This window comes from Nocardia sp. NPDC049707, from assembly GCF_040674855.1.
In the GTDB taxonomy this organism is placed as follows: Bacteria; Actinomycetota; Actinomycetes; order Mycobacteriales; family Mycobacteriaceae; genus Nocardia.
On the sequence record NZ_JBFANN010000005.1, the window covers coordinates 170,615 to 226,481 of the forward strand.

Annotated in this window: 48 protein-coding genes (1 of these 48 only partly in view); 25 read left to right on the forward strand and 23 right to left on the reverse strand. The window is 64.8% G+C overall.

Annotated elements, in window-relative coordinates:
• Window positions 1-21 carry the 5' end (the start) of a sugar-binding domain-containing protein gene (locus AB0J29_RS07910; RefSeq protein ID WP_364781045.1) on the reverse strand. The gene continues 954 nt to the left of window position 1, outside the view, so the window shows 21 of its 975 coding nt (coding positions 1-21); it begins with the start codon at window positions 19-21; the stop codon falls past the left edge of the window.
• A 194-nt stretch (window positions 22-215) separates the two neighbouring features.
• Here AB0J29_RS07910 and AB0J29_RS07915 point away from each other — a divergent pair, with 194 nt between their 5' ends.
• From AB0J29_RS07915 to AB0J29_RS07930, 4 genes are all read left to right on the forward strand, one after another.
• A complete protein-coding gene (locus AB0J29_RS07915; protein WP_364781048.1) occupies window positions 216-1,277 on the forward strand; it encodes an alcohol dehydrogenase catalytic domain-containing protein in 1,062 nt (353 codons plus the stop codon).
• Window positions 1,278-1,373: 96 nt separating this feature from the next.
• Complete coding sequence (locus AB0J29_RS07920) at window positions 1,374-2,468, forward strand: sugar ABC transporter substrate-binding protein (RefSeq protein WP_364781051.1); 1,095 nt, start codon at window positions 1,374-1,376, stop codon at window positions 2,466-2,468.
• Window positions 2,469-2,496: 28 nt separating this feature from the next.
• Window positions 2,497-3,318: an ATP-binding cassette domain-containing protein gene (locus tag AB0J29_RS07925; RefSeq protein WP_364781054.1), complete on the forward strand. Its 822-nt coding sequence runs from the start codon at window positions 2,497-2,499 to the stop codon at window positions 3,316-3,318.
• Window positions 3,315-4,586, forward strand: coding sequence for a sugar ABC transporter permease (locus AB0J29_RS07930; RefSeq protein WP_364781057.1), 1,272 nt, complete (start codon window positions 3,315-3,317; stop codon window positions 4,584-4,586). Before AB0J29_RS07925 ends, AB0J29_RS07930 begins: the two co-directional genes overlap by 4 nt.
• An 85-nt stretch (window positions 4,587-4,671) precedes the next feature.
• On the opposite strand, the gene AB0J29_RS07935 is transcribed toward AB0J29_RS07930, so the two are convergent.
• From AB0J29_RS07935 to AB0J29_RS07950, 4 genes are all read right to left on the reverse strand, one after another.
• Window positions 4,672-6,177 (reverse strand): FGGY-family carbohydrate kinase, encoded by a 1,506-nt coding sequence (locus AB0J29_RS07935; protein ID WP_364781060.1) that lies wholly within the window; start codon window positions 6,175-6,177, stop codon window positions 4,672-4,674.
• Window positions 6,178-6,369: 192 nt separating this feature from the next.
• Window positions 6,370-7,752, reverse strand: a complete 1,383-nt coding sequence (locus tag AB0J29_RS07940; RefSeq protein ID WP_364781216.1) for an MFS transporter — start codon at window positions 7,750-7,752, stop codon at window positions 6,370-6,372.
• Between the two features lie 145 nt (window positions 7,753-7,897).
• Window positions 7,898-8,746, reverse strand: a complete 849-nt coding sequence (locus AB0J29_RS07945) for a hypothetical protein (protein ID WP_364781063.1) — start codon at window positions 8,744-8,746, stop codon at window positions 7,898-7,900.
• Between the two features lie 429 nt (window positions 8,747-9,175).
• Window positions 9,176-10,312 carry a 3-oxoacyl-ACP synthase gene (locus tag AB0J29_RS07950; RefSeq protein WP_364781066.1) on the reverse strand — a complete coding sequence of 379 codons (1,137 nt, stop codon included), beginning with the start codon at window positions 10,310-10,312 and terminating at the stop codon, window positions 9,176-9,178.
• A 524-nt stretch (window positions 10,313-10,836) separates the two neighbouring features.
• On the opposite strand from AB0J29_RS07950, the gene AB0J29_RS07955 reads away from it, so the two are divergent.
• The 3 genes from AB0J29_RS07955 (at window position 10,837) to AB0J29_RS07965 (ending at window position 15,375) form a co-directional block, all read left to right on the forward strand.
• Window positions 10,837-12,351, forward strand: coding sequence for a long-chain fatty acid--CoA ligase (locus AB0J29_RS07955; RefSeq protein ID WP_364781069.1), 1,515 nt, complete (start codon window positions 10,837-10,839; stop codon window positions 12,349-12,351).
• A 61-nt stretch (window positions 12,352-12,412) separates the two neighbouring features.
• Window positions 12,413-13,945, forward strand: coding sequence for an aromatic amino acid ammonia-lyase (locus tag AB0J29_RS07960; protein ID WP_364781072.1), 1,533 nt, complete (start codon window positions 12,413-12,415; stop codon window positions 13,943-13,945).
• Complete coding sequence (locus AB0J29_RS07965; RefSeq protein WP_364781075.1) at window positions 13,942-15,375, forward strand: FAD-binding protein; 1,434 nt, start codon at window positions 13,942-13,944, stop codon at window positions 15,373-15,375. The genes AB0J29_RS07960 and AB0J29_RS07965 overlap by 4 nt, the downstream gene beginning before the upstream one ends.
• 71 nt (window positions 15,376-15,446) lie before the next feature.
• Here the strand turns inward: AB0J29_RS07965 and AB0J29_RS07970 are convergent, their stop codons facing one another.
• The 6 genes from AB0J29_RS07970 to AB0J29_RS07995 form a co-directional block, all read right to left on the reverse strand.
• Entirely contained in the window at window positions 15,447-16,091 is a 645-nt protein-coding gene (locus tag AB0J29_RS07970) for a dihydrofolate reductase family protein (protein ID WP_364781078.1), read from the reverse strand.
• A 420-nt stretch (window positions 16,092-16,511) separates the two neighbouring features.
• Complete coding sequence (locus AB0J29_RS07975; RefSeq protein ID WP_364781081.1) at window positions 16,512-18,755, reverse strand: heavy metal translocating P-type ATPase; 2,244 nt, start codon at window positions 18,753-18,755, stop codon at window positions 16,512-16,514.
• Between the two features lie 34 nt (window positions 18,756-18,789).
• On the reverse strand, window positions 18,790-19,680 hold the full coding sequence (locus tag AB0J29_RS07980; RefSeq protein WP_364781084.1) for a hypothetical protein: 891 nt from the start codon (window positions 19,678-19,680) through the stop codon (window positions 18,790-18,792).
• A gap of 411 nt (window positions 19,681-20,091) precedes the next feature.
• Window positions 20,092-20,802, reverse strand: a complete 711-nt coding sequence (locus AB0J29_RS07985; protein WP_364781087.1) for a sterol desaturase family protein — start codon at window positions 20,800-20,802, stop codon at window positions 20,092-20,094.
• A gap of 112 nt (window positions 20,803-20,914) precedes the next feature.
• Window positions 20,915-21,652, reverse strand: coding sequence for a GntR family transcriptional regulator (locus AB0J29_RS07990; protein WP_364781090.1), 738 nt, complete (start codon window positions 21,650-21,652; stop codon window positions 20,915-20,917).
• Between the two features lie 267 nt (window positions 21,653-21,919).
• The gene (locus AB0J29_RS07995) at window positions 21,920-22,918 is read right to left on the reverse strand and encodes a 2OG-Fe(II) oxygenase family protein (RefSeq protein WP_364781093.1); all 999 of its coding nucleotides are present in this window, start codon (window positions 22,916-22,918) and stop codon (window positions 21,920-21,922) included.
• Window positions 22,919-23,265: 347 nt separating this feature from the next.
• On the opposite strand from AB0J29_RS07995, the gene AB0J29_RS08000 reads away from it, so the two are divergent.
• On the forward strand, window positions 23,266-24,024 hold the full coding sequence (locus AB0J29_RS08000; protein WP_364781096.1) for a TetR/AcrR family transcriptional regulator C-terminal domain-containing protein: 759 nt from the start codon (window positions 23,266-23,268) through the stop codon (window positions 24,022-24,024).
• 261 nt (window positions 24,025-24,285) lie between these two features.
• On the opposite strand, the gene AB0J29_RS08005 is transcribed toward AB0J29_RS08000, so the two are convergent.
• From AB0J29_RS08005 to AB0J29_RS08015, 3 genes are all read right to left on the reverse strand, one after another.
• Window positions 24,286-24,492: a DUF397 domain-containing protein gene (locus AB0J29_RS08005; protein ID WP_364781099.1), complete on the reverse strand. Its 207-nt coding sequence runs from the start codon at window positions 24,490-24,492 to the stop codon at window positions 24,286-24,288.
• An 84-nt stretch (window positions 24,493-24,576) separates the two neighbouring features.
• The gene (locus AB0J29_RS08010) at window positions 24,577-24,783 is read right to left on the reverse strand and encodes a DUF397 domain-containing protein (RefSeq protein ID WP_364781102.1); all 207 of its coding nucleotides are present in this window, start codon (window positions 24,781-24,783) and stop codon (window positions 24,577-24,579) included.
• Window positions 24,773-25,723: a helix-turn-helix transcriptional regulator gene (locus AB0J29_RS08015; RefSeq protein ID WP_364781105.1), complete on the reverse strand. Its 951-nt coding sequence runs from the start codon at window positions 25,721-25,723 to the stop codon at window positions 24,773-24,775. Before AB0J29_RS08015 ends, AB0J29_RS08010 begins: the two co-directional genes overlap by 11 nt.
• A 187-nt stretch (window positions 25,724-25,910) precedes the next feature.
• Here AB0J29_RS08015 and AB0J29_RS08020 point away from each other — a divergent pair, with 187 nt between their 5' ends.
• Both AB0J29_RS08020 and AB0J29_RS08025 read left to right on the forward strand, forming a co-directional pair.
• A complete protein-coding gene (locus tag AB0J29_RS08020; protein WP_364781108.1) occupies window positions 25,911-26,156 on the forward strand; it encodes a helix-turn-helix domain-containing protein in 246 nt (81 codons plus the stop codon).
• A gap of 508 nt (window positions 26,157-26,664) precedes the next feature.
• Complete coding sequence (locus AB0J29_RS08025) at window positions 26,665-26,955, forward strand: hypothetical protein (RefSeq protein WP_364781111.1); 291 nt, start codon at window positions 26,665-26,667, stop codon at window positions 26,953-26,955.
• A 28-nt stretch (window positions 26,956-26,983) separates the two neighbouring features.
• Here the strand turns inward: AB0J29_RS08025 and AB0J29_RS08030 are convergent, their stop codons facing one another.
• The 6 genes from AB0J29_RS08030 to AB0J29_RS08055 form a co-directional block, all read right to left on the reverse strand.
• A complete protein-coding gene (locus tag AB0J29_RS08030; RefSeq protein WP_364781114.1) occupies window positions 26,984-27,736 on the reverse strand; it encodes a hypothetical protein in 753 nt (250 codons plus the stop codon).
• A complete protein-coding gene (locus tag AB0J29_RS08035) occupies window positions 27,733-29,418 on the reverse strand; it encodes an ABC transporter family substrate-binding protein (RefSeq protein WP_364781117.1) in 1,686 nt (561 codons plus the stop codon). Before AB0J29_RS08035 ends, AB0J29_RS08030 begins: the two co-directional genes overlap by 4 nt.
• The gene (locus tag AB0J29_RS08040) at window positions 29,415-31,088 is read right to left on the reverse strand and encodes an ABC transporter family substrate-binding protein (RefSeq protein ID WP_364781120.1); all 1,674 of its coding nucleotides are present in this window, start codon (window positions 31,086-31,088) and stop codon (window positions 29,415-29,417) included. The genes AB0J29_RS08035 and AB0J29_RS08040 overlap by 4 nt, the downstream gene beginning before the upstream one ends.
• Before the next feature lie 12 nt (window positions 31,089-31,100).
• Complete coding sequence (locus AB0J29_RS08045; RefSeq protein ID WP_364781123.1) at window positions 31,101-32,975, reverse strand: ABC transporter ATP-binding protein; 1,875 nt, start codon at window positions 32,973-32,975, stop codon at window positions 31,101-31,103.
• On the reverse strand, window positions 32,972-33,928 hold the full coding sequence (locus AB0J29_RS08050; RefSeq protein WP_364781126.1) for an ABC transporter permease: 957 nt from the start codon (window positions 33,926-33,928) through the stop codon (window positions 32,972-32,974). The genes AB0J29_RS08045 and AB0J29_RS08050 overlap by 4 nt, the downstream gene beginning before the upstream one ends.
• 150 nt (window positions 33,929-34,078) lie before the next feature.
• Entirely contained in the window at window positions 34,079-35,056 is a 978-nt protein-coding gene (locus tag AB0J29_RS08055; protein ID WP_364781129.1) for an ABC transporter permease, read from the reverse strand.
• 160 nt (window positions 35,057-35,216) lie between these two features.
• Between AB0J29_RS08055 and AB0J29_RS08060 the strand changes: the two genes are divergently transcribed.
• Both AB0J29_RS08060 and AB0J29_RS08065 read left to right on the forward strand, forming a co-directional pair.
• Window positions 35,217-36,011 carry a hypothetical protein gene (locus tag AB0J29_RS08060; RefSeq protein ID WP_364781132.1) on the forward strand — a complete coding sequence of 265 codons (795 nt, stop codon included), beginning with the start codon at window positions 35,217-35,219 and terminating at the stop codon, window positions 36,009-36,011.
• Window positions 36,012-36,060: 49 nt separating this feature from the next.
• On the forward strand, window positions 36,061-36,882 hold the full coding sequence (locus AB0J29_RS08065; protein ID WP_364781219.1) for an HAD family hydrolase: 822 nt from the start codon (window positions 36,061-36,063) through the stop codon (window positions 36,880-36,882).
• Between the two features lie 9 nt (window positions 36,883-36,891).
• Here AB0J29_RS08065 and AB0J29_RS08070 read toward each other — a convergent pair whose 3' ends face one another.
• On the reverse strand, window positions 36,892-39,144 hold the full coding sequence (locus tag AB0J29_RS08070) for an N-acetylmuramoyl-L-alanine amidase (protein ID WP_364781135.1): 2,253 nt from the start codon (window positions 39,142-39,144) through the stop codon (window positions 36,892-36,894).
• A 345-nt stretch (window positions 39,145-39,489) separates the two neighbouring features.
• On the opposite strand from AB0J29_RS08070, the gene AB0J29_RS08075 reads away from it, so the two are divergent.
• Window positions 39,490-41,133: a SpoIID/LytB domain-containing protein gene (locus AB0J29_RS08075; protein ID WP_364781138.1), complete on the forward strand. Its 1,644-nt coding sequence runs from the start codon at window positions 39,490-39,492 to the stop codon at window positions 41,131-41,133.
• 108 nt (window positions 41,134-41,241) lie between these two features.
• On the opposite strand, the gene AB0J29_RS08080 is transcribed toward AB0J29_RS08075, so the two are convergent.
• On the reverse strand, window positions 41,242-41,742 hold the full coding sequence (locus AB0J29_RS08080; protein ID WP_364781141.1) for a MarR family transcriptional regulator: 501 nt from the start codon (window positions 41,740-41,742) through the stop codon (window positions 41,242-41,244).
• A 105-nt stretch (window positions 41,743-41,847) separates the two neighbouring features.
• Between AB0J29_RS08080 and AB0J29_RS08085 the strand changes: the two genes are divergently transcribed.
• The 5 genes from AB0J29_RS08085 (at window position 41,848) to AB0J29_RS08105 (ending at window position 45,609) form a co-directional block, all read left to right on the forward strand.
• Window positions 41,848-42,774: an EamA family transporter gene (locus tag AB0J29_RS08085; RefSeq protein ID WP_364781144.1), complete on the forward strand. Its 927-nt coding sequence runs from the start codon at window positions 41,848-41,850 to the stop codon at window positions 42,772-42,774.
• 74 nt (window positions 42,775-42,848) lie between these two features.
• Window positions 42,849-43,610, forward strand: coding sequence for a MerR family transcriptional regulator (locus tag AB0J29_RS08090; RefSeq protein WP_364781147.1), 762 nt, complete (start codon window positions 42,849-42,851; stop codon window positions 43,608-43,610).
• Window positions 43,611-43,934: 324 nt separating this feature from the next.
• The gene (locus AB0J29_RS08095; protein ID WP_364781150.1) at window positions 43,935-44,282 is read left to right on the forward strand and encodes a hypothetical protein; all 348 of its coding nucleotides are present in this window, start codon (window positions 43,935-43,937) and stop codon (window positions 44,280-44,282) included.
• 61 nt (window positions 44,283-44,343) lie between these two features.
• Entirely contained in the window at window positions 44,344-44,883 is a 540-nt protein-coding gene (locus AB0J29_RS08100; protein ID WP_364781153.1) for a hypothetical protein, read from the forward strand.
• 66 nt (window positions 44,884-44,949) lie between these two features.
• Window positions 44,950-45,609 carry a hypothetical protein gene (locus AB0J29_RS08105; protein ID WP_364781156.1) on the forward strand — a complete coding sequence of 220 codons (660 nt, stop codon included), beginning with the start codon at window positions 44,950-44,952 and terminating at the stop codon, window positions 45,607-45,609.
• A 75-nt stretch (window positions 45,610-45,684) separates the two neighbouring features.
• Here AB0J29_RS08105 and AB0J29_RS08110 read toward each other — a convergent pair whose 3' ends face one another.
• A complete protein-coding gene (locus tag AB0J29_RS08110) occupies window positions 45,685-46,311 on the reverse strand; it encodes a TetR/AcrR family transcriptional regulator (RefSeq protein ID WP_364781159.1) in 627 nt (208 codons plus the stop codon).
• A gap of 104 nt (window positions 46,312-46,415) precedes the next feature.
• Between AB0J29_RS08110 and AB0J29_RS08115 the strand changes: the two genes are divergently transcribed.
• The 7 genes from AB0J29_RS08115 (at window position 46,416) to AB0J29_RS08145 (ending at window position 55,731) form a co-directional block, all read left to right on the forward strand.
• Window positions 46,416-47,138, forward strand: a complete 723-nt coding sequence (locus tag AB0J29_RS08115; protein WP_364781162.1) for an SDR family oxidoreductase — start codon at window positions 46,416-46,418, stop codon at window positions 47,136-47,138.
• Window positions 47,139-47,346: 208 nt separating this feature from the next.
• Window positions 47,347-48,570 (forward strand): UDP-galactopyranose mutase, encoded by a 1,224-nt coding sequence (glf, locus tag AB0J29_RS08120; RefSeq protein ID WP_364781166.1) that lies wholly within the window; start codon window positions 47,347-47,349, stop codon window positions 48,568-48,570.
• Window positions 48,567-50,648 (forward strand): glycosyltransferase, encoded by a 2,082-nt coding sequence (locus AB0J29_RS08125; protein WP_364781170.1) that lies wholly within the window; start codon window positions 48,567-48,569, stop codon window positions 50,646-50,648. The genes glf and AB0J29_RS08125 overlap by 4 nt, the downstream gene beginning before the upstream one ends.
• Window positions 50,648-51,274, forward strand: a complete 627-nt coding sequence (locus tag AB0J29_RS08130) for a phosphatase PAP2 family protein (RefSeq protein ID WP_364781173.1) — start codon at window positions 50,648-50,650, stop codon at window positions 51,272-51,274. Before AB0J29_RS08125 ends, AB0J29_RS08130 begins: the two co-directional genes overlap by 1 nt.
• 1 nt (window position 51,275) lies before the next feature.
• Complete coding sequence (locus AB0J29_RS08135) at window positions 51,276-52,208, forward strand: decaprenyl-phosphate phosphoribosyltransferase (protein WP_364781176.1); 933 nt, start codon at window positions 51,276-51,278, stop codon at window positions 52,206-52,208.
• A gap of 19 nt (window positions 52,209-52,227) precedes the next feature.
• Complete coding sequence (zomB, locus tag AB0J29_RS08140; RefSeq protein ID WP_364781179.1) at window positions 52,228-54,192, forward strand: flagellar motor control protein ZomB; 1,965 nt, start codon at window positions 52,228-52,230, stop codon at window positions 54,190-54,192.
• A gap of 531 nt (window positions 54,193-54,723) precedes the next feature.
• Window positions 54,724-55,731, forward strand: coding sequence for an alpha/beta hydrolase family protein (locus AB0J29_RS08145; RefSeq protein WP_364781182.1), 1,008 nt, complete (start codon window positions 54,724-54,726; stop codon window positions 55,729-55,731).
• The last annotated feature ends 136 nt before the right edge of the window (window positions 55,732-55,867 follow it).

Here is a 55,867-nt window from a genome sequence, read left to right on the forward strand (position 1 = left end):
CCCGGCTGCTCGGTCTCTCATCTACATCCTCCTCCCGTGCGAATCAATGTGCAGATGTTCAGAGTATTCGATCGGGTCTGAACATTTGTGCTGTACATTTGTTCACGGATGTCTATAGTGACACAGAACACGCCTCCCTCGGGAGCGGCAGGCAGAAGGAGTCCTTCGTGACTGATCCACAACGCACGCGGTCAGCCGTTTGCGCTGGTGACACGATGCAGGCAGTTGTGTGTCACGGTCCCGCTGATTACCGGCTGGAGCAGCTATCGGTGCCGTCGCGGAAACCCGGAGAGGCACTCATCCGCGTCGAGGCCGTCGGCATTTGTGCCAGCGACCTGAAGTGCTACCACGGCGCGTCGAAGTTCTGGGGTGACGAAAACCGGCCGGCGTGGGCGGAGACCGAGGTTGTACCGGGGCATGAGATCACCGGGCGGATCGTCGAGCTCGACGATGCCGCTCGCGAGCGTTGGGGCGTCGAGGTCGGCGATCGCGTCGTCGTCGAGCAGATCGTCCCGTGCTGGAACTGCCGCTACTGTGCCGAGGGCAACTACCACATGTGCCAGGTGCACGACATCTACGGCTTCAAGCGCGCAACCCACGGTGGCATGCAGGAGTACATGGTCATCACGCCGGGTTCTCTGGTCCACCGGATCAGCGCTGATATTCCCCCGGCGCACGCGGCCTTCGCGGAGCCGCTGTCTTGCGCACTCCACGCCGTCGAACGGGCCGACATCACGTTCTCCGATGTGGTTGTCGTCGCCGGGTGCGGTCCCATCGGCCTCGGCATGATCGCGGGTGCGGCGGCGAAGTCTCCGGCCCAGGTCATCGCGCTGGACATGGAGCCGCGCAAACTGGAGCTCGCGGTGCGCGCCGGGGCCACGATGACGATAGACATCAGCAAGCACGATGCCGTTGCTCGCGTCCGAGAACTTACCGGTGGTTATGGCGCCGACGTCTACCTCGAGGCGACCGGGCACCCGTCGGCTGTGATCCAGGGCCTCAACCTGCTGCGCAAGCTCGGTCGCTTCATCGAATACAGCGTCTTCAAGGATGCGGTGACCGTCGATTGGACGATCATCAGCGACGACAAGGAACTCGACGTGCGCGGCGCCCATCTGGGACCGAACTGCTGGCCTGCTGCGATCCGGCTCATCGAGGGTGGCAAGCTCCCGCTCGACGACATCTGCACCCACCAGCTGCCGCTCGCGGAGTTTGCGCGCGGACTCGACCTCGTCGCGTCGGGCAAGGAGTCGATCAAGGTTTCACTCATTCCCTGATCGGCTCAGGCCGACGGAATCGATCCGCTCGCGACCGGCCGAACCATGCTCGCCCTCCGCCACCCGGACACCACATCAGATCGGAAAGACATCGTCATGAACGTTAAGACCACCCGGGCCGCCATTGTCCTCGCCCTTGCCCTCACCATGCCGCTCGCGGCGTGCAGCTCGGGTAAGAATGCCAACACCACTACCGGCGGCATCGATGGCGCGAAGATCGCTTTCCTCATGCCGGACCAGGCATCGACCCGATATGAGCAGCACGATGCGCCGGGCTTCAAGGATGCGCTCAGCAAGTTGTGCCCGAGCTGTACGGCGCTCTACAACAACGCCAACGCTGACGCGTCGAAGCAGCAGCAGCAGTTCGACGCCGCCATCTCGCAGGGTGTCAAGGCCATCGTGATCGATCCGGTCGACTCCACGGCCGCGGCCTCGATGGTGTCACGTGCTCAGGCCAGGGGAATCAAGGTCATCGCCTACGATCGGCCCATCCCGGACGCGAAGGTCGATTACTACGTGTCCTTCGATAACGAGGCCATCGGCAAGGCGATCGGCGAGTCGCTCGTCAAGCATATGAAGGACACCGGCGTCCCGACTGACAAGGGCATCCTGGAGGTCAACGGCTCACCGACGGACGCGGCAGCAGGTCTGATCAAGAAGGGCATCCACGAAGGCATCGCCAACGGCGGGTACGCGACGCTCGCCGAGTACGACACCCCGGACTGGGAGCCGACCGCCGCTCAGCAATGGGTCGCGGGCCAGGTCTCCCGGTTCGGGACGCAGATCGGCGGGATTGTCGCGGCCAACGATGGGACGGCCGGCGGTGCCATTGCCGCGTTGAAGGCCGCGAACGTCAAGCCGCTCCCGCCGGTCACTGGTAACGACGCGACCAACGCAGGGCTCCAGCTCGTGATCTCGGGTGACCAGTACAACACGATCTCCAAGCCGAGTGAGATAGTTGCTTCCGCGGCAGCTCGAGTCGTCGTCGATCTCGTCGAGGGCAAGCCGGTCACGGCTGTCGGTGGCGGCAACCTGACAACCGTCTTCGGGGCCCCGACCATGCTGTTCGTGCCGAAGGTCGTCACACGGGACAACCTGAAGGCCGACATTGTCGACGCCAAGATCAACACCGCAGCGGAGCTGTGCACCGGTGCCTATGCCACCGGATGCACGGCACTGGGAATCTCCTGAAACGGCCCTCGATCGAGAACGTGTTCCTATGACAGCCACGGCAACATCGTCCACGCCGGTGCTCAGCCTTCGCGGTATCGGCAAGACTTTCGGCGCGGTCTCCGCGCTGACCGACATCGACATGGAAGTCCACGCCGGCGAGGTGGTCGCTCTCGTCGGCGATAACGGGGCCGGTAAGTCCACGCTGGTCAAGGTCCTGTCCGGTGTCCATCAGCCCGACTCCGGTGAGCTCTTCTTCGGCGGGAAGCCCGTCAGAATTCCCTCGCCGAATGCGGCACTCGAACTCGGCATCGCTACCGTTTTCCAGGATCTCGCGCTCTGCGAGAACCTCGACGTCGTCGCCAACCTGTTCCTCGGTCGCGAGCTGGGTATGGCGCGGCTCAGCGAGGTCGAGATGGAGACCCGATCCTGGGAACTCCTCGGGGAGCTATCGGCTCGGATCCCGAGCGTTCGCGTCCCCATCGCGTCGCTGTCGGGTGGTCAGCGCCAAACCGTCGCTATCGCCCGGTCGCTGCTGGTCAACCCCCGGCTCATCATGCTCGACGAACCGACTGCCGCCCTGGGAGTGGCGCAAACCGCGGAAGTCCTCAACCTGATCGAACGGGTGCGCGCCAAGGGGCTCGGCGTCATCATGATCAGTCACAACATGGAGGACGTCCGGGCGGTCGCGGACAAGATCGTGGTGCTCCGGCTCGGCCGCAACAACGGAACCTTCGGTCCGGATGTGAGCAACCACGAACTGGTCGCGGCAATCACGGGCGCCACGGACAACGTCGTCGCTCGTCGATCGGCCCGGCGAGCGGTCGAGGCCAACGCGGCTGTTCCGAACACCGCAGAGGAGCTGTCATGAGTCAGACGGAAACGTCCACGAAGTCGGAGGCGGCCGAGCGCACTGCACTCGACCGCCAGGACAGCCGAGTAACCGTCGGTGTGGGCGGCGTCGGCGGGATGATCACCGGATTCGGTCGCCGCGTGCGCTCCGGTGATCTGGGACCGCTCCCTGTCCTCGTCGGTCTGGTCGGCATCGCCGTGGTTTTCCAGACCCTGAACCCGGTCTTCCTCACCTCGACGAACCTGGTCAACCTGCTGTACGACAGTGCCGCCGTCGGAATGATCTCCCTGGGCATCGTGATGGTCCTGATTCTCGGAGAGATCGACCTGTCGGTGGGTTCCTTGAGTGGTCTCTCGGCGGCGTTCCTCGGGGTCCTGTGGGTGAACCAGGGCTGGCCCATGCCGGTGGCCGTCCTGGCGGCTCTGCTCAGCGGTGCGCTCATCGGGCTGCTCTATTCACTGGTCTATACCCGATTCGGTATGCCGAGCTTCGTTGTGACGCTGGCCGGTCTGCTCGCCTTCCTCGGGCTTCAGCTTCAGCTGCTCGGCAGCCACGGGTCGATCAACCTCCCGTACGGTTCGCCGTTGGTGACCTTCGGCCAGCAGCAGTTCCTCCCACCCGTTGTGGCTTATGTGATGTGCGTCGTCGCTGCGGTCGGCGTGCTCGTCGCGGATCTGGCCAACATCCGAGAACGGGCACGGGCCAATCTATCCCGGCCGTCCGTGCGAGCCCGGCTGATCAAGAGCGGTGCGCTCCTGGTCGTGCTCCTCGCCGCCACCTGGTATCTCAACCAGGACAACGGAGTGCCGTGGATGTTCATGGTCTTCGTCATCGCGGTCGTGGCGGCGAACTATGCCCTGACCCGGACCCGCTGGGGCAGGCACATGTTCGCGGTCGGCGGCAGCGTCGAGGCCGCGCGCCGGGCCGGTATCAACGTCAACCGGGTCTATACGTCTGCGTTCGTCCTCACCGGCACCCTCGCGGCGCTCGGCGGTATTTTCATGGCCGCCCGGCTGGCCTCGGCCAGCCAGAGCGCTGGAACCGGCGACGTCAATCTCAATGCCATCGCCGCAGCCGTCATCGGTGGTACCAGCCTGTTCGGTGGTCGAGGATCAGCGTATTCAGCCCTGCTGGGGATCCTCGTGATCCAGTCCATCTCGAATGGATTGACCTTGCTGAACTTGTCGTCGGCCCCGCGGTTCATGATCACCGGTGGTGTCCTTGCGCTGGCGGTGCTCATCGATTCATTGGCGCGCCGATCCCGCGTCTCGCACGGACAAGCCTGATCCGCGCGAGCATCCAACATCCTCCGGACAGGTAAGTAGGGCCAATTCCGGCCCTACTTGCCTGTCGCGTCCGGCATGTGCGGAGTCACTCGGCGAAGGGGGACTCCTGGATGGCGGACAGCGTGTGCACGAGCGGCTTCGTCGCTCCGTACAGCCCGTCGTAGACGCCGAACAGATCGTCGTAAAGCGCCCGGGTGCGTGGGTTCGGTTCGATGAGCTGACCGACGGTCGCCCAGTCGGTCTCCGGTGGAACCAGGCCGGTTCCGATCGCCGCGAGCAGCGCGTCGCCGTAGCTCGCGCCCACGGTTTGGCTCGGTACCACCTGGGGCCGGCCGACGACATCGCTCACGATCTGAGTCCACAAGCCACCCTGCGTTCCGCCGCCGACGGCCACGAGCCGGTCGATCGGGGTCTGCTCGCTGTCGAGAAACTCGATGATCTGCCGGATGCCGTAGGCGATGCCCTCGTATACAGCACGGAAGAGGTGGCCCCGCCCGTGCCGAAGACTGAGTCCGGCGACGACGCCACGCGCTCTCGGGTCGAAGATCGGCGTTCGCTCACCAGCGAAGTACGGCAGCAGTACCAGGCCGTCGGATCCAGGCGGCACAGCCGCCGCCTCGGCGATGAGCTGTTCGAACGGCACATCCCCGGTCAACTGCTGAACCCATGACGTGAGCGACCCCGACGTCGACATTCCCGCGGCGAGCGTGAACTGCCCCGGCTCGATGCCAGCGGTTGTCCACAGCAGCGGGTGGGTTTGCAGCGAGGGAAGAACCTGGACGAAGAACATTGTCGAGCCGTACATCAGCATCAGGTCCCCGGGTCGCCGTACCCCGGCGCTGAATGCCTCACTCCACGCGTCGACGGTACCCGCGCAGACGGGCGTCCCAGCGGGCAGACCCGTCTCCTGCGCGGCCGCTGACGTTATCGCACCCACAACCTCATGTGGCCAAACGACCTGCGGCATCTCGAGATGCCCGGCGATATCGCCGATCCAGTCCTGCGCCCAATCCTGCCCGCGCAGGTCGTACAACGGGTCACTCTGGCTCGCCGTATGGTGGTCGAGCACGTAGGCCCCGGTCAGTTTCGCGACGGCATACGAGCTGGAGTTGTACCACCGGGTGGCCAGTCGCCACACGTCCGGCTCGTTCCGCGCCACCCACAGCATTTTCGGTCCCACAGCTTGCGTCGACAGAGCCTTACCGCAACGCTCCAGCACATGGTCGGCACCGAGTCGGTCCGTGAGTTCGGTTATCTCCGCCGTAGCCCGCATGTCGATTCCGTAGAGAATCGCCGGCCGGACCGGGCGCAAATCCTGGTCACACAGCAGCAGGCACGGACCGACGCCACTGACGCACATGCCGGCTAGCCGACGTCCTGCGATATGGGGAGCGAGTTCCCGGCATACCTCGACCAGATCACCCCACCAGATGGTCTCGGCATCCACCTCTGCCCAACCAGGCCGAGGAAGGCTCATGCCGTGCTTTCGGACCGCCGTCGCGAGGATCCTGCCGTCGCTGGTTGTCAGCACCCCCTTGGTGCTACCCGTACCCATGTCGACGCCAAGCAGCAGATCCGTCAACCCAGTCACCAGCACTTTCACATCAGCCCCGCGCGTTCGCATCAGCCTAAACCGAAAATTATGTGCTGGTGGGGCCACATCACAGTTCGCTGCCGAAACCGGCACGGTGCGAACGACCTTCGGCCGGAGTGTGTGCCTGCGCACAGTGTTGCCGATCGGGCCGTTCGCCCCTCGAACCCTGTGTTCGATCGGCCTGATCGCTCAGGCTGCGGTTGCGATGTCGACCTGACGCCGCGTTCGGGTCGGCCAGCGCGGGTGTTCGGAATCGATGACGTAGGTGTGGGTGTGCTGATAGAAGCGGTCGTCCACACGTACGGCGTCGGTCAGGCGGGAGGGGTCGATGGTGCCGGCCTCATGCAGGTGAGTCAACTGCTCGGGGTCGTGCCGCGGCCACATTCGCAGTGCTACCGCGAGTCCCGCGCTCGCGAGTACTGCCAGCGTCGTCCAGGTGGCGGTGAAACCGGAGGCGGTGGTCAGCCAGCCTGTGATCGGATAGGTGATCAACCAGGCCAGGTGCGACAGCGAGAACTGGGCCGCGAAGAGGGCGGGTCGATCGGCGGGTCGCGAGGAGCGCCGCAGCACCTGTCCGGTCGGGGTCAGGATGGCTGCGGTGCCCGCGCCGATGAGGGCCCACACGGCGATCGCGGCACTCCACCGCCAGCCATCCGCCGCGTCGGCGAGTGACAGGGCGACCGCCGCGCCGAGACCGGTGAGCAGCGTCGCCGCGCCGACGAACATGACCGGTCGCGCGCCGACGCGATCGAGCACCCGGGGGAGAGCCAGGGCGACGAGCATGGTGCCGAATCCGTTGGCGGCCAGCAGCATTGCCACACCGGACTGGGTGCCGCCGAGGGTGTCGCGGACGTAGTTGACGGTATTGACCATGATCACCGATCCGGCGGCCGCGACCACCAGGTTCAGGCCGAGCAGGCCGCGCAGCCGCGGGGTCGCGGCGAAGATCCGCATACCCACCATGATCCGGTCCCGGAACGAATCCTCGACGGTGCCGGTGGCATTCGGCAGGCGGGTGGTGGCCACCAGGACTGCCGAGACGGCGAATCCGAGGGCGGTGCCGACGAACAGCCAGTGGAAGCTCATGACCGTCAATGCTGCGGCGGCGAGCATTGGGCTGAGCAGGGTTTCCATGGTGGCGGCCAGTTGCGCGGCCGACAGCGCTCGAGTGTATTCGCGTTCATCGGGCAGGATATCGGGGATGACTGCCTGATAGGTGGGAGTGTATGCGGCGGAGGCGGTTTGGAGGATGGCTATCAGCACGTAGATCTGCCAGATCTGGCCGATGAACGGCAGTGCCAGGACGATGCCGGCACGCGTGAGGTGCAGCGCCGTCAGGAGGATGTGGCGGGGAAAGCGGTCGGAGTAGGCGGCCACGATCGGTGCGACCGTGACGTAGACGAGCATCTTGATGGTCAGCGCGGTGCCGAGCACGGCGGCGGCATCGGTACCGGCGAGCTCGTAGGCGAGCAATCCCAGTGCGACGGTGGTCAATCCGGTGCCGAACAGGCCGGTCACCTGTGCGGTGAATAGTCGCAGATAGTCGCGGCTGCGGAACAGTGAGCTGAGCATGGGTGCGGAACGCATCGGAATCACTTCCTGGGGAACGGGTCAGGGTGGGTCGCGGGCGCTGGTACAGCAGCAATCGCACATCGTGTGCTCCTCATCCAGGTTGTTGAGCAGGCGGAAAACGCACCCGCTCAACGGGTTTCGATGCTCAGGCGGTGGGAAGGGTGAAGGCGGCGGTACGGACCACATCGCCGTGCTTGAAATCCAGAAACAGCCGGTAGGTCCCGGGACCGGGCACGGCGGTGTGGAAGGTGATGTCCGGACCCGGGGCGGTGATTCCGTCGCCGGGTTCGCCATTGGGGTGAACGTGGACGTAGGCGAGGTCGCCTGCCCGCAGGATCACCAAATGCCCATAGGCGGCCAGGTACGGCTGTAGGTCGGTGACCGCCTCGCCGTTCTTGCGCACCGTCAGCGTGAGCAGCCGGCCGTCGCCGGGCACGAGATCGCCGCCGAGGGTCACCTCGTAGTCGTCCACGATGGCCGTGCGCGCGGCTGCCGGAACGGGACGCGGCTCGTAGCCGCCGGCCAGGGCGAGGTCCGCGCCGAGGGTGATGGTCTTGCCGAGCGCGCGCGGGGCGATATCGGTGAACACTCGGTATGCACCCGCCTCCGGCAGATTCAGCTTCACCGTCCAGACGCCGTCGGCGGTGAGCGCGGGGTGCACGTGCCAGAACCCGGTGAGCTCACGCTGGACGACGATCAGGTGCAGTTCGCGGTCATGGATGGGGGCGTAGTCGGTGACCGGTGCGCCATCGGGTCCGAGGATGCGGAACCGGAACTCGATATCGCCCGGGGCGACGATCGGCTCCGCCAGTGCGAGGGTGTAACCGTCCTGGGTGATTTGCAGGCCACCCGGCAGTCCGCCGCCGTGCGCGGCGTGATCATCGTGTCCGGTGTGGTCGCCGTGTCCGGTGTGACCCGTGTGATCCGCATGCTGGGTGTGGGCGGCGTGATCTCCGTGTGCGCCATGTTGATTGGTGTGAGTGTGCGTGGTCATCGCTCCGGCCTTTCCGATCTTGCTTTGTTCGACATCATGAACTTAATACCCCCCAGGGGTATATGCAAGGTGTGCTTCTGTGACACGCCTCATGCAGGAAGGTCAGGATCGACAGTTGTTCGTGGACGACGTCAGGAACGTTGCGGCGGTGTTCGTAGATCACGCGTTGGATACCGAGGTACTGCTGGGCGCAGCGCAGCATGACCGTCCCGTCGCCCGGTGCGGGTGGTGACGGCGTCACCAGATGGCTGGTAGCTCGGTGTCTCGTAACGTACTGATAAGTTCTGAAAGGTCTGTTGCGGCCCGACATTTGGGTTGACTCAGCCTATTCGGCAAGCGAATCATGAAGCGCCGCAACTGGGTTCGAATCCCGTCATGTGCTCCACGAAAGCCCAGTTCAGACCGCTCAGCGGTTGGCGTGAGCTGTCGTCAGGGTGTCCAGCCGCCTTCCGGAATCGTCATTGTGAACGCGCCACAGCTGAAGCTCAGGCCGAACGCTACGACGATGCCTTGCCCTGGTCGCCGATATGTCGGCTCCGCCACCATCAGTGGGACCGAGCAGCCGAGGGTGTTGCCGTAGTCGCGCAGCACTCGGTAGGAGGAGGCGGCGATTTCGCTGTCGCGGTCGACACCGAATTGTGTGCACAGTGCGTCCAGGATGCGGACGCTGCCGGTGTGCATGAGGAGCGCCGACGCCTCGGCGGGGTCGGTCACCGCGCATGAGTCGTGTTCCAGCAACATTCGGACGGTTTCCTTGGCGTAATGCGAACCGCGCGGTGTGACATCAGCGCTGAGCGTGTACAGCCGTCGTCCATAGACCACCGGAATATCGGATCCGCCGTCCGGGACGGTGCCGAGTTCGGCATCTTCGGGACGCTCGTTCGTCAGGTTGGCCACTGGTCCGAATGAAGGCCCATCGCCGTCCGCGGCGAGCACCATCGCTACGGCCGCATCGGCGAAGAGAAAACCGTGTAATGCATCGACGGTACTTTGGCGTTCCGTCGCGCCCACTTCGGAAAAGTGCGAGTAGAAGTCCGGAAGTACGGGCGATAGTGGGGTGATCGCCTCGGTGAAACATACGAGAACACGCTTTTCTGGATTGCAGCTCAGGTACCACCGCGCGGTCTCGACGACTTTCGCCATCGCCGAGCAACCCATATATTCGATGCTCAGATTGGCGACAGTTCGGTCTATTTCAGGCATTCTCGCTATTACGTCGCATACCAGGCTCGGCAGGAGTCGACCCGGCGCGCTGGACACGCCGAGGACCAGCCCGATCGAATCCGGTGCCACATCGGCCTTGGCGAGACATTTGCGGGCCGCCGCGACAGCCAAATCGGCGGTGGCGATGTCCAGTTCCGGTTCGGCATTCGCAAAAAGCACGTCGGCATAGTTGGCCAGTACCGAGTGTCTCTTGTGTACACCGACATCGCTCAACATCGCCACGAGTTTGTCGGACAAATGTTTCCGGCCGGCATGGAGCAACTCTTCGGTCGTGTACTCCGGACGAGGCAGTTCGGCGGCAACAGCGATCAGGGTGGGATCGACTGTGTTGATTACGCTCAATGCCCGCGCTCCTCTTTCCTCATCGTGGCAACGGGCACGTGCATCCGGACCATCACGGAATTGCAGCGAAACCCGAGCTATCAGCATGACCGCAGGCATCCGGATTGGCAAGACGAAACGGGTGATAGCGACTTCGTATTGCAAATTGCGCATTTCCGGAGTGGGAATTGGTTCTCATGCATGGGCAGTCGAGTGGCGCGCATGTACAAGACGTGTCATCATGCGTGAACAGCGGTGTGCACGCCGAATCTCAGGTCTGCGACCAGAGTGACCCGAGCATTGATTAGGTTTTCGAAGAAGGTCGAACGTGGAACGCCTCTGTCGGCGCGAGCAAACTACTCGTAGCATGCGCTTATCTTTGTTGGTGAGTGACGAAATGGTCCAGCCGCGGTGTGCAGCTATTTCGCACGGGTTCGGCGACGAGGTGTCTGAACCGTCGCCGTGGAACGCGGAATTGCGTGGCAGCGCACCCGCTTCGCCCAGGATCGGGCAGGGTCCGACGGATCTTGGTATACGGAGGGGTCATGCCTGATCACGGGATCGGGAGCTGGCCCCGGCGCCGTGCCCGGATTTGTCCTGGCGCGGTGGCCTTCCGGCAGGGCAGTCGTACCTTGACCTACGCCGAGCTGGCCGACCGGGTCGATCGGCTGGCGCGAGTCTTGGCCTACCGGGGCGTACGTCCCGGCGATCGCATCGCTTACCTGGGACTCAATGACATCGCGGTGTTCGAGGTGTTCTTCGCAGTGTGTCGGCTCGGTGCGATCTTCGTTCCCCTGAACACCCGGCTGGCTCCTCCGGAGATCGGCGCTTTGCTCGATGACGCAAAGCCTTTCGCCCTTTTCCATGGTCCGGAACAGCACGAGCTGATCGAGCAGATAGCCGCGCAGGATCATGGTGTCGGCCTCATCGTATCGATCGATGACTGGATCCCGGACGACTCGTCACCGGCCGACGTCGGATACGACGTGCCGACCATCACTACCGATATCGGCCTCGACGACGACGCGGTCATCCTCTACACCAGCGGCACCACCGGCAGGCCCAAAGGGGCTGTGCTCAGCCACGGCAACCTGACCTTCAACACGATGAACCAGCTGGCCCACGTCGATGTCCTCAGCACCGATACCGCGCTGTGCATGTCGCCGCTGTTCCACGCGACCGGGCTCGGTCTGGTGACCCTGCCTACCCTGTTCAAGGGGGGATCGGTTGTGGTGCTGTCGAAATTCGACCCGGCCACGATCTTGGCGACATTCGCCGACGCGGGCGTCACGTCTTTCGCAGCAGTGCCGACCATGCTTCAGATGCTGTACGACCACCCGGATTTCGAGCACACCGACCTGAGTTCGCTGCGCTATGTCATCTACGGTGGTTCCGCGGTTGCCGAACGGGTCGCGGTGGGCTGGCAGCGACGTGGCGTGGACATCCTCCATGGTTACGGCATGACCGAGGCTGCACCGGGGGTATGTCTGGCGATCCCCGATGGCGCCGTCGAACGGCCGGTATCCGCGGGACCGCCGCATTTCTTCACCGATATCACGATCCGGAGCACATCGACTGACATGCCGCCGGGCACGGAAGGGGAATTGCTCGTTCGCGGCTTGAATGTGTCACGCGGCTACTGGAACCAGTCGGAAGATACGCCGATGAAACGCGACGGCGATTGGTTTCGTTCCGGGGATGTCGTGTGGATGGCGCAGGACGGTTGGATCTACATAGTCGATCGCATCAAAGACATGATTATTTCCGGCGGGGAGAACATCTATCCCTCCGAGGTCGAGGCGCGTATCAACGCTGTTCCCGGCGTCTCGGAGTGTGCGGTGATCGGGGTACCGGACGAGCGTTGGGGTGAGGTCGGGTTGGCGTACGTGGTGGCCGCTGAACCCGGCGCCGTCATGGAGCAGCAAATACGTGATGCGCTGCGCGGCGCACTCGCAGCGTACAAGATTCCCCAATACATACTGTTTGTCGACCAGCTGGCCAAGAATGCCACTGGAAAGGTTGTGAAGCAGAAGCTCCGGGAAATGGCGCCGCCGAGCTAGGGCTCGGTTCGCATAAAAACTCTTCTTGTCTGTCGATCTATTCTGTTCCTGGAGATTCTCAATGAGTACTCGAGTTGTCGACCCATCGATGAAAGTCACGGCCATCCGGATACCGGGCCGATTGACCCCTGAACTTTTGGAAAGGGCAGCCCGACCAGTCGAGGTGGATATCGCATCGACGGCGTTGGACAGCGTCGAGGCGTGCCGCGAGTTCGTCTCACATCTTATCCAGGACGGCACTGCCGTTTATGGCAGCACTACCGGTTTCGGCCCATTGGTGGAATTCGCGGGACGTGACGAAGCCGTCGACCAGTGCGACAACATCCTGTATCACCTCACGGCGGGGCAAGGTGAGGATTTGCCGCCGCGGGTAGTTCGTGCCGCTGTGCTGGCGCGGTTATGGTCGCTCACACGCGCACATTCCGGAGTGTCGGTCCATGTGGTGACGGCCTTGGCAGCGATGCTGCGCACCGATTTCGCCCCTGCCGTCCCCAGGATCGGGTCGCTCGGCGCGAGCGGCGATCTGGTCCCGCTGGCATATGTAGCGGGCGCATTGCGCGGGCAAGGATTCGCCTATGTTTCCGGCAGGCGAATGCCCGCGGCTGAGGCGTTGGCGGTGGCGGGGCTGACGCCGTTGGCATTGGACGGCCGCGACGGACTCGCGCTGGTCAACGGGACATCCGTAACGGCCGCGGCCGCAGGTCTCGCGGTGGAATCAATCCGCAGGTCGCATGGCGTCGCGATCACTCTCACCGGGGTGTTGGTCGACATCCTCGGTAGCGATATCGGATTCTTGTCCGCGGACCTGCTCGAAGCGTTCGGACACCCGCACGCCGCATCGGTCGCCGCTCGACTGCGCGAGCTGCTGGCAGGAACGAAGCCGACCGGCACTCGCTCGCTTCAAGAGCCGTACAGCCTTCGATGCACGCCGCATCTTCTCGGTGCGGTCGAAAGTTCCCTGCACCACGTCGGTGGTGTGGTCGACGACGATCTGAACGGCGTCAGTGACAATCCGTTGTTCTTCCCTGAGCACGGCACGGTGGTGCATGGCGGGAATTTCTTCGGGCAGCCGGTGGCCTTTGCCGCCGATCTGCTGACAACCAGCACCGTGCAGATGGGCAATCTCGCCGAGCGACAACTCGATTTGCTGATCGATCCACACCGCAACGGTGGCCTGCCGCCGATGTTGGCCACCGAACCCGGCAAACAACACGGTGTGCAAGGCGTTCAGCTCGCGGCGACCGCGACCGTCGCATCGATGCGCCGGGCGGCCATGCCGGCATCCATCCAGAGTATTCCGACGAATGGTCATAACCAGGACGTCATTCCGTTCGGCACGCAGGCAGCGCTCAATGCTCTCGACGCGGCTACGTCGGTGCGTTGGCTGCACGGTTCGCTGGCCGTCGCGTTGCGCCAAGCCGTTCATGTCGGTGGCAGGCGCCCAACCGCACCCGCCTGCGCTGACATCATCGATCGGCTGGTCGCGGCCATCCCCCCGATCGACCCGGACCGGCCGCTGGACAGCGATGTGCGAGCAGCCGCCGCGCTGCTCGACGGTCTGGTCGCGCCCACCGAAACACGGGCAGACAGATGAATCGGATTCTGACGCACACGGTCGTCGTCGGAGCCGGGATCGCAGGCTCCTGGCTGGCATACCGACTGGCTCAGCACGGCGTCCCCGTGGTGGTTCTGTCGGCTGCGCATCACGACACGCCAACCGTATCCCTGCGCGCCGCAACCGTTTTCGATCGCCGACTGGTGGAGACCGCGGACCGCGACGAGCTGGCGCAGGTGTTCGTGGACGAAACGGCGACGCAGCATCCAGAACTCCAGCCGATGATGCGACGCTACCTGCATCGGGAATTCGCGGAACTGTCGAAACTGGTGCCCTTTCAGACGCTGGAGACGATGCTCATCCCGCACCATCCGGTCCCCTTCCCGCGCCTGGGGGCCGGCGGCGAGGTGATTGCGATGCTGCATCAACAGATCCGCGCACTCGGCGGGCAGATCATTACCGGCCGGGTCACTGATCTCCTTGTCGAAGACGGGGTCTGCCGCGGAGTCTCCTGCGTGCACGCCGGGGAACAGCTGGTCATTCAGTCCAGCGCGGTGGTGCTCGCCAGCGGCGGGTATTCCGGGCTCATGCCGCACTCGCATACTCCGAATTCGGGCAGCATGTTGGGGCTGTTCGCGTCGGTCGGCGGCGAGCTCACGAATCTGGAGTTTTCGCAGCGCCATGCGCTGGGAGATCTTACGGCCGGACGAGTTCTGTATCCGCCTGATCTGGCGGGGGCGCAGTTCTACCGTGCGGGCCAACGAGCCGTGTGGCTGGAGCGGGCGTACGCCACCATGAACGAGGAACGCCGCGATCTCGAGATCTTCCAACAGTATTGGCGATCGAACGGACAGGTTTCCCATACGCTCGAGCGTGGCGATGAAAACTATGCCCTCGGTCCGATCTATGGGCTCTCCATGGGCGGCATTGCACACAACGGCAGCATCACCGCTGTGGCCGGCGTTTATGCCACCGGCGAGGCAAGACACGACATCGTGGCCGATGCCATCATCGGCCGCCCTTGGGCGATATATATTTGCACATCCGGAATGTTGGCGGAGACGTTGAAAACCCTGCCGGAGCAGGCGAAGTCGGAAACGTTGTCGGCGCCGCTGAGAAACCCGGATGTGCAGGCGGGGTTGTGCGTCGCTATTCGGCGACGGCTGCACGCTTTCGAGGACCATCGATTCTCCGAGTCGGCCGTGCATTCGTTTGTGGAGTGGTGCCGTCGAACCCGGAGGGAGTTGCCCGACGCGCAGAACAGCGATAGTGCGCTGCTGATTCTCGCGGAGTCCTATGCGCGGAGCGCGCTGCTGCGGCGGGAGAGTCGGGGTTACTTCTATCGCGCGGATTTCCCCACCACTGATCCGTCGTTGTCGCAACTTCGAACATTTGTCCGGTATGACCGGGCGGACGACACCGTCCACGCAGAGCTGCGTCCACATCGATCCGCCGACGAGGGGCCGTAGACACGGGCGCCGATCACGGGGATGTTGCGGCTAGCCGACCGATGTTGGTGCGTCGGTACGGCTACCTGGCATTACCGGCGCCAGAAGAAGTGATGCACCACTCCGCTCGGGCTCGGGATCTGCTCCAGATGGAAACGGTCGACGAGTTCGTCGGGGCTCGCCCATAATCTTTCGCCGCGACCGAGTTCGACTGGTGCGACGGCGATATGCAGGTTGTCGATGAGATCGGCGTCGAGGAATTCCCGAACGGTGGCGACACCGCCGCCGATTCGCACATCCTTGCCCGCGGCGGCATCGAATGCTCGCGCGAGTGCTTCCTTCGGAGATGCATCGAGGAAGTGGAATGTGGTGTCCCCCAGGGTGATCGAGGGGCGCACATGATGAGTGAGAACGAAAACCGGTGTGTGGAACGGAGGTTCGTCGCCCCACCAGCCTTGCCAGTCGTAGTTCTCCCATGGTCCCCGCTGCGGACCGAATTTATTGCGCCCCATGATCTCGGCGCCGATGTTGTTGGTGAAGTCGCGAGTGCAGTAGTCGTCGAGGCCGTAGGTTCCGCCCGGGTCGGTGCGGTTGGGCCAGTGAGCCGTGGCGCCCGCCCAGGAAATCAGCGTCGTCGGATCGGCGTGGCCGAATGGGCGCTCGCGGCTTTGCCCTTCGCCTGAGCCGTAGCCATCGCTGGAGACGGTGAAGTTCTGAACTCGAACCAACTGTGTCATCGGAACCTTTCTGGTTGCAATGTGCAATCAGTTTGCAATCTACCTAGAGTGATCCCGTTATGCAATCAGTTTGCGACGACTCAACGGTGATATCGAAGGCATCCATCCCGCCGATGTAACGGAGAAATTTCTTGCTGGGAATTGGCTGGCAATGTCGCGAGAGGTTGCCGAGAGTATCGAGCAACTGATTGTGGATGCCTTTGGGCGGCAGTAGCTTTCGTTTGCTGATCGTTACTCTACGAAAGGTCGAACCGATGATTCTGCTCTCCCTCTTGGCCGCGACCGGAAGTGCCGTCGCCGCATGGGCCACCGGAAGTGCCGCGATGGGCCTCGGAAATAGCGGCATTCTGCAGTGAGCAGAGAATCGGGCGGGACGGTATGGGCGCCGTCCCGCCCGATTCTTATGGCGGTGGAGCGTTCTTACTGGGCCGTAGAGCGGAAGCCGCGCAGGCGCAGGCTGTTGCTGACCACGAAGGCCGAGGAGAAGGCCATCGCGGCGCCCGCGAGCATCGGGTTCAGCAGTCCGGCCATGGCGAGCGGAATCGCCGCGACGTTGTAGGCGAAGGCCCAGAACAGGTTGCCCTTGATGGTGCCGAGGGTCCTGCGGGACAGGCGGATCGCATCAGCGGCCGCGCGCAGGTCACCGCGAACCAGGGTCAGATCGCTGGCCTCGATGGCGACATCGGTTCCGGTGCCCATCGCCAGGCCGAGGTCGGCTTGGGCCAGGGCCGCCGCATCGTTGACGCCGTCGCCGACCATCGCCACCACCTTGCCTTCGGCCTGCAGCCGCTTGACGGTGTCGACCTTATCGGCGGGCAGCACCTCCGCGATCACCTCGTCGATGCCGACCTGTGCCGCAATGGCTTTCGCGGCGGCGGTGTTATCGCCGGTGAGCATGATCGGGGTGAGACCGAGCGCCTTCAACTGCGAGATCGCTTCGGCAGAGGTCGGTTTCACCGCATCCGCGACCACGAGCACGCCGCGTGCCCTACCGTCCCAACCCACCGCGACGGCGGTCTTGCCATCGGTTTCGGCGGCGTGCATGGCCCGCTCGAGTTCGCTGTCGAGCTGCTGCGACCAGTCCGCGAGCAGCCTTGCGCGCCCGACGACCACCGCATGGCCGTCCACCACACCCTGCACGCCGAGGCCCTCGACATTCGCGAAGTCCTCGACCGGTCGCAGTGTGCCGACCTTATCGCGGGCACCCTTGGCAATCGCCTGGGCGATCGGGTGCTCCGACGAATCCTCCAGCGCTCCGGCCAGTGCCAGCACCTCGGCGCTGTCCTCACCTGTGGCGGCAATGACATCCAGCAGGGTCATCTTGCCGGTGGTGACGGTGCCGGTCTTGTCGAGCACCACGGTATCCACTCGACGGGTCGACTCCAGTACCTCCGGCCCCTTGATCAGAATGCCCAACTGCGCACCGCGACCGGTGCCGACCAGCAGCGCGGTCGGCGTGGCCAGCCCGAGGGCGCACGGGCAGGCGATGATCAGGACCGCGACCGCGGCGGTGAAGGCCGCGGCGACCGAACCGCCGGTGCCCAACCAGAATCCGAGTGACGCGACCGACAGCGCGATAACGATCGGTACGAAGAATCCGGAGATCCGGTCCGCCAACCGCTGTGCCTGCGCCTTACCGGTTTGCGCGTCCTCGACCAGTTTCGCCATCTGAGCCAGCTGGGTATCGGCGCCGATACGATTGGCGCGCACCACGATTCGCCCGCCGACATTGACCGTCGCCCCGACCACCGCATCCTCGGGACCGACCTCTACCGGCACCGATTCACCGGTGAGCATCGAGGCGTCGATCGCGGAGGAACCCTCGACGACCACACCATCGGTGGCGATCTTCTCGCCGGGCCGCACCATGAAGGTGTCACCAACGCGCAACTGCTCGACCGGAATTCGCTGCTCTAGCCCATCGCGCAGCACCGAAACTTCCTTCGCACCGAGCTCCAGCAGCGCCCGCAGCGCCGCCCCGGCCTGCCGCTTGGAGCGTGCCTCGAAGTAGCGTCCGGCAAGCAGGAAGGTGGTGACGCCCGCCGCGGCCTCCAGGTAGATGCTGCCGCTGCCGTCCATCCGCGCAATGGTCAACTCGAACGGATGCTTCATACCGGGCATTCCGGCCGTGCCCCAGAACAGTGCGTACAGCGACCAGCCGAATGCCGCCAGCGTGCCCATCGACACCAGGGTGTCCATGGTGGCGGTGCCGTGTCGCAGGTTGGTCCACGCGGCCCGGTGGAAGGGCAGCGCGCCCCACACCACGACCGGCGCGGCCAGCGTCAGCGAAAGCCACTGCCAGCTGTCGAACTGCAGCGTGGGCACCATGGCCAGCGCGATGACCGGAACCGTCAGTACCAGCGAAACCAGCAGTCGGGTCCGCAGCGCCGCCGTCGGATCATCGTCAGTGGTGGCTTCCGCGGGTTCTTCGATTGTTGGCAGCGCGGCGGTGTAACCGGCCTGCTCGACGGTGGCGATCAATTGCTCCGGTGAGATATCACCGCTGAAGTCGACCCGCGCCTTCTCCGTCGCATAGTTGACCGTCGCGGTGACGCCGTCGAGTCTGTTCAGCTTCTTCTCGATGCGATTCGCGCAGGACGCGCAGGTCATGCCACCGATCACCAATTCGACCTGTCCGGCGGATAGTTGTGTCGCGGTGGTCATTCGTAGCTCCGTTCTGTGCGACTCGGGGTAGTGATCAGTGGCCGTGTCCAGCCGGTTTCGCGGCCGGGATCGGCGCGGAAGCGACCGAGAGGGTGAATTCGGCGGTGCGAACCACGCCTTCGTGCTGGAAATCGAGGAAGAGCCGGTAGTCGCCCGCGCTCGGCGCGTCGACGTAGAAGGTGATGCCGGGTCCGGCCGGGGTCACGCCGTCGCCGAGGCTACCCTCCGGATGCACGTGCAGATACGCGAGGTCCGCGGCGCGCAATGCCACGAGGTGACCGTAGGCACCGAGGTAGGGCTGCAGATCGGTGACCGGTGTGCCATCGCGGCTGACCGAGAGCACGACCTTCGACGCCTGGCCCGGCGTGACCGTGCCGTTCAGCGCGACGGTGTACGCGCCGACCTGCGCGGTAGCCGACGGTGCTGGCAGCGCCTGCGCGTCGTAGTTACCCGCGACCCGGAGATCGGCGCCGAGCGTCAGATTCTTGCCGCCATCGGGGATGAAATCGGCGAAGACTCGGTAGTCACCGGCGCGAGTGAGATCCAGTGGGACGCTCCAGGTTCCGGCCTGGTCGAGTACCGGATGCACGTGCTGGAAGGCCGCCATATCGCGGCGGACCACGATGAGGTGCAGATCCTTTTCGTGGTTGCGGACGTAGCTGGTGACGGGTGCGCCGTCGCGATTGAGGATGCGAAATCGCAGCGCAACATTGGCCGCCGCGGTGGTCTGCGGGGTGTCCAAGCGCAGGGTGTAGCCGTTTTCGCTGGCCATGAGTCCCGTGGGTAGTTCGTCGGCGCCGGACTCGGCCATTGCCGCATGCCCCTCGGCGGGTTCCGGCCCGAGGGCGGCGCCGACGGCCAGTGCGATCCCGAAGACCGCCGCGAGACCGAGGGTGAACCCGGCGAACTTGCTTGCAGCGTTCATCAGGATGCTCCGTTCGGATTGTTCGGCGGCCCGTCCCGTCGAACTCGGGTCTACGATACCCCCCTAGGGTACTTTGTCAAGAAGGTACCGGGTGAGGGTATGGAGGCCGGATACGGCGAGAGCCCGGCTCGGTGTTGGACCGGGCCGGGCTCTGTGCTGTTCGGTGCTCAGGCTTCGGGTCGGTAAGTGACCAATGCCACCCCGGGCGCCGAGGCAACCTGCACTTCCGCCGAAACCTTGATGTGCGGGAATTCGCCCTCGATCGACATCATCGACTGCCTGCACCGACTGTCCGTCTCGTTCGAGCAGTGCGTACCCGCCGACCAGAGCGACTTTGCTGGCCCTGCGTCATTTCGCGGTCATCGTGCGATCGCGCAGCGCCTGCTCGGGACGGACTGACGCCGGTGCCCGTCAGGCGGAATGGAGATGGCGGGCGGTGGGGGAGGTTTCGGTGGTCGCCGGGTCCGGGTAGGTGCCGAGCAGACGGTCGGCGGTGCCGGAGGTGGTCACGGTGAACCAGTAGTGCTCGTTCTTGTAGTGGTGGTGGCGGTGGTTGCGCCAAACTGCCCGGTAGAGCGAGCCTTTCGGCTTGTAGTCGGTGTGGATCAGGTAATGGGTCCACTCGTAGCCGAGGCCGAGGGCGGTGATCGTCAGCAGGAAGGTCAGGCCGAGGCCCAGCCGGGGGAAGGCCAGGGTCGCGATCGTGATCAGGACGACGACCAGTACCGAAAGCGTCTTGGTCGGGATGAAGATCAGCGGGATATTCCGCGGATCCACATGGTGCTCGCGGTGTTTGCGGGCCAGTTCGCTATCGATCGGAATCGGGCCGAGCTGCCGCGGCCGCCAATGCAATACCGTGACGTGCACGATCCATTCGAAGACCGGGAAGACCGCGAGCATGACTGCGGGCACCAGCGCATCGGTCAATTGCCAGTCGCCCACAATGATTCGGGCGACCAGTGCCGCCAGCAGGGTGGTGCCGATCAGCCAGGGCGAGGGGTGCCGGATGAACTCGCGGAATGCGGCGCCGAGCGTGCGGCCGCGGCGTGCCGTCCGCCCGCCCTGACGCGCACGCTCGCGCGCTGTGGCCGAATCCTTGCTGGATGGTGGGGGTTTCGTCATGGTCTTTCCTTGGTGGAGCCAGTCGGTGCCGTCGATTGAGGTGGCGCACCGAGCGATATTCCGAACCGCCACGGTGATCCGGGATTGCCTGAGCCGGATCGCATATTCGCCGTCAGCGTTCGATGTTTTCAGCGCCCTCCAATACTTCGATCAGGGCTGTAGTCGCCGGTTCGAGCAGTGCCCGAGCGGTGCTTGCGGCCTGTTCCGGCGCACCAGCCTCGATGGCGGCGGCCAGGTTCCGATAGGCCTCGACATTGCCCACCTCGGCGGACATGATCGGGGCCAGCGCCGCGAGAGCGGGTTCGTAGGCGGCGCGCAACATGTTGAACATCAGCCGGAACACGATGGAGTCGGCGGCGTCGACGACGTGATCCCAGAACTCCATCGCATGCCGCTGCTGTGCGATCGGATCCTGTTCGGCGGCAAGCGCTTCGACGGTGCGATCCAAGGCGGCGCGCACGGTCGCGGACTCGGTTTCACCGAGCCGGATCGCCGCGAGTTCGGCCACCTTGGGTCCGTTGTGCAGCCGCGCCTCCAGAATGCTGCGTGCGACTTTCGGTTCCAGTTCTCCGGCTTGCACCAGCAGTCGGGGCAGCACCTCGAGCCCGGCTCCGCGCCGATAATCCAGCACGGTGGTCGCATCCCCCTGCCGCACCGCCACCAGTCCGGCCGCCGCGAGTCGTTGCAGTGCCTCCCGCACCGCTGGCCGGGAAACTCCCAACGCCTCCGCCAACTGCCGCTCACTCGGCAGGGTCGCCCCAGGTGCCAGCTCCCCACTGAGTACATCCGCCGCGATCTGCTCGAACACATCGCCCGATACCGACCGCTTGACCACAGGTTGCAACGCCATATCGCCACTCTGCGCTGAATAGGTCAGGAGGTCAAGTGGTCAGACCAGTGCATGCGGCAACAAACTCGGGCGCAGTGTGCGCACCGCTCCTCGAGCTCCGGCCGTGATCGCGATCATCAACATCCGGATGTCAGAGCACGGACGCCGGCAGAGACCCCTGGCGTCCACTGGTATTCCTCGTGACGAGACGTCCGCAGCGGCTGGGCCGCCTGCTGGTTCGACGCGACGAGCGTGAGTAGGCAGCCGGCGGTCCAGCGCGCGGTCGGATCAGGAGTAGATCGCTGCCATCTTTTCCAGGTACCACTGCCCTGGTGTGGTGCCCGAGCTCGGTTCCTGCGGGGCAGAGTCGAATCGGGGCAGCGGCTCGATGCGCGCGTCGTGGTTGGGGAGGTGGAAGAACGGTATGGATACCCGGCAGTTGGAACTGCCCTGCGGAGGGTTGCACACCCGGTGCAGCGTGGAGACCCATCGGCCGCCGGTCCAGAAGGCCATCATGTCACCGATGTTGATGACGAAGCTGTTCGGGACGAACGGCACGTCTCTCCAGTTGTCGCCGTGGCGTACCTGGAGGCCGCCGATATCGTCCTGGTAGAGAATGGTGAGGCTGCCCCAGTCTGTGTGTTCTCCTTTGCGTAGCTGACCGGGCAGCGGTGTGCCGGTCGGGGGGTAGTAGTAGTTCGCGACGATGGTGGAAATGTGCTGATCGATCTTGTCGGCGAAGAACATGGGATCCAGGCCGAGGGCCAGCGCGAACAGTTCCATCAGGTCTGCGGCCAATCGCTCCATGGCGTGGGTGTATTTCGACCAGGTCTCGCGAAAACCATCTGGAGTGCGCGGCCAGAGATTGGACCTGGTCCACGGCAGGGTGTCATCTGCGAACTGTGCCCGGAACTCGGGGCGGCGATCACCGAGAACGTTGCAGCTGAAGATCTCGCAGAGGTCAGAGGGAGTGTCGTGGCCGATGCTCTTGGCGGCGCTGCCCGCCTGATACCGCAGTCCCCCTGTCTCGGTGGTGGCCAAGACTCGGTCCTTCTCCAGGCGAGGAAGCTGGAAGAACTCCAGCGTGGTCGCGTACATGCGGTCGATGAGGTCCGGTACGACACCGTGTCCGACGATGACGAAGAACCCAGAGGACTCACACGCGGTGCCGATCGCCTGAGCTATCGCCGCGCGGCCGTCAGTGGTGTGCTTCGAGGACAAATCGATCACTGGGACGTAGCCGTCGACGACGGTGACCGGTGATGAGTTGCCGATGCTGGTTTGCACTGTTGCTCCTTGATAGGACAGATGGATTTGTGATTTCGGTGCATTCAGTTCGGTAGCGTCTTCGGCTCCCTTCCGGCGAAGTCGGTCGTCGACTAGGCCTTGCTCGAGCCGAGGGTCAGCCATCCGATCAGCGCGGCCGCGATCAGAAAACCGACGGCCACCGTCAGCGCCACCGAAAAGCCCGGCACCGTCGCCGAATCGGCCGCGATCGCCGGACCGTGGTGCCGAACCAGCGCGGCGGCGACCGCCTACCTGGTCTTTCTACGTGTTCCATGCCTGCCTCTCGAACGCTGGTCTAGTTCTAGAACGTTGGTCTAGCAATAGATCAACGGTACTAGAGTGGGGGCATGAGCTCGGCCGTGAATGAGATGCAGATCACACGAAATAGGGCGAAGGGAGGGCGAAGGGCCGACGCGGCCGCACGCAACGTCTGGCTCAAACCTGCACCCACACCACGGGACGAACCGACACTCAACCGGGCACGTATCGTCGACGAAGCCCTCGCGCTACTCGACAGCGAAGGCATCGAACGACTGACCATGCGACGGTTGGCCGAACGGCTGGGACACGGCTCGACGACTCTGTATTGGCACGTCGACACCAAGGATGATGTTCTCGACCTGTGCCTCGACGCCATCTACGGTGAGGTGCCCCTGCCCGAGCACACTGAGGGTTGGCGCGGCGAAATCACCTTCGTTCTCACCGGCTGGCGCACGGTGATGTTGCGGCACCGGTGGTCGACCGCCTTGGTGGGACGTCCCATGATCGGCCCCAATATTTTGGCGCGCATGGAGTTTCTGCAGGCGTCACTGCTTCGCGCCGGGCTCACCGACGCACACCTGGCTGCGGCGACCTGGGGGCTGTACAACCATGTGATCGGCTCGGCGGTATCGCGTGCCGGCTGGCATATGCCCGCCGAGGAGCGAGAACAGGCGCAGCAACACCTTTCCGCGCACAGCGACCGCTACCCGACTCTCGCCGCGCACGGCTACATGCTCGACGACGACTGGGACGGCACGTTCACCCGCAGCTTGAACTATCTGCTCGACGGCATCGAAGCGCAAATAGAGCGTGGCGCGGCTCGAGGAATTGGTCGAACCCCATAGAGGATCCTCTGGACGCGCGGCTCGCAGGCACAGGCGGGCCTCAGCATTGGTCAATCCCCATCACACAGAGTTTCACGCTACCGTGGCAGATCCGGTCGCCCGGTCCGGGCGGGCTGGGCCGGGGTTGGGCGCCGGTTCGACCAAGCCCAGACCTGTCGGACGCACCGGGCGCTGCCCCGGCGCCATGGTGACTGCCAAACGAAAACGGCCCGGCTCACCTGACCAGTGAGGTCAGAGAGCCGGGCCGTTATTGTGGCGGCGCTACGGCCGATTGAACTCGCCATCGTTCACGCCAGCGGTGAACGCATCCCACTCGCCAGGGGTGAAGACGAGCGCCGGACCGGTCGGGTTCTTGGAGTCGCGAACACCGACCATGCCCCCGTCAAGATGTGCAACCTCTACGCACTCCTTGCCTCCACCGCTGCGGCTGCTCTTGAACCACTTCGCGCCGGACAAATCGCTGGTCACTCGGCGTGCTCCTTCGCTATCTGCCGCAACATATTTCCACTCGCCACAGCGTCCAACGCGGCGTGCTGAATCGTCGCAGAAGTCCTACGGCCGGTTGAACTCGCCATCGCTTACGCCAGCGGCGAACGCTTGCCACTCGGATGGGGTGAAGACGAGCGCAGGGCCGGTCGGGTTCTTGGAGTCGCGGACGCCGACCATGCCCCCGTCGAGGAATGCGACCTCTACGCAATCCTGGCTTGATCCGCTGTGGCTGCTCTTGAACCACCGCGCCCCGGACAGGTCACTGTTCACGTCCAAACTCCTTCGCTAACTCCCGGAGAAGCCTCCGGCTTGCCTGGGTGTCGAGCGCGGCACGCTTGACCACCTCGTATGCGTCACTATAGTGCTGGACGGTTTTGGGTCGATCAATGTAGAGCGCGCCTGTGAAGCCTTCGATGTACACCACTGGGGGCTCGAGAGGCCGTCCCTTGCGGTCCGTTCCGAATTCCATGATGGTGAACGGTCCGATCTGGTTTCCCGTGGGGTACCCAGCTTCGAACGGCAAGATTCGCAGGCTGACGTTCGGGCGGGTACTTGCATCGGCCAGCGCTTTGAGCTGTTCCGCCATGATCTCTCTGGAACCGATCACTGTTCGCAGCACGGATTCGTGGATCACCACGTCCAGCTGGAGAGGTTCGACGGATCGGCTGACGAGCGACTGACGCTTAATCCGTAGCTGGACTCGTCTCTCGATCTCCGATGGAGGCTCACCGGGCAGCCCGACAGGGATCTGTGTCCGCGCATATCGTGGCGTCTGAAGAAGACCTGGCACCAACTCGGACTGGTATAGCGTCAGTCGCTTCGCCGAGTTCTCCAAGCCCATGTATACGTCGAACTTGTCGGGGATGACGTTTCCGTAGGCATGCCACCACTCGGGCGCGTTGGCTTGGCGCGCGAGTCCGATCAACCCCTCGACCTCGCCTGGCTCGGCCTGATAGATCCGGCAGAGTTCCTTGACGTCGACGTCGCGAACCTTGTCGACTTGCCCCTTCTCGATTCTTTGCAGCATGGCAAAACTCCACTGCATCAGATCTGCCGCTGCCTCGATCGTGAGGCCAACGGAAGTGCGCAGCTCCCGTAGGTGTCGGCCTAGTTGTCGGCGAGGGACTGTCGAGCCTGCCGATTCTGTCGATTCCGCCATGCGCCTATGCCTCCGACCTGGGGTTACATCTGTCTTGAATAATTCTGTCATTCACCATGAGTTGCCTGCTGGCGATTCGAAGTATTTGTCATGAATATTCGCTGTACGTATCGACCCGGCGTATCCCAGGTGCTGAGCTGTATGTGCGCCCGGAGAGACAACTCCTTTCCCATCATCGGGGTTTTGTTTCAGGGGCCGGGCGCACCTCAGCCACAGTCGACGTACCGGAGGTCGGCAGATGCCGAACAACGTTGAAATGACCGAACCCCAAGCCGCTGTGCTCGCTGTTCTCGCGCCGGGCGGCCTGCTCACGGTCGAGCAGATCGCGCGGGGCGGGCGGCTCACGCCGCACCAGACCCGCTGGGCGATATCGGTGCTGCGGTCACGGGGGCTTGTCGCTCCCGGCGGTTCACGGTCGAGCCGATACCAGATCAGTGGTCTGGGCCTGCGCGCTTTCGCGACATGTGGGCGGGTCGCGCGATGACGCGCCGTATCGCCTCCGTCTATCTGTCGCAGTGCGGGGCGTGGTCGACGACCGACCGCACACCGTATGGAGCGCTTGCGCAGGTGCGATGCCCTGACCAGGAGCATTGCGCCGGGCTCGCCCCGTATGTGGACGGCAGGATCGGACATCATGCGGGCACCGGTGCCGGGCGCTGTCGCTGGATCGGCGCACCGGTCCTCGACGATCGGCACCTGATTGCGCGCAAGCGGATGCGCGTCGCCGCCAATCATGTGATCACCCTTGACGATCGGGCGGTGATTTGTGCTCAGCCTTGATCAGTTGCGCGCCCTGTGGGATGAGGACCGCGACGCGAAACGTGCGCTTGCCCGGTCGGATGACGCGCCTATATGGGTCGATCGAGCGGATGGGATCGCGACACTCGGCGAGGACGGGTGGATAGACGACGTTCCGCGAAGCCGGCCCATGGCTCGAAGCGCTCTCGCGCATTGGCGTGGCGGCTGTCATGCCTGCGTGTCGGGGGCGACCGATGGTAGGTGATTGGGCGGATTTTGTGATCGGAGTGTGTATTGCCGGTGCTGTCGCGCTGCTGATCACGCTCGTTGCCGTGTTGCTCTGGCCTCGGCGGATTCCGAAGGGGTGCGGCGTCTATGAGATCCGCGCTCGGGTGCTCCGCGAACGGCGGCGTGGCGAACTGCTGGCCGCCGAGGCGCGCGGCCTGCGTGGACCTCGGACGGAACTGCTCGTCGGGCCACCGATGTCCGTGGAGCTGATGGCACGTTTCGCCAACGCCGTCCGCGAATGGGCCGAGGTGACCTGACCCACCGAAACACCTCGGGCAGCGCAGGTCAGCTGGGGTCGGAGCCCCGGATGGCGGCGAGCCAGATGGCGGTTGCGGCGGCTACCGAGGTGGCGGCGAGGAAGGCGGTGAACCCGCCTGCGGCTACGTAGACCCACATCAGGGCTACGAAGGGGGCGGCGACGGTGGATTGGGCGTCGAGCAGCAGGCGGCGGCGGACCCGAGCGGAGTCGGTGGCGAGGATCGGGGCGTCGGGATCAGGGCGGGAAGGGTTGTCGATCAGGCGGCCGGGAGGTTCGGAGGTGCGTGCCTTTCCGGATGGGTAGAAGTGCAGGGTGGCGGTATCGACGGATCGGGCGGTCACCTCGGCCTCGGCCGCTGTCATGGCGAGCAGCGCGGGCTCGAAAAACACCGGCAGCCAGCGAGTCCGATAGTTTTCGGTGATCTCGAGCCAGCCGCGGCTGACAAGTCGATGTTGCTGGCGCACCCGCTTGATCTCCACGGTGCGTGCGGCATCTCCGCGTTGCGCGCCGCTGCTATCGGTATCCGAACTCCCTGTGCCGCCGTTCATTCCGCTGCCAGATGTATCCCGGCGCGGGCCGATATCCGCCAAACCATTCGGCAGCAAGCCCAACGCCCTGGCGAGCTGAAAACCCGTATAGCCCAGAATTCCGAGCGCAACGGTCGCCAACGCGGCCACCTGGTCCAAGTCGCCGAACGGCGCCCAGGCCAGACAAACAACCAGGGCGCCGATCGTCACGCAGACCGGATAGGCCAGGGGGTGGCCCGGTCCGATTTTCACTTCAGGAAGCCGACTTTGGTGTAATCCTCCGATGCCAGACCGAAGGCGCCGTAATTGGCCAACTCGGCACGCGCCGCCACGGTGCCCGCGGACTGCACGATGGGCAGCGAGAAGCCCTCCTCGAAGATCATCTTGTCGCATTCGTTCGCCAGCTCGATCGCCTTCTGGGGGTCCAGTTCGGCGATTGTCCGCTCGATCAAGGCGTTCAGTTCGGGCGAGCCGATCTTGCCCTTATTGCTCAGCGTATTGGCCGGGTCGTAGGCGTAGATCTGGGGCAGCGCACCGAGCGGGAGAATGCCACCGCTCCAGGTGAATTGGACGATATCGAAGTTGCCCGGGTCGACCACATCGGTGAAAAGCCCATTGCCCGGGTAGGTTTGGATGATCAGTTTGACGCCGATCTTCGCCAGGTTCTGCTGTGCGATCTGCGCCATCTGCACCCAGCTCTCCTGCTGATACATCACATCGCGGATTTCCAGCTTGCGGCCGTCCTTCTCGCGGACATCACCGTTGAGCTTCCATCCGAGATCATCGAGTTCTTTGGCGGCCTGTTCGGGGTTGTAGGCCACCGCTGCCGCATTGTCCTGATAGCCCTTCTGACCAACCATGAAGATGTGGTTGTTGAGCGGCTTGGGGTCGACCACGACCCCCTGCTGCGCCGAGGTCGCGATGGCCTGCCGGTCGATACCCTTCGAAATGGCAACGCGCAGTTTCGGATCCGCGAGGATCGAGCCGGGCGCGCCATTGAAGGTGAAGTGCGAGAACCGCGACCCTGGCGCGCGACGCACCGTGATGCCGGGCGCGTTCGAGGCGGCCTTGACCTCATCGATGCCCGATACCGTCGCCGAATCCAGTTCGTTGTTCTGCAGTGCGTTCAGCCGCGCGGAGTAGTCGAGCACGCTGTAGGTGACCGTATCCAGCTTCGGCGTATCACCCCACCATTTCGGATTGCGGCTCAATACGATGCGCTGCTGTGCCTTATCGATCGACGTGATCATGAACGGCCCCGCCGAAACCGGCAGCCCATTGCGGTTCACGTCGTCGAAGGCCTGCGGGGTCGCGGTCGACGCCTTGGGGTACAACGGGCTGAAGATGCCCTGCCATTCCGCATAGTGCTTGGCCATGGTGACGATCGCCTGCCGGTCGTCGACACCGCGTTCCACCGTGCCGATCTGCGCGTAGCCCTGGGTTGCCGCCACCTGGAAGGCCGGGTTGCGTCCGCTGAGCGCCTCGGCTTGGGATTTCAGATCTTCCCAGGTGATGGGCGTCCCGTCGGTCCAGACCGCCTTGGGATTGATCGTGTAGACGATCGTCTGCGGATTCGTTTTGGTGAGTTTGATCTCGGTGAAATAGTCGGTGTCGGTGGTGATATCGCCCGCCGCATCGGATTTGAGCGAGCCCGGCAGCGCCCACGAAACCAGATCGGAGACCTCGCCGTCGGAGTCGATATGCGAGGCATTGAAGGTCGCCGGGAAGTTCGTCAGCGCCAGCCGCAGATTCCCGCCGTCGCGCAGTTCGCTCAGATCCTTCGGATTGATGTCGTTGGCCGTGCCGATCGAGCTGGAACCCGCCGTTACGTCATTGCCCGAGCCACACCCGGTCAGAATCAGCGCTATGGCGACGGCGGGTGCCGCGATCCGCATTCCCACCCGGCGCTGCCGGGCGATACGTGCTGTTGTCATTTGACGAATCCGATCTTGGTGTAGTCGTAGGACGCGAGGCCGGGAGAACCGATATTGGCGAGATTCGCGCGGACGCCGAAGCTGCCGTCGCTCTGCATCAGCGGCAGCGAATGACCCTCCTCGAACACCTTGCGATCCACCTCATTGGCCAGATCGAGCGCCTTCGCCGGATCCAGCTCCGACAGGGTGCGATCGATCAGGGCATTGAGCTCCGGCGAACCGACGCGGGCGTAATTGCCCTGCAGATCATTCGGGTCGTAGTAGTACGCCTGGCGAATACTGCTGAACGCGAACGCATCACCGGACCAGATGAACTGCGCGGCATCGAAATCACCCGGCTGGATGACATCGGTGAAATAACCGGCGCCCGGCCTGGTGTCGATGGTCAGCCCCACCCCGATTTCGGCGAGGTTCTGCTGGATGATCTGGGCGATCTGCACCCAGGTCGGGTCGTTGTACATGACATCGCGGATGACGAGCTTGCGCCCGTCCTTCTCCCGCACATTGCCGTTGAGCTTCCACCCCGCCTGGTCGAGCTCGCGGGCCGCGGCGGTCGGATCGAAGCCGAGGCTATTGTCCTGGTAGCCCGCCTGACCCTGCAGGAAGATGTGATTGTTCAGCGGCTTCGGATTCTCCACCAGCCCGTTCTGAATCGCGCTGACGATCGCCTGCCGATCGATGGCCCGCGAAATGGCGACGCGCACCTTGGCATCGGACAGGATGGACCCCGGCGCGCCATTGAAGGTGATGTGGCGCCAGCGATTACCCGGTGCGCGGCGCACCGCGAGGCCGCCGGTATTGCGCACCGTCTGGACGTCGTCGACCGTGGTCAGCTGCACCAGGTCGAGTTCGTTGTTCTGTAGTGCCGTCGTCCAGGCGGAATGGTCGAGCACGCTGTAGGTGATGGTGTCGAGCTTGGGCTTGGCGCCCCACCATTTCGGGTTGTGGCCGAGCACGATTCGGCCCTGCGACCGGTCGGTCGCGACGACCTGGAACGGCCCTGCGCTCGGCCCCATCGCATCGGCCAGGCTTTTGTTGAACGAATCCGGGTCGGCGGTAACGGATTTCGGGAACAGCGAAGCATTGCCGGCGAACTGGCCGCGCCATTCGGCGTAGGGGTGGCTGAAGGTCAGGATGGCCTGACGATCGTCTACGCCGCGCTCCACCTTGTCCACGAATTCGAAGCCGTTGGTGATGGCGATCAGGAACCGCTTGTCTCTACCGCTGAGCGCATTGGCCTCGGATTTGATGTCTTCCCAGGTGATCGGATTGCCGTCGGACCAGACGGCCCGCGGATTGATCGTGTAGGTGACCTGCTGCGGGTTGGTGTTCGTCAGCGCGATATCGGTGAAATAGTCCTTGTTGATGGACAATGTGCCCGCGGCGTCGGTATTGAACGAGCGCGGCATCAGCGGCCGTTCGATATCGGCTATCTCGCCGTCGTTGCCGTCATTGGACAGGGTGTTCCAGTTGGCCGGAAACGACGTGGTCGTCAGGCGCAGATTTCCGCCGTCGCGGACTGCGTCGACGCTCATGGGGTTGATGTCATTGGTGGTGCCGAGGGTATCCGACAGCCCCGCCGTCGAATCGCCGCCTGAAGCACAGCCCGCCGCGATCAGACCGAGCGCGACCACCGGTGCCGCCCATTTGGTTCGGGTTCTCGATCGCATCGTGCTCTCCCTCTATCGGCTGACGACCGGCACCGGGACCGCATCGATCAACGCCCGGGTGTAGTCGTTGCTGGGACGGTCGAAGATCTGTTCGGCGGGCCCGGCCTCGACGATCTTCCCGCGATACATGACCGCGATATCGTGGGCCAGATTGCGAACCACCGAAAGATCGTGCGAGACGAACAGATAGGACAAACCGTGTTCGGTCTGCAGGTTGCGCAGCAGATTCAGCACACCCGCCTGGATCGACACATCCAGTGACGACACCGGTTCGTCGAGTACCAGAATTTCCGGATCCAGCGCCAGCGCACGGGCAATGCTGATGCGTTGTTTCTGGCCGCCGGAGAAGTCCGCGGGATAGCGGTCGGCGTGTTCGGTCCGCAGACCGACCTGTTCGAGCAATTGCGGTACCCGCTTGGCGATTTCGTTGCGGGGCCGGCCATCGATGCGCATCGGTTCGGCGAGTACGTCGAAGATCGGCAGCCGCGGATCCAGTGCGGCAGTCGGATCCTGGAAGACGATCTGCATCTTCCGGCGTATCTCCCGCTTGCGTGCCTTGGTCAGGGTCGCGATATCGCTGCCCATGATCTCGATGCTGCCCGCTTGCGGCTGCACCAGGTCGAGAATCTGGGTGAGTGTGGTGGATTTTCCGGATCCGGACTCGCCGACCAGCGCCAATGTGCGTCCGGCCCGCACCTCGAAGCTGATGCCGTCGACGGCGCGGACCTCACCCTTGCGGCGCTTGAACACCACACCCGAGGTGATCGGATAGGTCTTCACCAGATCCGAAACCCGCAGCACCACCCGCTCATCGGTATCCGCTTCGGCGCTCGGCTCCGGAATTTCCTGGCGGTAGGCCGCGAACAGATCGGCGGCCGTGACTTCTGCGGTGCGGATGCAGGCGGCCGAATGGCCCGGATCGGTCTTCTCCAACGGCGGCTCGGCCACCCGGCAGTCATCGATCGCGATGGGGCAGCGCGGTGCGAACGAGCAGCCCGGCGGCAGTGCGTGCATGGCGGGCGGTGCGCCGACGATCGGGATCAGTGGGCTGCGCGGCGGACCGTCCATGCGCGGAATCGAGCCGAGCAGGCCGACCGTGTACGGCATCCGCGGTGCGGCGAAAAGCTCTGCCGTCGGCGCGGTTTCGACGATCTTCCCGGCATACATCACCGCGACCCGATCGGCGAGCGTGGCGGCGATGCCCATATCGTGGGTGATCATGATGACGCCAGCGCCCGTGATATCGCGGGCCTTGCGCAACAGGTTCAGGATCTGCTTCTGCACCGTGACATCGAGTGCGGTGGTCGGCTCATCGCAGATGATCAGCGCGGGATCATTGGCAATGGCCATGGCGATGACCACGCGCTGACGCATACCGCCGGAGAACTCGTGCGGAAATGCCTTGGCGCGCAATTCCGGTTCCGGAATACCGACCAGATCCAGCAGTTCGACGGCCCGCGCGGAGGCCTCTCGACTGGTCATATCCGTATGTGCGAGTAGGGCTTCGGCGACCTGATCGCCGACCCGATACACCGGCGTCAGCGCCGAGAGCGGGTCCTGGAACACCATGCTGATGGAACGCCCACGCAGCTTGGACATCTGGCGATCGCCGAGCCCGAGCAGTTCGCGGCCGCGCAGCCGGATGGAACCGTTGATTCGCGCCTGCTCCGGCAGCAAGCCGATCACCGCGAGCGAGGACACCGACTTACCGGATCCGGATTCGCCGACGATGGCGAGCACTTCGCCATCGGAGACGGTGTAGTTCACCCCGCGCACGGCGTCGATGCGGCCCTCCTCGCTGGGGAAGGAAACCCGCAGGTCGGAGACCTCCAACAGCGGTGCGGTGGAGTTCTTTTCGTTGGTGACCTGATCCGCTGGGTCCGTCATGCCGCTACCTTCTTTTCCGACCCAGTCTTCTTTTCCGACCCAGCCTTCTTGCGCGAACGAGCCCGTTTGGCACTGGGATCGAATGCGTCACGCAATCCGTCACCGATCAGATTCGCCGAAAGCACGATGACGATCAGCAGTCCACCGGCGAACATGAACAGCCAGGGGAAGGTGAGCGCCGACGCGGTGCCCGACGCGATCAGCGTGCCGAGCGAGACGTCCGGCGACTGCACGCCGAATCCGAGGAAGCTCAAACCGGTTTCGGCCATGATCGACGCGCCCACCGACAGCGTGGTATCGATGATCAGGATCGAGGCGATATTCGGCAGGATATGGCTCAGGATCACCGTCCTGGTCGGCGCGCCCATATACCGTGCGGCCTTGACGAATTCGCGTTCGCGCAGACTCATGGTCAGGCCGCGCACAATGCGCGCACTGATCATCCAGCCGAACACACTCAGCAGCAGGATCAGCAGCAGGATGGACCCGCTGCCCTTCGTCTTCGGCGCGAAAAGCGCGACGATGATGAAGCTCGGCACCACCAGCAGCAGATCGACCAGCCACATGATGGCCCGATCGGTGAAACCGCCGATGAGTCCGGCGATCGAACCGGTCAGCGCCGCGATCGTGGTGCTGATAACGGCGACGCAGAAGCCGATGATCAGCGATTTCTGCATTCCGCGCAGGGTTTGGGCGAATACATCGTGGCCGATGGCGTCGGTGCCGAAAGGATGTTCGGCACTCGGTGGCTTGCGCAGCGCCGTGCCATCGAGTTCCTGATAGTCCCAGGACCAGAAGTACGGCAGCACATAGGACGCCAGCACCAGGATCAGCAGCACGATCACACCGGCGACGGCGGCCTTATTGCGCAGGAAGCGGCGCAGCACGAGCCTGCGCCGACCGGTGGCGGCGGCCTCCGGCGCCCCTTGGACGATGATCTCGGCTTCGGTCACGACTGCGCCTCGCTAGCGCTCGGCTCCGTCGTGCCCGACGGTGCTGTGTTGATGGTTCGTTCGCTGCGCTCACTCACGACTCCGCCTCGCTAGCGCTCGGCTCCGTCGTGCCCGACGGTGCTGTGTTGATGGTTCGTTCGCTGCGCTCACTCACGACACACGCACCCGGGGGTCGAGGATCGCGTACACCACATCGGACAGCAGACCCGACACCAGCACCACCAGACCGGCGAATGCCGTCACCGTGACGACAACGTAGATGTCCTGGGCATTGATCGAATTGACCAGCCATTCACCGACGCCGTGCCAGCCGAAGATCTTCTCGGTGAAGGTCGCACCGGTGATCAATCCGCCGAGGCTGTAGGCGAACAGCGTCGCCATCGGGATCAGTGCGGTCCGCAGACCGTGCTTGTAGAGCGCCTTGCTGCGGGTCAGACCCTTGGCGCGGGCGGTGCGAATGAAATCGCTCTGCAGCACATCGAGCATGGCATTGCGCTGATAGCGGCTGTAACCGGCCATCGCGCCGAGGGCCAGACCGGCCGTCGGCAGCACCAGATGCTGGAGCCGGTCGAGCAATTGCGGGAAGAAACCGTTGATCTTGTTCGCCGAGGTCTCGCCGGTATAGAGGAAGATCTGCGATCCGGTGAGCGTATTCACTTCCAGCGCACCGTATTTCAACAAGGTGGCGAGCAGGAACACCGGTGTGCTCAGCACCAGCAGGGACACGACCGTGGTGAAGTAGTCGCTGAATTTGTATTGCCGGATCGCCCCCGCCGCACCGATCAAAACCCCGAGCACCGTACCGACAACCGAACCGATGATCAGCAGCCGCAGACTCACCAGCACCCGGCGCGGCAACTCCTCGCTGACCGGCTGTCCCGCCAGCGTCTCGCCGAAGTCACCCTTCGGGATGCCCTTCAGCCAGCTGATATAGCGCTGCGGGATCGGCTCGTTGAGATGCAGCTGTTCGGCCTTGGCATCGATCACCGCCTGCGGCGGACGTGGATTGCGCTGTTCGAGACTGTCCAGCGGCGTGAACGTCAGCGACGCCAGACTGAAAGTCAGGAACGAAGCCAGCAGCAACAGCACGACATAGTTGAACGCGCGTCGTAGCAGGAAGCCGGTCATCAGTCCTCTGGTCGTACGGCTGGTCGGGCCAGCATCGAGTATTAGTCCCCGATCATAAGGACGTGCGTGCGAGCGCGTGTGACACGTGTGAGATCGGCATGTCCTCTATCCTGGCGAGATCGATGCGTCCAGGATCTTCCCGACGCTCTGAGGGGATTTCATGAGTTATCCGCACTATGAGCCCTATCCATCGGCTCCTGCACCCGCATCCGGTGGCGGTACCGCGATCACGGCCGGGGTACTGGCGAGTATCGGCAGTGCGGGGCAATTGCTCGGCGGCGGATTCAATATCGTGCTCGGGCTCACCGACCTGGCCGCCGATCTTGCCGAATACGACTCGACCGGGCTGTTCGCGCAGCGCTGGGTCAAGACCTACATGCTGGTGGCCGGTTCGATCGCGGTGGTCACGGCGTTCCTGCTCGGTGTCGGCGCGGTGCTGCTGTTCACGAGGCGGCCGCTCGGTCGGGTCCTCGTCGTGGCCGGATGTGTGGTTGTGGTCGTCGCCGGGATCGCGGAGTACGCGGTAACCCTGCGCTACACCACCTCGGGCGGTGGTGCGGCCGCGATCAGCGGCGGTATCGGCGGCCTGGTCGGGCTGATCTTCCCGATCGTGACCGCGGTGCTCGCCCTGGTGCCCCCGACGATGCGCTGGCTCAACCACCACCCGGTCGCCACCCCACCTGTGGCGACGTACCCGCACGGACCCGCGGTCCCACCAGCCGGGTATCCCGTCGGGCCGACGCCCTATCCGCTGCAATATGGTCCCGCAGCTGGTGTTCCTGCCGCACAGCCGTATCCGCAAACAGGTACCGATCAGGCGGGCATGCAGCCGCCATGGGGGGCGAATCCGCAGGCAGCGCCGGTTTCGCTACCGCCGGATCTGGCGAAACGACCGCCCGACCCGACGCTGCGGGCCGATGACTCCCTATGGCGTCGACCACCGTCGCAGGGATAGCCGCGACCTCGCCGAGATGGTCTTCCGGCAGGATGGAATAGTGACGCGCCTGCATCTGCCCAAGCCGAAGATGGTTGCCACCGATGTGGACGGCACCCTCATCAATCACGACGAGCGGGTCACCGCACGAACCAAGGCGGCCGTTGCTGCCATGATCACCGATGGGGTGCCATTCGTACTCGCGACCGGACGGCCGCCGCGCTGGATCGATCCGGTGGTCGAGGGGTTGGGTTATGCGCCGCTGTGCGTCTGTGGCAACGGCGCGGTGATCTATGACAGCGCCGCCGACCGGGTGCTCGCCAGCCGGACCCTGGACGTGGACACTCTGGCCTGGATCGCCGACCTCGCCGAATGCGCGCTGCCCGGCTGCGGCCTCGCCGCCGAACGCGTCGGCGCCAGTGCGCATGACGCGGTGACGCCGCAATTCGTGAGTTCGCCGGAATACGAACATGCCTGGCTGAATCCGGATGACACCGAGGTCTCGCGCGCCGAGGTCATCGATGCGCCCGCGATCAAAATGCTGGTTCGCCTACGCGGCACCCCCAGCGCCGACATGCGCGCGGTCCTCGCACCGCTGATCGGCGACCGCGCCGATATCACCTACTCGACCGATCACGGCCTGATCGAAATCTCCGCCCCCGGCGTCACCAAGGCCTCCGGTCTGACCACCGTTGCCGAACACCTCGGTGTCGAACATTCGGCGATCATCGCGTTCGGCGATATGCCCAACGATGTTCCGATGCTCACCATGGTCGGTCACGGCGTCGCGATGGCCAATGCGCATCCGGAGGCGATCGCCGCCGCGAACGAGGTCACGGCGGCGAACTTCGACGACGGTGTGGCGCAGGTGCTCGAGCGCTGGTGGGTCTGAACGGTTCGGTCAGCTGGCCGGTGCGGGCGCGGGCTCTGGTGCGCTCACCTGGCCGACCGGGTTGCGGTTGACCTGCTGTTGGTAGGTGTCGTTGTAGGTCTTCCAGACCGTGCTGACGATGCCGGTCAGTTGGTTGAGAATCAATGAGCCGTACTGGAAGTCGGCGCGCAGCCCGTCCGGCACCGCGTAGCCATTGCTCATCGGCAACCCGAGCACACCGGCATCGGCGCCGAGGGCGAGGAAGCGATTCAGGATCGCGCCGAGCACCTCGAACACCTGACCATTCGGGCCGGTGTAGACGTACCCGTTGACGAACTTCGCGTACTGCTGCCCCTGCGCGGCGGGCAGCGGCTCCGAGACCGCCGCGCCGAGCGGACCATTGGGACCGCCCTTATCGGCCCAGTGTTTGGCGATCGCATTCTGCCTCACCATGCCGAGCAGCTTGGCCGTGAGTGCGGCCAGCGTGGCGATATCGTCCTCGGTCTGGGGAACGGAATGCGGCTGCGGTTGCTGGGTTGCCGGCGCCTGTGCCTGTTGTTGCGGTTTGGGGAAGGTGCCGGACGGCGCCGGTATGCCCGCCGCGATATCCCGGATGCGATCCATAAGGGCGTAGGCGGAATCACCGGGGCAGCTGGTATTGCCGACGTCGCGGTGTGAGAACACCACCGGCAGCCGGACCGCTTCACCCTGCGCATAGGGGGTGAATTCGGTGCCCTCGGAGTACATCGTGGTGTAGCCCTTGGGATCCAGACCCGCGATCTTGGACCGCCACCCGATGAACCGGCCGATCGCATTGATCGCCTCGTCCGAAGGTTCCTCGGATTCGTAGTTGCCCATCAGTGCGACGCCCGCGGTGTTCTCGTTGAACCCACCCGCGTGCGCGCCCTGCACCGGACGATCCAGTCCGCCGAAGCGGCCCTCGAAGATCTGGCCGTACTTGTCGACCAGTGCGTTGTAGCCGATATCGCACCAGCCCAAGGTCTTCGCGTGATAGGTGTAGATCGCGCGGACGATGCCCGCCGATTCCGCCGGGGTGTAGTCGTTGCGACCGGCGGTGTGATGCACGGTGAGGCCGCCGAGCTGGTCGTCGTAGGTGGGGTCCTCGCAGCGGATGGATTCGTCCGCACCCCACTGGGATCGGGTGATGACATTGGGTCCGCCGCCGGGCAGCCCAGCGGCGACATCATTGAGTGCGCCATCGATCGCGCCGCGACCCGGATCGATGAGCACGGCCGTCAGCGCGGCGGCGGTCTGGGCCGGATCATCGGAACGTCCGGCGACCGGAGTGGGCAGCATCGGCACGGCGCCCTCCGCGTCACCCGCGACCGGGGTACGCGGCACGGCCGTCACGGCCGGCTTGCGGGTCACCAGGACCTGCACGGACTTGGTATTGCCGACGTAGATCGGTTCGGTACCGGTGGTGCCGCCCGTCGCTCGATCGTTGCGCCGAGTGTCGACGGCGTCGGCGTCATACCAGGGACCCCAGGTGCCATCGGTCTGGCGGGCCCGGACCAACGCCTTGGTATCGACCAGATCGTGCGCGGTCAGTGCCACGACGCTGAACGGGGTATCGCGGCTGATTTCCTTGACCTGCGCGCCGACCTGGCTGAGCAGTTCCGGCGGGACGGCGCCGGGTGACAGTGCCGGTGTGTCGGGGGTGATGTCGGGTTCGACCTGGGTGGGATCGGCGATGAAAGCGGCGGCCGGAGAACGGCCTTGGGTTGGGGTTGTGTCCTGCGTTGTGGCGGGGGTCTGACCTGGGACGGTTTGGCCCGGAGTGGTGTGGCCTGGAGTGGTTTGACCAGGAAGCGATTGGCCGGGGGCGCTCTGGCTTGGAACGGATTGTCCGGGAACCGATTGGCCCGGCAGCGATTGGCCCGGCAGCGATTGGCCCTGTGTGCTCTGTCCGGAATCGAGTTTGGGCAGTGGAATTTCCTTCGGTAGCTCGACACCGGGCGGCAGCGGCAAACCCTGCGGTACCGGAATGGATTCCGGAATCGGCAGCATGCGTAGATCCGAAAGGTGCAGATCAGGCAGGTTGAGACCGGTGAGTTCGCGCAGCGGGAGGGTGATGTCGGGCACTGTCGTCAGGACCACCTCGGCCAACTGCGCGGGGACTGCGGCGAGTTCGCTACCACCGGTGGTCGAGCGGTAATCGGTCGAGTCGCTCAGCGTGAAAGTCGCGAGCGGAGCCGCTACCGCAAGAGTGGTGACAACCGGGAGCACGTAGGAACGTTTCGGTTTGCGGTACGGCACGAGCATCTCCAATCAGGTCGAACCGAGCGATCATCTGCCTGAATGTCAAAGTTGCTTCCTGATGCATCAACAACCACACTAGTTGACAACTATCACAAATCTAAACCTCTGGTTGAGGATTATGCGGTGATTGCTCGAATGTAGCTCTCGAATGGCGACCGGATGGAACGACATGCCGACAGGTATCGAACCGATCAGGTCCTGGAAAACCGTGGGAGTGAACGGATGCGAAGCAAACGGCACCGGAATGACACGACGCGGGGGGAGCGAAAATTGCGGGTGAAAACGCGGGCGCTGCGCGGACGAATTGGCAGGCGGTGGATATCGGGAACTCCGATATCCTCGCTTCCGGTGCTGGTCACCGGTGGTGCGGCCGTGCTGGCCGGTACCGTTCTCGCGTGCTCGGTCCGGCCTACCGAAACCCTGGTCCGGCCGCTGGCCGGACCGGGCCACGGGCGCGGAATGAGTCAGATCGGCGCGTTCGACAGTGCCCTGGACGGCTGGGCCGCCGAGCGGATCCTCGACTACTACTACCCGGGCGCGACGCTCAGCAAAATCTCGGCGACCACCGTCGGCGTGCGGTTGCTCGCCCAGGACGACTCGACGCTGGACGCCTATGCCGACGCCGGATTGCGAGTCGCGGGCACAATGCTCCCGCCCGGCCAGGTCGCGCATCTCACCGCACTGCCCAATGGCGGCGCGCATGTGGTTGTCACGGTTGGCTGTGACGGTGCGGTGCTGTGGCAGACCACGACCGCCGACCCGTGGATCTATCCGCTCAATCCGCGCCAAAACCGCCCCGCCGCCGAACATCTGACGTTGTGCGGCGGTTCCGCATATCGCGGCTCGCTTGGTGTTGCTATGGACAACGGCGAGGCGCGCACGGTGAATCGCGTGGACGTCGAGGACTATCTGCTCGGCGTCGTGCCCGCCGAAATACAGGCCAACTGGGTTGACAAGGGTGCGACGGAAGCCATTCGCGCACAAGCGATCGCGGCGCGTTCGTACGCGTTGGCCGAGCACCGCTACCCGTACGCGCAGACCTGCGATACCACCGACTGCCAGGCGTATCCCGGTACCGCCAAGGAGGATCCGCGCGTGGCCGATGCCATCGCCTCGACCGCGGGGACTGTGCTTCTGCGGGACGGTCGGATTCTGCGTTCGGAGTACTCCTGCGCACCGGACGGTGGGCAACCGGCCGATATCTACGCCTTCGATGTCGGACCGACGCCCGCTGAACTCGGCACCCCCGTGGTCGGTGCGGGTACACCCGTGGATCCGCGCAAGCAGACCCTCGTCGTCGACTCCCCGATCGATGCCGAATATCGCCGGATCGGCGGCGCGAGCAGCGCCCTCGGCCAGCCGCTCGGGCCGGAGCTGGCGCTCTCCGAAAACGCCGGTACCTACCGGCTTTTCACCAATGGCGTCATTATCGCGACGCCGACGCTCGGCGCCCGAGTCGTCGACTTCGCGACCCTGATGCAGTTGGTGCCGGATTCGCATCAGGGTAAAGCGGGCGCCACCGCGCCGCCGGGAAGTCATGAGCATGCCGTACCGCGCGGCACAAGCGGCAACTCGGAAAGCGCAGTGCCCCGTGGTGCGCCCGAAGGCGTGCTGCCTGGCGGCAATAGATCGCCCGAGGTGCCGGGTGGTGCACATGGCTCGCCCGAAGGCGTGCTGCCGAATGGCGCGAGTGCAGGCATGCTGCCTGGCGGCGGCATCGTGCCTGAGAGCGCGTTGTCGAGCGGCGCGAGTGGCGCGCCCGAAAACGCAGTGCCGGGCGGCAACGCCCGGTCCGAGAGCGCCGTGCCCGGCGGCGGCAGTGTCCTGCCCGGGAGCGCGCCGCTCGGAGGTGCGCTCGTGCCCGGAAATGCTGTGTCGCCGGGACGTTCTGCCGTGCCAGGTGGTGTCGCGGCGCCGGAGGATTCGGTGCCGCCGGGGAGCGCGGTGCCCGGAGGTGCGCTCCCGGGCCGATACGGTCATCGAGGCCGGTAGTCCCGAGGGTTGCGTTGCGTGCCTGTTCGGCCGCTGGGCGCGACTTCTGCGTGATTGACGCTATTGGCGAGTTCGCCTGCGCGACATAGGGGTTGGGCAGGTGTCGAATCAGGACGACGCGGTATCGCCCAGTGATTCGGTCAGGGTGCGCAGCAGATCCGCCAGATGATCGCGGTCCTGTTTATCCAGCGGGGCGAGCAGCCGCTGCTCATTCGCCATGTGCAGGGGGAGTAGCTCGTCGATCACGGTGCGGCCCGCTGCGGTTAGTTGGACGCGGATCGCTCTGCGGTCCCCCGGGCATGGCGCGCGCTCGACCAACCCCTTGGCGGTGAGGCGGTCGATGCGGTTGGTGATGGCGCCCGAGGTGAGCATGGCGACCTGATTCAGTGCGCCTGCGGAGAGTCCGTCCGCGCCGCCGGAGCGTCGCAGTGTCGCGAGCATGTCGACCTCCCAGAGCTCGAGTCCGTGCCCGGCGAAGAACTTTTTCAGGTCCTGTTCCAGCAGGCGCGACAATCGCTGGATACGTCCGATCACCGCCATCGGTGACACGTCGAGGTCCGGCCGTTCCCGGTTCCAGTGCTCGGTGAACAGATCGATCGCGTCGGCCACAGCGTCCTCCCCATAGGAATTATCTCAACGTTAATCTACTTGACGTTGAGGCATGTCAACGAGTAGATATTTCAACGTTGAGATTATCAATGAGGAGCGACCAATATGACAACAACGACCGCCGCGCGTAACTCGTACGCCGGCACCCTGGCGCTCGCCGCACTCGCTCCGCTCGCGTGGGGCTCCACCTATGCCGTGACCACCGAATTCCTGCCGCCGGACCGCCCGCTCTTCACCGCGTTGCTGCGCGCACTGCCCGCCGGACTCGTGCTGCTCGCCATCACCCGTGTACTGCCGCGCGGGATCTGGGTCGGGCGCGCCGCCGCCCTCGGTGTCCTGAACATCGGCGCGTTCTTCCCGTTGTTGTTCCTGGCCGCCTACCGGCTGCCCGGCGGAGTCGCCGGTGTCCTCGGCGCGGTCGCGCCGATGTTCGCACTGGCCTTCGCGACTGTCGTCCTCGCCGAAAAACCGAACGGGCGCAAGGTGATCGCGGGCCTGATCGGCGTATTCGGGGTCGCACTCGTGGTGCTGCGCGCCAATGCGCAACTCGATACGGTCGGTGTCATCGCCGGACTCGCCGGCGCGGCATCCATGGCGATGGGCACCGTGCTCACCCAGCGCTGGGGTCGCCCCGAGGGTGTCGGACCGCTCGCGATCACCGGCTGGCAGCTCACCGTGGGCGGGCTGTTCATCGCACCGCTCGCCTTCCTGATCGAGGGCGCGCCGCCCGCGCTCGACGGCCGGGCCGTCGGTGGCTACCTGTACCTCGGCGTCATCGGCACCGCATTGGCGTACTTCCTCTGGTTCCGCGCCATCGCCGAAGTGTCCGCGACCTCGGTCGCCTTCCTCGGACTGCTCAGCCCGGTATCGGCGGCCGTGATCGGGTGGATCGCACTCGGTCAGGCGCTGAGCCCGGTGCAGGTGCTGGGACTCGGTATCGCGCTCGGCGGCACGCTGCTCGGCCAGATGGTCGCCAAGCCGCGGATCGCACCGGCCGTGGTGGTGCCGCGAGTGCCGGTCGAGGCACGCTAGCCGAAAGGGTTGACCTTGACGCAGCGTCAACTCGCAAGCTGGTGGTACCGACGAGAAGGAAGGGAGAACAGGTCATGGGAACGGGCGTCGAATGGTCCATCCAGGATCTGGCCAAGGCGGCCGGTACCACCAGCCGAACGCTGCGCCACTACGGGCAGCTCGGGCTGCTGCCGCCGAGCCGGATCGGCGCCAACGGCTACCGCTACTACGACCAGGACTCCCTGGTTCGGCTGCAACGCATCCTGCTGCTGCGCGAACTCGGTCTCGGCCTTCCGGTCATCGCCGAAGTTCTCGCGGGCGAACAGGACACCGCCGCCGCGCTGCGCACGCACCTGGAATTGCTTCGGCAGGAACAGGATCGGATCCGGCGCCAGATCGAGTCGGTGACCACCACACTGCACAAGACCGAACGAGGTGAACAACTCATGGCAGCAGAGATTTTCGACGGTTTCGACCACACTCGGTACCAGGATGAGGTGATCGAACGCTGGGGCAAGAACGCCTACGAAAGCGCCGACCGCTGGTGGCGCTCGCTCAGCGAGGCGGATAAGCAGGCGCACTTCCAGACCCACCTGGATATCGCCGCCGACTACGGCCGGGCGCATGCCGCCGGACTCGCCCCCGACAGCGATGCGGTCCAGGCCATCGTCGCGCGCCACTGCGACTGGATTCGGATCGGTTCCCAGCCTTGCCCTTCGTACGAGTATTTCACCGGACTCGGCGAAATGTACGTCGCCGACCCGCGCTTCGCGGCCAACTACGAAGTACACGGCACAGGCACAACCGAATTCGTACGCGACGCGATGCAGGCATACGCTGAAGCCAACCTCCGGTAGCGCGCGAAAACTCGCGTGCCCCAGAGAATCGAGTAGGGCGTCCGCACGTTGTGTGCGGGCGCTCTTTCGCGATAGCCCAGTAGCTGCTCGATCGCGGTGGTGGGACGTGGCTGGGCAAACGTCACGTGGGGGTCCGTTCGATAAACAGCCGAACTGGTTGTGGGGCGGTAGGATTCGCGATGCGAGAGGGGGATTTCGATGAATTATCCATACCCTGGGCCGGGGCGTGCTCTGCCTTCGTCCGCCTTTGGTCGTCCGCAAGCCGGACCCAGCGGCGCCAGCGCGATCGTCGCGGCAGCCTTATCGCTGATCTTCGGATCAGTTATGGCACTGGGGACCTTGTCCGCGGGCATGTACGCGTTCGGTGATCTCGACCGGCAGTATCTGTCCGGCGAGGTGGTCGGCACTGTTGTGGGCGGCGGCATCGGTGCTTCTTTCTGGTTACTCGGTGCGGCACTACTGTTCCTGCGCATGACAGCCGGACGAGTCCTGGTGATCATCACGTCCGCGCTTTGTCTGAGCTTCGCCGTCGCCCAGGTCGTACACGTCAGGGACAAATTGGATCTCATGGCGTTCGCGCTGATTATTGCGCTTGGGCCGCTGGTCACGCTCGTCCTCGCCGTCGTGCCGTCTACCGGCCGCTGGATTGCGGCAAAGCCGCGACGCTACTGAGGCGGAACTCAGCCCGGCCTAGGATCGAATCGTCCGCAACTACTGGGGAGGAGCGTCGACGATGTTGTACCGGAGTGGCGATCGGCCGCCGCGCGGGCTGGTCGCGCAGCTCGGCGCGGCGCTTGCGGTGCTGTATGGGTTGGGGAGCCTGGTCGGGGGCATATCGCTCGTCGCCGATTTCATCGATGATCGAAGCCGGTTCGACAATTCGCTCGTCATCTTCACCACGCTCGGGGCGGCGCTGATGGCCGCTGCCATGATCTTCGGCGGTATCCAGCTCTGGCGTCGAGACGAGGCCGGGCGATACACGCTGATCGTCGTGTCCGGGCTGTCGATCGCGATCGGCATTGTCGGACTTGCTGTTTCGCTCACCGATTACGAATTCGGCCTCGGCATCTTCTGGTGGCCCACCGCCGACCACCCGATCTGGGCGTCCCCCTGCTTCGGTCTGGTCGGCCAAATGACCGCCCTGATCCAGAAAAACCTGCTCCGCACCGCAATAGACCTCGTCCAACCCCTCCTCATCCTCGCCCTGTGTGCCAACAGAATCGCCGCCAGCTGGACCGCCACCCGCCCGTCCCACCCCACACTGACCCACTGACCGCACACGTCGATCGAAACGGCTGGGCGCGGTACAGTTTCGCGATCGCAGTGGACGGAGATCTCGATGGGTTATCCATACGGCCAGCCCGGACAGCCGGGTTACGGTCAGCAACCGTCGTTCGGCTATCCACCGCAGCAGCCCGCAAGGGGTGGCACCGGGATCACCGCAGGTGTGCTCGCATTGGTTGCCGGGGGCCTCAATGCAGTGGGGGCCACGGTGGTCGTGGCGATCGATTCCAAGGTCCACGGTTCGGGCAAGGTGCCATTCGCCGCGATCGAGGCCGGATTCATCGCATTGGTCCTGATCGTCGGCGGCATCCTGCTGCTCTGCCGGTTGACCATCGGACGAGTGATGGTGCTCCTGGGCTGCGCGCTGGCCCTGGTGGACATGAGTATCGGCGTGGTCATGTCCGCCACCCTCGGTGTGCTCAGTCCGACATCGGTGCTGGGCTTTGCCCTAATACTCCCGACGACGGTACTGGCCGCAGTCGGGTCGACCGGCCGCTGGATCGCGGAGCGTCGCCGTCCGCAGGTGCCGCCGCCGTACGGTCAGCCGGTTCAGCCATATGCGCAACCTGTGTCCGATGGTCAGCCCGTCCAGCCGTCGGCTACGCCGTATGCGCAGCCCGCGCCGTTCGGTCAGCCTGCGCCGCACGGTCAGCCGGATCCCTATCAGCAGCCCGGGCAGTATCAGCAGCCGCAGCCGCCATATCCATATCAGTGACCGGTGGCCTCGGGTCGTCTCGGTGCTGATTGCTGATGGGCAAGCGCCGCGAGCGCTTTCGGGTGCGCGGCGGTGTCAGCCTTTGAGTGCCTGCATCAGTTGATCTTCGGTGATGGGGGGCACCGGGAGGGGGTGGGCGGCGCTGGCTCGGAGGCCGTCCAGGACCAGGGCGAGGTGGCGGCGCCAGGCGTCGGGGGCGATTGTGCCGGTGGCCTCGATGATGCGGGTGTGCGACCAGGTGATGAAGGCGATGTCCTCCAGGACCCAGTCGGGGCGCAGGGCGCCGGACTCTATAGCGCGAGTGATGATTTGGCGCATCAGGCCGTGGCCGTATTCCTGGGCGCGGGCAATCGCGGGGCTCGGGGCGACGCGCAGCGCGAGGTCGCTGAGTAGGCGGTCGGCGGCCTGGAGTTCGCAGACCTTCTCGACCAGGTAGACGAAAGCGTCCCAGGGGTCCGGGATTTCGATCGCCTCCTCGGCAATGCGGCCACCCGCCTCGATGCGGTCCTCGACGGCCGCGGCGATGAGGTCGTCGCGGGTGGGGAAGCGGTTGTAGAGCGTGCCGATGGCCACGCCGGCGCGGGCGGCGACTTCCTTGAGCGGCGCGTCCAGGCCGCGTTCTTCGAAGACCTCGCGGGCGGCGTTGACGAGCGCGGCCCGGTTGCGTTGGGCATCGCTGCGTAACGGCTTGTCCACGGGCATTCGCCGATCCTACAAATCCGGTACAAGATTTATCTTGAGCATAGGTTCAAGTTAATGCTAGCGTCGACGCTAACTTGAACCATTGCTCAACTTAGCGAGGAAGTATGACCAAGACGATCGCGATATTCGGCTTCGGGCCGGGGCTCGGCATGGGGACCGGACGGCGGTTCGGTCGGGAAGGTTTCCGAGTGGCGGTCATCGGCCGGAATCCGGAGAAGGCTCGCGGACATGTCGCGGAGCTGGCCGCCGAAGGCATCGAGGCCGCGGCCTTTCCGGCCGATCTCACCGACGAGAAGCAGCTGTACCGCGTGGTCGATGACATCACCGACACGTTCGGCCGGATCGATGTCGCGATGCACGGCGCCGCGGGCGATGTGGCCGACCGGATCCCGACAACTCTCGATGTCGATGCCGCCAACCTGCGTGTCCCGCTGGAATTGAAGGTCTACTCACCGATGTGGATGACCCGCGCGCTCGCACCCGCGATGATCGAGCGCGGCGCGGGGGCGCTGCTGTTCTCATCCGGATACTCCGACCGGTATCCGGTTCCGTACCTGTCCAATTTTGGCGTCGCGCTCGGGGCGCAGCGCGCCTACGTTCGTCAGCTCGCAGTCGAACTGCAAGGCACCGGCGTCTATGTCGGCCTGCTCAATATCGGCGTGCTGATCGGCAACAGCAAGGCCGAGCGCCTGGTCGACGAGCAGCCCGAACTGTTCCCGGCTGGACTGGAGTTCGTCCGCATGACCAATGACGAACTGGGCGAACACTATTGGCGCATGTACATCGACCGCGATGCCGTCGAGTCGGATATCGGCTTTCCGGAGTAACTCATACTCGGGCCGGTGGCGGCCACCGGATCGCCCTGCGGCTGGACATGTGATCATGTTCGGGTCCGTATGCAATAGCCGCTTTGTTGCCACGGCGCTATTCGTTTCGGCGAACTCCAGGAGAAATTCCGATGGCATCCGTTGGTGAGTGCGCGCAGGTCGCGACTCCACCCGGCCCGCGCGCGGACTTCCGATACGCTGGGCACCCGTGACCGTCGCATCGTCCCCGGGTAATTCCGCAAACTCCTTCGATCTGATCGTCGTCGGCTCCGGCTTCTTCGGGCTGACCGTCGCCGAACGCGCCGCCAATCTGCTCGGTAAACGGGTGCTGGTGATCGATCGGCGCTACCACCTCGGCGGCAACGCCTATTCGGAGCCGGAGCCGCAGACCGGGATCGAGGTGCACAAGTACGGGGCGCACCTGTTCCACACCTCGAACAAGCGAGTGTGGGACTACGTGACCCAGTTCACCGAGTTCACCGGCTACCAGCACCGGGTCTTCGCGATACACAAGGGGCAGGCCTACCAGTTCCCCATGGGACTCGGTCTGATCTCCCAGTTCTTCGGCCGCTACTTCACGCCCGAGGAGGCGCGCAAGCTGATCGCCGAACAGGCCTCGGAGGTCGCGACCAAGGACGCGCAGAACTTCGAGGAGAAGGCGATCTCGCTGATCGGCCGTCCGCTCTACGAGGCGTTCATGCGCGATTACACCGCCAAGCAGTGGCAGACCGATCCGCGGGAATTGCCTGCGGGCAATATCACCCGCCTGCCGGTGCGCTACACCTTCGACAACCGCTACTTCAACGACACCTACGAGGGCCTGCCCAAAGAGGGGTATACGAAGTGGCTGGAGAATATGGCCGCCTCCGAACTCATCGAGGTCCGGCTGAACACCGACTGGTTCGACGTGCGCGAGCAGATCCGCGCCGAGAATCCGGACGTCCCGGTCGTCTACACCGGACCGGTGGACCGCTACTTCGACTACAGCGAGGGCGAACTCGGCTGGCGCACCATCGATTTCGAGACCGAAGTGCTCGAAACCGGTGATTTCCAGGGCACCTCGGTGATGAACTACAACGATGCGGATGTGCCATACACCCGCATTATCGAACCGCGGCACTTCCACCCGGAGCGCGACAGCTACCCGACCGACAAGACCGTGATCATGCGCGAATTCTCGCGCTTCGCACAGACCGGTGACGAGCCGTACTACCCGATCAACACGCCGGAGGATCGCGCCAAGCTCACCGCGTACCGGGCGCTGGCGAAGAAGGAAACCGCAACGGCGAAGGTGCTTTTCGGTGGTCGCCTCGGTACCTACCAGTACCTGGATATGCATATGGCGATCGGCAGTGCGCTGAGCATGTTCGACAATGTCCTGCGGCCGCACCTGGAGTCGGGCGAAGCTCTTTCGGATGAAAGCGACGAATGACCTCCCAATTGATCCTGGAAGATATGACCACCGAAACCCGCGCGAAGTCGCTGCTGCAGCGCATCATCCTGCCCCGGCCCGGTGAACCGCTGGACGTGCGCACCCTCTACCTGGAGGAGTCGCCGACCAATGCCCGGCGCGCGCACGCCACCACCCGCACCTCGCTGTCGGTGGGCGCGGAGTCGGAGGTGTCGTTCTGCACCTACTTCAATGCGTTGCCCGCGAGCTACTGGCGTCGCTGGAGCATCCTGAAGTCGGTGGTGCTGCGGCTCGAACTCGCCGGGCACGGTCGCGTCGACGTCTATCGTTCGAAGGCAGACGGTTCGCGAATCCACGTGCAGGGCAAGGAATTCGCGGTCGCGATGGCGGCGACGGGCCCGGAGGCGGTAGCGGAGCGTGACCACGGAGGGGCCCGGGAGCGTCGCGAATTCGACGCTGCGGCGCGAGCGACGGGCCCGGAGGCGGTAGCGGAGCGTGACCACGGAGGGACCCGGGAGCGTCGCGAATTAGACACTGCTACCGAATCGGTGCACGTGGAATTCGAAATCGACTTCGGCCCGTTCGAGGACGGCGGCTGGATCTGGTTCGACATCACCACCGATACCGCCGTCACACTGCTCGCCGGCGGGTGGTACGCACCGGTCGAGGCACCCGGCGAGGGCACCATCGCGGTCGGCATGCCGACCTTCAATCGGCCGACCGATCTGGTGAAAACCCTTGGCGCGCTCGGCTCGGACCCGCTGGTGCTTGCGCAGATCGCCGCGGTCATCGTCGCCGATCAGGGCAACCGCAAGGTGGTCGACGAGCCCGGCTTCGCCGAGGCCGCCGCGGTGCTCGGCGATCGGCTCGCCATTCGCAATCAGCCCAACCTCGGCGGTTCGGGTGGCTACAGCCGGGTCATGTACGAGGCGCTGAAGACCACCGATGCCCAGTACATCGTCTACATGGACGACGATATCGAGATCGAACCCGATTCGATCCTGCGCGCGCTGGCCTTCGCCCGGTTCGCCAAGTCGCCCATGCTGGTCGGCGGGCAGATGCTCAATCTGCAGGAGCGCTCACACCTGCACAGCATGGGTGAGGCCGTGGACCGCGGCATCTTCATGTGGACCTCCGCGCCGAATGTCGAATACGACCACGATTTCTCGAAGTACCCGCTCAAGGACCGCGACAACTCCAAGCTGCTGCACCGGCGCATCGACGTCGACTTCAACGGCTGGTGGACCTGCGTGATCCCACGCCAGGTCGCCGAGGAGATCGGGCAGCCGCTGCCGCTCTTCCTGAAGTGGGACGATGTCGAATACGGGCTGCGCGCACGCGATCACGGTTATCCCACTGTCACCCTGCCCGGCGCCGCCGTCTGGCATATGGCCTGGAGCGATAAGGACGACGCGATCGACTGGCAGGCGTACTTCCACCTGCGCAACCGTCTCGTGGTCGCCTCGCTGCAGCTGCCGGGCAACGGTCGCGGCATGGTCGTCAATACCGTCAAGGCGACCCTGAAACACCTGCTCTGCCTGGAGTATTCGACGGTCGCCATCCAGAACCTGGCGATCAAGGACTTCCTCGCCGGCCCGGAACGACTGTTCCAACTGCTGCCGAGCGCCCTCGGCGTGGTGCACGAAATGCGCAAGCAGTATCCGGACGCGGTCATCCTGCCGTCCTCCACCGAGCTGCCGCTGGCCAGCCACATCGGGGTCGGCGCGGTCGGCGAACCGGCGAATCCGATTGCCAAGGTGATGCGCCTGGCCAAGGGCGTCGTGCACAACTTGCGCCCGGCCGAGCCCGAGCACCATGACCGTCCGCAGCTGAATGTGCCGACGCTGGATGCCCGTTGGTTCCTGCTCTCGCAGGTCGACGGCGTCACCGTTACCACCGCGGACGGGCGCGGCGTGGTCTACCGCAAGCGTGATCCGCGCCAGGCCCTCGGCCTGTTCAAGGAGGCCATGCGGCTGCGCAAGGAATTGGCCGCCCGCTTCCCGGAGATGCAGCAGCGCTACCGCGCCGCCCATCCGATGCTGACCAGCACGGCGGCCTGGGAGAAAGTCTTCGGCATCGATACGAAGGGTGAACAGTAGTGAGTCTGGAAGCCATGGCCGCGGACGACAACACCGCGGTGCACCCCAGTGCGAACGGCCACGGCGGCCCGGTATCCGCGGTGCCGTCGGCGCCACAGCCGCCCGAGGTCAAGATCATCAACGCGGTCCAGGCGACCATCGGCACCAAGCCCGAGGTGATCAAGGCCGCGCGCGGCATGTCGCACTTCGGTGAGCACGCGCTCGGTTGGATCGGCATCGCGGCGGCGGGCTGGCTCGTCGACAAGCCGCGGCGACGGCAGTGGGCCGGGGTCGCGGTTGGCGCGGTCGGTGCGCACGCGGCATCGATCGTCATCAAGCGGATCGTCCGGCGCCCGCGCCCGAATGATCCATCGGTGCAGGTCAACGTCTCGACGCCGAGCAAGCTGAGCTTTCCGTCCTCGCACGCGACCTCGACCACGGCAGCGGCGGTATTGCTCGGCAGACTGACCGGGCTACCCTTGCCTGCGGTGCTCGTGCCGCCGATGCTGCTCTCCCGGGTTGTGCTCGGGGTGCACTATCCCTCCGACGTGCTCGCCGGTTCCGCGCTCGGCGCCGCGTCCGCCGCTGTTGTGCTTGCCGCCGAAAAGAGACTCGATAGTGACCGCACAAGAAAAGACCTTGGTTGACATGAGCGAAGAGCCGACCAGCACGGACCTGGCCGAAGCGGTCGTCAAGGGCCCGCCCAAGACACTGGCCAGCGGGCTGTTCAAGGCGATCCGCCCACGTCAGTGGGTCAAGAACGTGCTGGTGCTCGCCGCGCCGCTGGCAGCTGGTCCGGATACCGCGAGCGAACTGAGCGTGCTCGGCCATGTCGGCATCGCCTTCGTGGTCTTCTGCATGGCGGCCTCGGGCATCTACCTGGTCAACGACGCACTCGACGTGGAGGCCGACCGGGCGCACCCGACCAAGCAGTTCCGCCCGATCGCCGCGGGCGTCGTCCCGGTGAATCTGGCCTACGCGCTCGCGGTGGTGCTGTTGCTCGGCTCGATCGCCGCATCGTTCCTGGCCTCCTGGCATCTGGCCGTGGTGATGACCGTCTACATCGGCATCCAGCTGGCCTACTGCTTCGGTCTCAAACACCAGGCGGTGCTGGACATCTGCATCGTGTCCTCGGGCTTCCTGCTGCGCGCTGTCGCCGGTGGCGCGGCCGCGAATATCGAACTGTCGCAGTGGTTCCTGCTGATCATGGCGTTCGGCTCGCTGTTCATGGCCGCGGGTAAGCGCTACGCGGAACTACAGATCGCGCTCAGCACCGGCGCCAAGATCCGCAAGTCGCTGGAGTACTACACACCGACGTATCTGCGCTTCATCTGGACTCTGGCCGCGACCGCAGTGGTGGTGTTCTACGGCCTGTGGGCGTTCCAACAGGACAGCCTGAAGCACACGAATTGGTTCGCACTCTCGATGGTTCCGTTTACCATCGCAATCCTGCGTTACGCGGTCGACGTCGATGGCGGCGAGGCCGGTGAACCCGAAGAGATCGCGCTGGGGGATCGCATCCTCCAGTTCCTCGCAATCGCCTGGATCGGAGCGGTAGGTGTCGCTGTCTATCTCACCTGATGAAGTGTTGGTAGAGGAAGTGGAGCGAACAGAGCAAGTAACGGAGGAGCCGGCCGAAGGGTCGGCTCGTTCGGCCTTGCGGTTCGCCTGGCTATCCCGAGCCACCTTCGTCGGTGGGATCGCGCTCACCGTCGTTCTCTTCTCGGTCGGCGCCTGGCAGCGCCGCTGGATCGCCGACGACGGCCTCATCGTGCTGCGCACGGTGCGGAATCTGTTGGCGGGTAACGGGCCGGTCTTCAACGAGGGCGAGCGCGTCGAGACCAATACCAGCACCGCGTGGACCTATCTGGTGTGGTTCTTCAGCTGGCTCACCAGGGCCAGGCTGGAGTACGTCGTACTGGGTGTCGCGCTGACGGTGTCGATGTTGGCGATCGTCTTCGCCATGCTGGGCGCCGCGCGGCTGTGGGGCGGCGCTGCACGGCCACGCTCCGCTACCGCCTCCGGGCCCGTCGCTCGCGCCGCAGGATCGGCGCTGCTGCTGCCCGCGGGCGTATTCGTTTACATCGCCTTGCCGCCCGCCCGTGACTACGCCACCTCCGGTCTGGAGAGCGGTCTGGTCATCTGCTGGCTGGGCCTGCTGTGGTGGCAGCTCATGCGCTGGAGTCAGGCCGAGCGGGTGCAGCTGCCCGCGCTGTTCGGGCTGGTGTTCCTTGCCGGACTCGCACCGCTTATCCGTCCGGAGATGACGCTGGTCGGCGCGCTGTCGCTGCTGATGATCTTCCTGGCCCCGATGCCGTCGTCCCGGCTGCGCCCGATCGTCTTGCGCACCTTGATCGTTGTCGCCGCCGGACTGGTGCCGATGTGCTACCAGGTCTGGCGGATGGGCTACTACGGCCTGCCCTATCCGAATACCGCGGTCGCCAAGGACGCCGGCGGCGCCAAGTGGGGTCAGGGCTTCAAATACCTCTGGGATCTGGTCGGCCCGTACTACCTGTGGGTGCCGCTGCTGGTGCTGCTGGTCCTCGGCATCGTCGCGGGCCGTTCGGCGCGTACCGCAAACGAAGGCAAGGACGAGCGCCGCTGGACCGTGCGTCGGGTACGCGAGTGGCTGCGCTCGCCGAGCGCGGTGGTCGCGCTCATGCTCGGCAGCGGATTCGTCCTGACGATCTACGCCCTGCGCGTCGGCGGTGACTTCATGCACGGCCGGATGCTGCTGCCGCAGTTGTTCTGCTTGTTGCTGCCGGTCGCCGTGGTGCCGATCCGGCTGCCCGAGCGCGGTCTGCGTACGGCCACCGCGCAGGATTGGTCCTTCGCGGTGATCGCGCTCGCGCTGCTCGGAACCGCGGGCTGGGCGCTGTTCGCGGCCAACACCACCGCCATCAAGACCGGCACCAAGATCAGTGCCTCCGGCATCGTCGACGAGCGTGTCTACTACGTCCTCAATACCGGTCACGACCATCCGATCCTGGCCGAGGACTACCTGGACTACCCGCGCGTGCGGGCCATGGTGAACAACATCGCCGAAACCCCCGACGGCGGGCTGCTGCTGAACTCGCCGTCGTTCATGTTCTGGTACGTCGCGCCGCCGCCGCAGCCGATTCCCGAGGGTGGCGCCGGGCATACCGTCTACTTCCTGAACCTCGGCATGACCAGCATGAACGTTCCGCTGGACGTGCGCGTCATCGACCAGATGGGCCTGGCCTATCCGCTTGCCGCGCACAGCGACCGGCTCACCGACGGCCGGATCGGCCATGACAAGAGTCTGTATCCGGACTGGGTCGTGGTGGATCTCGGCATGGTCGATCGGCACCCGTGGATGCCCTGGTACATGGACGAGAAGTGGGTCACCCAGGCTCGCACCGCCATGAGCTGCCCGGACACCGTGGCACTGAACATCTCCTACCGGGACCCGCTCACCTGGGGTCGCTTCAAGCACAACCTGCTGCACGCACTGCACTTTGCGAAATACCGGATCGATCGCGTGCCGAAGTACGAGATCGAGCGATGCGGGCTCGTGGATCCGTACCCGCAACCGCAACGCTAGCGATTGCTTGCAGATCGCTCGAAAGGGTCAGCTAGCGATTGCTTGCAGGTCGCTCGAGAGGGTCGGCTAGCGATTGCTTGCGGGTCGCTCGAGAGGGTCGGCTAGCGATTGCTTGCGGGTCGCTCGAGAGGGCCAGCCAGCGATTGCTTGCAGGTCACTCGAAAGGCCAGCTCAGACGCACCTCCAGTCACACTGGGCCCATGGACCTCCATGGGCCCAGTTCTTTCACCGATCGGCGTCGCTGACGATTGCCTGTGGGTCGCTCAACAGGATCGGTTGAACGTGGCGCAGATCGCTTTTATCTCTTTTTGATAACGCCACCGCATCGATAAAGCGATATGGTGCGTGGGTACGCCTGTTGAGGCGTTCCGATTCGATATGGGCCCATCCAGTGGTCAACGTAGAGACGCGGTCCAAGTACGACCGAATAACGAAAGGCCTGAAAAGATGCGAGGCGTGATCGGGCGAAGGACGCAGAGTGGACGTCTGATAACCCGGAGAGCTGGTTCGTGGCTCAAGCGGTCGGTGCTGATGTCGCTGGCTATCTTGCTGCCGCTCGGGATGTCGGTAGCAGGTCCGGCGGGCTCCGCTTCGGCGGCGTTCAACCCGGACGGCTTCGATTTCTGGGTGGATTCCAGCATGGGGCCCATCAAGTCGCGGATCTTCCGCGCCGCGGACGGCAACACCGGGCGCGTGGTGTACGCGCTGGACGGCATGCGGGCCCGTAGCGACCTCAGCGGCTGGGAGATCGAAACCGAGGTCGCCCGTGAGCTGACCAAGTGGAATATCAATGTCGTCATGCCGGTCGGCGGTCCGTCCAGTTTCTACGCGGACTGGAACGCGCCGGGTAACTTCCTGGGCCTGAGCACCGGTTCGTCGGGTTCGGCCAGCGGCTCGTCCTCCGGGTCGGCGATGACCGGTTCCTCGGGGTGGAACGAGACCCTCGGCAAGTCGAACACCTACAAGTGGGAGACCTTCCTCACCAGCGAACTGCGCAACGCGCTGCGGGACCGTCTCGGCTTCAGCCCGACCCGCAACGGTGTCTTCGGCCTGTCCATGGGCGGCAGCGCCGCGCTGACCCTCGCGGCCTACCACCCGGACCAGTTCGTCTATGCCGGTTCGTACTCCGGCTACCTGAACATCTCCGCGCCGGGTATGCGTGAGGCGCTGCGCCTCGCGATGATCAGCGCGGGCGGCTACAACATCGACGCGATGGCACCGCCGTGGGGCGCCCAATGGCTGCGCATGGATCCGTTCGTCTTCGCGCCGCGACTGATCCAGAACAACACCCGGCTCTGGGTGGCCGCCGGTAGCGCACTGCCCGGTCCGTCCGATGTGAGCTCGCCGATGGATATCGTCCAGGGCGTGCCGCTGGAGGCGCTCGCACTGGTGAACACCCGGGCCTTCCAGGTTCGGATGGCGACGCTGGGTGCGCAGAATGTCACCTACGACTTCCCGTCCGTGGGCATTCACAACTGGCACAACTGGGAGGCCGAGGTCTACCGGATGATCCCGGATCTCTCCGCCCACATCGGCTGAGTTGGATTTGCCGCGCCTGCGGCGCGGCGTGTTCGCGGCCCCCTTCTGTCTCGCGTCCGAGTCGTCGAGACTCGCTCGGCCAGCAGGTCGGGCGTATTCTGTGCTGAGTCCCAGAGGTGTATGCGAAGTGACCGTC

Excerpts from the sequence above, each read along its gene's own strand:
- AB0J29_RS07915 (WP_364781048.1), top strand. The coding sequence starts at position 216 with ATGCAGGCAGTTGTGTGTCACGGTCCCGCTGATTACCGGCTGGAGCAG.
- AB0J29_RS07920 (WP_364781051.1), top strand. The coding sequence starts at position 1,374 with ATGAACGTTAAGACCACCCGGGCCGCCATTGTCCTCGCCCTTGCCCTC.
- AB0J29_RS07925 (WP_364781054.1), top strand. The coding sequence starts at position 2,497 with ATGACAGCCACGGCAACATCGTCCACGCCGGTGCTCAGCCTTCGCGGT.
- AB0J29_RS07930 (WP_364781057.1), top strand. The coding sequence starts at position 3,315 with ATGAGTCAGACGGAAACGTCCACGAAGTCGGAGGCGGCCGAGCGCACT.
- AB0J29_RS07940 (WP_364781216.1), bottom strand. The coding sequence starts at position 7,752 with ATGCTCAGCTCACTGTTCCGCAGCCGCGACTATCTGCGACTATTCACC.
- AB0J29_RS07945 (WP_364781063.1), bottom strand. The coding sequence starts at position 8,746 with ATGACCACGCACACTCACACCAATCAACATGGCGCACACGGAGATCAC.
- AB0J29_RS07955 (WP_364781069.1), top strand. The coding sequence starts at position 10,837 with ATGCCTGATCACGGGATCGGGAGCTGGCCCCGGCGCCGTGCCCGGATT.
- AB0J29_RS07960 (WP_364781072.1), top strand. The coding sequence starts at position 12,413 with ATGAGTACTCGAGTTGTCGACCCATCGATGAAAGTCACGGCCATCCGG.
- AB0J29_RS07965 (WP_364781075.1), top strand. The coding sequence starts at position 13,942 with ATGAATCGGATTCTGACGCACACGGTCGTCGTCGGAGCCGGGATCGCA.
- AB0J29_RS07970 (WP_364781078.1), bottom strand. The coding sequence starts at position 16,091 with ATGACACAGTTGGTTCGAGTTCAGAACTTCACCGTCTCCAGCGATGGC.
- AB0J29_RS07975 (WP_364781081.1), bottom strand. The coding sequence starts at position 18,755 with ATGACCACCGCGACACAACTATCCGCCGGACAGGTCGAATTGGTGATC.
- AB0J29_RS07980 (WP_364781084.1), bottom strand. The coding sequence starts at position 19,680 with ATGAACGCTGCAAGCAAGTTCGCCGGGTTCACCCTCGGTCTCGCGGCG.
- AB0J29_RS07985 (WP_364781087.1), bottom strand. The coding sequence starts at position 20,802 with ATGACGAAACCCCCACCATCCAGCAAGGATTCGGCCACAGCGCGCGAG.
- AB0J29_RS07990 (WP_364781090.1), bottom strand. The coding sequence starts at position 21,652 with ATGGCGTTGCAACCTGTGGTCAAGCGGTCGGTATCGGGCGATGTGTTC.
- AB0J29_RS08000 (WP_364781096.1), top strand. The coding sequence starts at position 23,266 with ATGAGCTCGGCCGTGAATGAGATGCAGATCACACGAAATAGGGCGAAG.
- AB0J29_RS08015 (WP_364781105.1), bottom strand. The coding sequence starts at position 25,723 with ATGACAGAATTATTCAAGACAGATGTAACCCCAGGTCGGAGGCATAGG.
- AB0J29_RS08020 (WP_364781108.1), top strand. The coding sequence starts at position 25,911 with ATGCCGAACAACGTTGAAATGACCGAACCCCAAGCCGCTGTGCTCGCT.
- AB0J29_RS08025 (WP_364781111.1), top strand. The coding sequence starts at position 26,665 with ATGGTAGGTGATTGGGCGGATTTTGTGATCGGAGTGTGTATTGCCGGT.
- AB0J29_RS08035 (WP_364781117.1), bottom strand. The coding sequence starts at position 29,418 with ATGACAACAGCACGTATCGCCCGGCAGCGCCGGGTGGGAATGCGGATC.
- AB0J29_RS08040 (WP_364781120.1), bottom strand. The coding sequence starts at position 31,088 with ATGCGATCGAGAACCCGAACCAAATGGGCGGCACCGGTGGTCGCGCTC.
- AB0J29_RS08045 (WP_364781123.1), bottom strand. The coding sequence starts at position 32,975 with ATGACGGACCCAGCGGATCAGGTCACCAACGAAAAGAACTCCACCGCA.
- AB0J29_RS08055 (WP_364781129.1), bottom strand. The coding sequence starts at position 35,056 with ATGACCGGCTTCCTGCTACGACGCGCGTTCAACTATGTCGTGCTGTTG.
- AB0J29_RS08060 (WP_364781132.1), top strand. The coding sequence starts at position 35,217 with ATGAGTTATCCGCACTATGAGCCCTATCCATCGGCTCCTGCACCCGCA.
- AB0J29_RS08070 (WP_364781135.1), bottom strand. The coding sequence starts at position 39,144 with ATGCTCGTGCCGTACCGCAAACCGAAACGTTCCTACGTGCTCCCGGTT.
- AB0J29_RS08085 (WP_364781144.1), top strand. The coding sequence starts at position 41,848 with ATGACAACAACGACCGCCGCGCGTAACTCGTACGCCGGCACCCTGGCG.
- AB0J29_RS08090 (WP_364781147.1), top strand. The coding sequence starts at position 42,849 with ATGGGAACGGGCGTCGAATGGTCCATCCAGGATCTGGCCAAGGCGGCC.
- AB0J29_RS08095 (WP_364781150.1), top strand. The coding sequence starts at position 43,935 with ATGGCACTGGGGACCTTGTCCGCGGGCATGTACGCGTTCGGTGATCTC.
- AB0J29_RS08100 (WP_364781153.1), top strand. The coding sequence starts at position 44,344 with ATGTTGTACCGGAGTGGCGATCGGCCGCCGCGCGGGCTGGTCGCGCAG.
- AB0J29_RS08105 (WP_364781156.1), top strand. The coding sequence starts at position 44,950 with ATGGGTTATCCATACGGCCAGCCCGGACAGCCGGGTTACGGTCAGCAA.
- AB0J29_RS08110 (WP_364781159.1), bottom strand. The coding sequence starts at position 46,311 with ATGCCCGTGGACAAGCCGTTACGCAGCGATGCCCAACGCAACCGGGCC.
- AB0J29_RS08115 (WP_364781162.1), top strand. The coding sequence starts at position 46,416 with ATGACCAAGACGATCGCGATATTCGGCTTCGGGCCGGGGCTCGGCATG.
- AB0J29_RS08125 (WP_364781170.1), top strand. The coding sequence starts at position 48,567 with ATGACCTCCCAATTGATCCTGGAAGATATGACCACCGAAACCCGCGCG.
- AB0J29_RS08135 (WP_364781176.1), top strand. The coding sequence starts at position 51,276 with ATGAGCGAAGAGCCGACCAGCACGGACCTGGCCGAAGCGGTCGTCAAG.
- AB0J29_RS08145 (WP_364781182.1), top strand. The coding sequence starts at position 54,724 with ATGTCGCTGGCTATCTTGCTGCCGCTCGGGATGTCGGTAGCAGGTCCG.